Origin of the sequence: Micromonospora sp. NPDC001898 (genome assembly GCF_042891255.1) — a bacterium.
Lineage (GTDB): Bacteria > Actinomycetota > Actinomycetes > Mycobacteriales > Micromonosporaceae > Micromonospora.
Map to the genome: position 1 here is coordinate 54,812 of NZ_JBIATC010000004.1, position 57,671 is coordinate 112,482.

A 57,671-nucleotide genomic window follows, 5' to 3' on the forward strand; every position below is an offset into this window, starting at 1 on the left:
GGTCCTCCCGCCGGCGGCCTGACTGCGGGCGACGGATCGCCGGGGGCGGGTCGTGGGGGGGGGCCGGCGGGCGCCCCCCCCCCCCGGCCGCCGGTCGAGGAGAAGCCGGTCACGCAGACCCTGGACGACGCGACCGACGCCGAGATCTTCGACTTCATCCGCCGCGAACTCGGCGGCCCCGGCGGTGGTGAGCCTTTCGGCGAGACGCGCTGAGTATGGAGAGGGCAGTCCGTGGCCGGGAACGGACAGCGCGACTCGCGTGTACTCGGCGGCGCTGGCGTGCGCATTGGGGTCTCGGGCGATGTAGGCAGGCCCGGTCGGCCATGGCGATGAGCAGTTCGTGCCGAGCCGGCGGCGAGCGCGCCGGATCGGGCGTCGTCCGAGGTGTTCCGGCATGTCCGAGCCCGTGTCGAGGTCGGCCTACTTCGGCTCGGCGCGCGGGGTTCGCCGGGGCCCGCCCGCTGCGGGCTGTCAGGTCTGCCCCCTGTGCGGAGGAGCGCCGGCGAACGCCTGACATGGCCCTGGCCCGTACAGCGGTCACGATCGAACGGATCGTGCGCGCCCACCCGGCCCGGCGCCGATCCCGGAACTGGTAGACCTTGGAAGCAAACGGCCCCTCCAGGGGCCCAAATCTTCCAAGATCTACCCGATCTCCGCTCGTCGTCGGAGCGGCGATCGGGTTTCGGTGGTGGCGGTAGCGCTCGACTGCTGCCAGGACACGCTGCCGGGCGACGCGCAGCGCACCCACGCAGAGCGTCTGTCGAAGTGCGGGAGACGCGCGCGTCGGTCAGCAGTTGCGGCAGCAGGTCGATCGCCTGCGGGTAGCGGGCGTGCTGAAGGCGGTCCACGCGTGCGTGACCTCGCGGGCGAGCCGCTCGGTCGGCAGGACGGGGCGGCGGGCCGCCTGCCGGCTCGTACGTCGACAGCGCCGCCCGGATCCGCTTGACGCCCCCGTTCCGCTCGACCACATCGGCGGGTTGCACGTCCCGGCCAAGCAGTATGGCGGTGTCGATGCGGAGGGCGGCGAGGCACTCGCCCGCGTGGTGTTCTGCGTCCTGTCCATCGCCTGGGCGGGGCACTACTCTTCACCTCAGTTCGGAACACGGGAACGGGAGCGGCGCCTGAAAGCGACAGCGGCAGGAGGAACAGCATGATGGTCAAGGAGGCCATCCCTCCGGCGGCGGGCGAGCTGCCACAGGCCGTGTTCGACCCGGCACGACTGGCAGCGGTCACCGCCTCTGGGCTGCTGGACACCGCCGCCGAGGGCACGTTCGACGACCTCGCGCGGCTGGCTCTGGCTGTCACCGGCACCCGGATGGCGTTCTTCACCGTCGCGGACGGCCGCCGGTCGTTCTGGAAGAGCGCGATTGGCATAGAACCGACAGCCGGCCGGGAAAACGACATCCGGGACAGCCCGTGCCACATCCTGATCGGCACCGGCGAGCCGCTGATCGCCGAGAACGCCGTCACCGATCCTCGGATCAAGGATCTGGCCGCAGTCGGCGTGCTCGGCATCGGCGCGTGGGCCGGCTACCCGGTGCTATCACCGGATGGACAGGTACTCGGCGGGTTCTGCGTGGTGGACGACGCAGCCCGGCCCTTCACCGAGCCGCAGCGCGAGGCGCTGCGGATCCTGGCCCGTTCGGTGACCTCCGAGATCGCCCTGCGCCAGGCGCTGCACGACGCCCGCACCGCAGGCGACGCCTCCTCGGCGCTCGCCCGGACCCTGCAGGACAGCCTCCTGCCACCACGGATGCCGATCGCGCCCGGCATGGACGTCGCCGCCGTACACCTGCCGGCCGACACCACCGGTGTGGCCGGCGCGGACGTGGTCGGCGACTTCTACGACCTGTTCCGCACCCGCGGCAAAGCATGGTGCGCCGTGATGGGTGACGTGTGCGGCAAGGGCATCGACGCCGCGAAGGTGACCGCCCTGGCCCGGTACACGATCCGCGCCGAGGCCACCCAGCACGCCCGGCCCAGCCTGGTCCTGCACCGCCTGCACGAGGCAATGCTGGAGCAGAAGGTCAGCGACCGGTTCCTCACCGCCGCGCTCGCCACTTTCCGCCCATCCGGCGACGGCATCAGCGGGCACTACGCCAGCGCCGGACACCCACCGGCCCTCATCCGCCGCGCGAACGGAACCGTGGAACCACTCGACGCGGCAGGGATCCTGCTGAGCCCATTGATGCGACTCGGTAGAGAGCACCTGAAGGAAACCGCGTTCCACCTGAACCCCGGCGACGCGCTGCTGCTCTACACCGACGGCATCACCGAAGCCCGGGACTGCGGCCAGGGGCCCATGTTCGGCGAGGACCGCCTCGTGCAGGCGCTTGCCGCCACCCACGGTGCCGACGCCACCAACACCCTGGCCCGGCTGTCGAAGGACGCGGCCGGATACGCCGGCGGTCACGCCGTCGACGACACCGCCCTCATGCTGCTACACGTCAACCCCCGGCCTACTGATCTTTGAGGTGCCCCGGCGGGGGACGAACCTGCCCGGCTTGATCACGCCTCCGCCCGGGTCCAGCTGGGCGGATGCTCGGCCTGACCAGGAATTCGCCCTGATGGAGCGGTTGCAGGTTGGTGCTCGCGAACCCCGGCCCCGGATGGAGTAGATGATCGGGCGGCTGGCCCAGGGCGGTTCCCTTACGGCTCCGACGACAGGTTTCGTCGGGATCGCCCGATCCCCCCGACAAACGTTCGATCACTCACCATCACGAAGCATGCACTACATGTGACGATGGTCTCAGTGTGCTGCTGCCCGCAAGGCTGATTCACTCCCTGTCGCTGATGATGTGCGCCGTGTGACGATTCGCCGGTCGATCTTCACCTTCAGACCGGGGAGTGACATGAGCGCCAAGCGTTCGAGGTTCGTGAGGCTCGCCGCGATCACCCTGCTGGCTACGGTGGCAACAATCATGGTTCCGTCCGCCGCCCAGGCCCATCCGGCCCTGACCGTCACCGCGACCCCGACAACCGTGCCCGCGAGCACCGGGTTCGACATCACCGTCGCCGGTACGTCCAACGGCAACTACACCGGCGCCCGGATCGACATCAGCGCGAGCAACGGCACCGGCGGCACCACCGGCACTCTGCCCTCGTACACGACGTTCGTCGCCTGCGCCGGCGGGCCGACCTGCTCCGAGGTCGGTTCGGTGTACCGGCTGGCCCTGCCGAACCTGGCCAACGGCGAGGCGTTCTCCTACACCCTCAGTCTGACCGTGGACCTTGCGACGCTGCCCGGGGACTTCAAGGCCGCCGCGCAGTTCTTCTCCAGCAGCGGCACAACCAACGGGAAGAAGATCGGCCCGACGGTGACGGTGACGCCGCCCCCGGCCGACGTCCGCGCGTTCGTCAGCGGGGGCGCCACCGGGCTGACCTCGGTGTCCTATCAGGTCCGCGTGGTCAACAACGGTCCGGGCGCGGCCGACGACGCGCAGTTCACTCTCAGCCAGACCGCCGGCGCCAGCAACGCGGTGTTCTCGTCGGTCTCGGCGTCGTGGGCGACCTGCACCGGTGCCGGCACCAACTCGGTCACCTGTACCGCGAACAGCCAACTGCTCACCGGTGTCAACTACGACACCGACATCACCGTCAGCTTCACGCTCCTGACCATCGGCTCGTACCGCTTTGCCCACACCGCCAGCACCACCAGCCTCGACCCGGTACCCGGCAACAACACCGCCGCCGTCGGCTGTACCTCCGTCCTCGGAGCCCTGTCGAGCTGCGGTCCCGTCGCCTGACCTTCTCGACGGAGTTCCGCCCGGACGGATCCGCCGGTCTGCGGTCACACCACGACCTCCGGACACGTCGGACGGCCGGTGGTCGTACGGGGCGACGGCGAGCCCGACCGCCCCGTGAACCCGTAGGCCCGAGCAGGTCGGAATGGCGCCGGATCGACTCCGGCACGAGCCGGTACCGAAGCTTCCAGAGCGATGCTCCGGATAGCTGTCCGTACTGCCGCACGGCTTACGGACGTCGTCACCGGCCTCGCGCAGCTCAAAGGGATCCGGCTCAGTAGACGGAAGCCGATCCGATTCATGTTCCGAAGGACGGCCCGGACTCCATCCGGGCCGATCGCAGCTTTTCCGCGCCCACAGCCGTGATCCATCGACTTGAGGTAGAGGATGTCGAACAAAAATCTCGTCAGGGTGTACAGCGACCGGACCTACGTGTATACGACGACGGTGCGCCACCAGGGCACAACGGTGGCGTTCGCGATGGACGACTCCCGGCGCATCTACTACAACGTGCTGAACCTGGACCTGGGCAACCGCGAGCGGGGTGAGATCGACAGCTCGTACTGGAACGACAACCCGCCGCTGCTCACCTTCCCGGGTGAGCTGACCGAGGTCGGATTCGGCGGCGGCGAGACGGTCGGTGTGCCGGCGGTACGGCTCGGCGGGCGGGCCGAGGTGCCTGCCGGCACGCGGGTCCAGTCCGAGGACCTGGATCCGTTCCTGTCCAGCACGGCCCGGCTGGGCGTTCAGGCGCCGTTCCAGGTCGTCTCGGACGGCAGGTACCTGCTGTTGTTCCGTCAGTCGGTCGACGCGACGCACCCGGACGCGCTGTTCCGGCTGGCCGGTGGCGGCGCCTCCGGGGACGCGGGTCGGACGGACTACACCCAGGCGGACGGGGCCAAGGTGCCGGTGGTGTCCAACACGGTGCTCTGCGACCGGTTCGTGCAGGTAGGTGCGACGGTCAAGCCGGTGCTGGAGGTGCGCTACCGGCGCAGCCGGAGCAAGACCTCCCCGGCGTCCAGCAGCGACAACCTGGGCACCCGGGACCTGGACGGCAACCCGTTCTACGAGCCCACCCGGCAGCTCTGCTTCGTCCGTAACGTCACCGAGGGCAGGTTTGCGGTGCTGCTGCTGCCCACCCAGGTCGACGGTGTCCTGCGGTGGCAGTTGTTCTCGGTGAACACGGCGACCGGTCGGATCGACTCGTTCAACGTCGAGCGGTCCGACGACGGGCTGTTCAACCTGGCGGGCACCCAGTTCTACACCAGTCCGGACCCGAGGTACGCCGCCTCGGTGTTGGAGCGCGAGCCCGGCGTGGACCCGTTCACCAAGAAGCCGATGGTGCCGGTGCCGCTGCCGACCGACCGGGCCGGGACCGCGCTGCGCCTCGACGGTCAGGACGACTACCTTGACCTGGGGAGCGCGCCCGGCGCGCGGCTGCGGGACGCGTACACGGTGGAGGCGGGGGTCAACCCGGCCGCCGCCGGTGGGGTGATCGTGGCGGCCGGGGACGGGACGCAGGCGGGGTCGTTCAGGTTGTGGATGAGTACCACCGGTGCGCTGGTGTTGACTCAACATCCGGGCGCCGGCAACACGCTCACCTCGCCCAACGGGGTGCTGCCGACCGGTCGGTACACCCACGTCGCGGCGGTGTTCAGCGGCGGCACCGGCGTGAACGGCCGGCTGTACGTCGACGGCGTCGAGGTGGCCGGTGGCCCGCTGTCGTTCACCCCGTCCGCTGCCTCCGGGGTGGCGACGTACGTCGGCGCCCGGCCGTCGGGGACCGGCGCCGCCGAGTTCTTCCGTGGTGACGTCGACGAGGTACGGATCTGGAGCCGGGCGCGGACGGCCGCCGATCTGGCCCGCGACGTCCGTCGCCGGCTCGCCGGGGTCGAGCCGGGGCTGGTCGCCTACTACCGCTTCGACGAGGGCGCCGGGACCGGCGTCGCGGACCACACCGACGCCGGGCTGCACGCGACCGTGCGGGGCAACGCGGCGTGGGTGACCTCGGGGGCGCCGGTGGGGGACAGCCCGGGGCTGTCCCGGGAGACCTTCGGCTTCGCGGGCCGGTCACCGGGTTCGGGGGTGGCCGCAGTGCTGTACTTCCAGCAGGAGGAGACCGTCGTCGGCTACGCCGACCAGCCCGGCCCGACCAAGCGGCAGGCGCGGCTCCTGCTGGCCTGCCCCACGGTCGACGCCGTCACTCCGGGCGGCAATCCGCTACTCGCCACGCTCGATCTCGCACTCGCGGCCGACGGCCGGCTCGCGCAGGTGCCCCGGTCGGTCGCGCTGTCCACTATCGGGCGTTCCGACCCGACGAAGGACATGGACGTGCTCAGCGCGGCCCAGGAGGCGGTCACGGCCGCACAGGCGAAGGTCATCTCGGACCAGCGTGCGCTTGAGCAGGCGGACCAGGCCGTGCGGCAGTACCTCCCGGGGTACCAGTACTGGGACAACAGGTACCGCAACTTCGTGAACTCCGGTTACTGCTACGACGAGGGACACTGGATTTCGCCGCTTGACCGTTCGCCCCGGGCAAGCGAGCTGCTGTCGGCGCGGGGCTCGGCAGCCGCGCCTTACGACGCCGCGGTCCGCTCGCAGGAGGACGCGAGGGCTCAACTGGCCCGGGACCAGACGTCGCTGGCGGACAGGCAGGCTGCGCTCGCCGCGCTCAGCGGCGGGTTGCAGGGCGGCGACGACGTGACACTGGCGATGCCGACGGTCGCCGTCGACAACACCGGCCTGAGCGTTTTCGGCGCCGTGCTGGCCTTCGCGTGGAGCCGGAACAGCCCGGTCCTGATCGACAGTGCGACCGGGGAGGTGGCGCTGTACTTCCGCGGTGCCGACGGGCAGTTCTTCTCCGCCTACTACGACGTCACCGCCTCCCGGGCGGCCAAGCAGATCACCCTGCCGTCCGGCCGGCTGCTGCTGACCAGCCGGGACACCGGGGTCAACCTGCCCGAGCTGGGGATCACCGTCTCCGCCGGCCCGAACGCCGAGCAGTGCACCGTGGTGGTCACCCGCGCGGTGAACGGCACGACCCAGACCGAGACGTTCCGCGCGGTGCCGAGGCGTGCCGACCGGTTCGCGGCCGTCCTCAACGGCACCCCGATCGGGGACCCGCTGGGCACGGTGGCCTCGGTCCAGGCCAGCACCGTGACCCTCGCCGCGCCGCTCGCCACGGCGCTGCCGGCGGGCACCCGGGTCGACGTGGCCGGGACGGTCTACCAGCTCCGGGACCCCGCGTCCGCCTCCGCCACCGCCCTCTCCCTGACCGCGAGCCCGGCCACGGCGCCGCCGGGCGCGCCGGTACGCATGGCCGGCTACGACTACACCTCCGCCATTGCGAGCCGCCCCGGAACGCGACTGGACCGTGGCTCGCTGATCGTCGCGGTCGACGCCGGGGCGGCCACCGGCGTCGTACCCGACGGCACGGCCACCGATCTGGTCGCCGGCCGGGGCAACCGGTGGCTGGGTCACGCCCCCGGGCGGGCGTTCGCCTTCGACGGCAGCAAGCGGCTCGCTCTTCCGGCCGGCCAGCGCGCCGGGGCGGGGATGCCCGGCGACCTCACCGTGGAGACGTGGGCCAACCCGGGCTTCGCCGGTACGCAGAGCCGCGTCGTGCACGCCAACCTGCCCGGCACCCCGGCCACCCGCTACACCCTCGGCGTCTCCGGCACGCCCTACCTCTCCGCGCTGGAGTTCAACGGCAGCAACGACCACCTCGACTGCGGCACCGGCATCAACCTGGCCGGCGCTTCCTTCACCGTGGAGTTCTGGGCCCGGCGCCTGGCGACCGGGCGGGACGACTTCATCGTCTGCCTCGGTACGACAGCCGAGACGGACAAGGGCCTACACATCGGGTTCCGCGCCGGCAACAGCTTCACGATGGCCTTCTGGAACGATGACCTGGACGTCTCGACCTCCTACAGCGATCTGAACTGGCACCACTGGGCGTGCGTGTACGACCGCGAGGGCACCAACCGCAACCAGATCATCTACCGCGACGGCGTCGAGGTCGGCCGCCGCACCGCCATCGGGCACTTCGCCGGCACCGGCAAACTCGTGCTCGCCCAGAATGCCATCGGCAGTCAAAGGGCGTATGTCCAGTTGGATGAGATACGAATCTGGGGCCGGGTCCGTACGGCGGAGGAGTTGCGGGCGGACAAGGACCGCCGGCTGACCGGGCGGGAGACCGGCCTGCTCGGCTACTGGAACTTCCCCGGCCGGCAGACCAGCGATCTGACCGGGCGGGGCAACAACGCGACGATCGTCGGGAACCCCCGGGTCGTCGGCTCCAACTTTCCCGGGTACCGGATCCTCGCCGGGGTGGGCGACCAGCTCGTGCGCGGCCGGGACGTCTACCCGGCCGGACAGTGGGGCCATCTGGCGGCGGTGTTCGAGCAGGACTGGGCGCTGCGGTTCGACGGCGCCGCCTGGCTGGACGCCGGCCGCGCCGACGCCCTCGACGTCACCAACGATCTGACGATCGAGGTCGCCCTGCGGCTGGACACCCTGGGTCACACCCAGGGACTGGTCGGCAAGGGTGGGCTGGCCGACGGCGCTGGCGGGACCGTGCCGTACGCCCTCTACGTCCAGCCCGACGGGGCGCTGGCCTTCACCTACGAGAACACCGCGCCCACCCAGCCCGGCGTCGCCGTCTCCACCACGAAATTGCAGGCGGGCGTGTTCACCCGGGTCGCGGTCACCCGCAAACCCAACCCCGGCAACCTGAACGCGTTCGACATCCAGTTCTACGTCAACGGCGCGGGGGCCGGCACCGCCACCCTCACCGGTCCGGTGCCGACGGGCAACGACGAGGTCCTGGAGATCGGCCGCCACCGGGTCGGCCGGACCGGTCACGGGCTACGTGGCGTGCTCACCGAGGTACGGCTGTGGAACGTGGCCCGGGAGGCGGCGAAGATCGGCGCGGCGGTCACCGAAAGCACGCCCGGACTGGTCGCCCGGTGGACGTTCCCGGAGGACACCGGGAACACCACCACCGACGCCGCCGGCAGCTACACCGGCAGGCTGCACGGCGTGAGCTGGGTCAAGACACCCAACCCGGGCGACAACCGGTTCCGCCTCTACTGCAACGGCGAGCCGACCCCCGCCGACCCGGTACCTGCCACGGACGCGGTGGTGACCACCGGCTACGGACCCGAGCAGTTCACCGTCGGTGGCCGCACCGCCGCCGACGGAACCCTCCAGGACGCCTTCGCCGGCACCCTCGACGAGATCCGGGTGTGGCAGACCGCGCGGACCGGCGAACAGATCCTCGACAACGTCTTCACCCGACTACGCGGGGAAACCGAGGACCTCGTCTGCTACTACCCGTTCGACGCCGCGTCCACGGCCGCCGGTGCCCCGGTCCTCGACGCCGGCCCCCGGGGCAACCACCTGACCGCCGCCGCCGGCAGCGAGCCCGCCGTCGTACTCTCCACCGCGCCCATCTCCACCGACACCGCCGAGGTCCGTTCGGCGCTGACCGGCATCCGTACCGCCTTCCACGAGCTGATCGACGGCTCTCCCGCGATCGCCGAGTACGCCGACGTGCAACGGATCCCGGACCGGGGCGTACAGGGCGTGATGAAACGCTGCTACTCCTACCAGCAGGGCGGCCGCTGGCACCTGGTCACCGGCTACAAGATCGGCAACCTGGTCAGCACGTGGGTCGGCCAGGCCCAGTTCGACCCGCAGCTCGTCGGCTACATCGAGGGGGCACCGCCGGTCCCCTCCGAGAACCTGGTCAGACGTCCGGGCACCGACGACTACGTCGACGCCACCAAGGTCTCCTTCACCCAGGCCGAGGAGGTCACCAACACGCTGTCGTCCAGTCGGGAGACCAGCATGGACGTCTCGGCGAAGATGAAGTTCTCCTGGGAGGTCTCGGCGGACGTACTGTCGATCACCGCCCCCCTCGGCTTCGGCACCGCGCAACCGCTGGTCAAGCTCGCCATGGAGGGCAACCTCGAATTCGGCCTCGACTACTCCAACGGCTGGACCAGCGACGCCGAGGTGTCCGAGAGCAGCAACACCGCCCGCACCAGCACCGTCGCGCTCGGCGGCGCGTGGGAGGATCCGACCCGCCCGCTGAACCCGGCCGCCGGCCAGCGGTGGCTGCCGGCCAACACCGGCTACGCCCTGGTCCAGTCGGAGACCGCCGACGTGTTCGCACTGCGCCTCGCGCACACCGGCGCGCTGGTCGCCTACCGGATGGTGCCCAACCCCGACATCCCCCGGGACTGGAACATCATCGAGTTCCAGATCAACCCGCTGTACACCAAACAGGGCACCCTCGACGGGCTCGTCGGCTACGGGCTGACCGGCCCCTTCGCCGACCCCGCCCACTACCCCACCGCCGGTGACGGCGCCGAGTACAGCTACTTCAAACCCCGCGAGGCCTACGCCCTCAAGCGCCGCATCGAGCGCCAGACCCAGCAGCTACAGAGCTACTACGACTCGGTGTCCACCGAGACCCACGCCCCCGACCGGACCGCCGAGAAGGCCAAGGAACTGACAAACCGATCCTCCGCCCGGCGCAACCTGGCCAACACCTACATCTGGACCGCCGGCGGCGGCTTCTTCGCCGAATCCACCCAGACCACCGACTCGGTCACCGAGACCACCGGCGGCTCCTACTCGATCAAGGGCACCCTCAGCGGCGGCGGCATGTTCGAGCTCAAGGGAGCCGCCGGCGGCGCGAAGATGGGCTTCGAGGCCAGCATCGGCGGCGGCAGCAGCGTCACCCGCACCAGGGCGAAGGAGGCCACGAAGACGTTCGGGCTGGAGGTCGAGTGCACCGGCGGCCGTGACCTCCAGCGCTACAGCAACGGTGAAACCCCCGTCTACGACCCGGCCACCAACCAACCCGTCACGGTCCCCGGCCGGGTCGACGCCTACCGCTTCATGAGCTTCTACCTCGACGTCACCAAGGACAACTTCGAAGACTTCTTCGGCAAAATCGTCGACCCGCTCTGGCTCGCCACCTCCCCACAGGCCGCCGCCCTACGCCAAGCCAACCAGTCCGACCAGAAACCACCCTGCTGGCGCGTCTTCCACCGGGTCACCTTCGTCAGCCGCCTGCTCGACCCGGCCGCCGCCACCGCCACCGCCCCGGCATCGCTGGCCAAGGCGCTACAACGCGAAGGCTTCAGCAGCATCTACGACCTGATCCAAGCCGTCGAACCCGACATCAAGGACAACCCGGCGAACACCGCCAGCCTCGCCAACCTCAACACCGCCACCGCCGAGGTCCTCACCAAGAAGCTGTACCGGCTCACCCCGTACACCCAGGAGATCGTCCTGCACCTCGCCCGCTATCTCGGCATCGACCGATAACCGGACAACCCCCCCAAAATGATCAACCCATAGAAAACGCGAGGTGCCCCGGCCAGAGGCCGGGGCACCTCGATCGCTTACTCGAACGCGAAGGTTGTCCGCTGTCCGGTGAGTGATCAAGACGACTCCCGGACTGCTCACCGGCATGCCCTCGTCTCGTGCTTGATGTCCGGAATCCGTATCGCCTGTCCTGGGTGCAGGATTGCCGGCACCCTGAACATCACCTAGCCTCCGTTAGGCAAGGCAACCCTTACTTGGCCTGCCTCGTCCCGGGCGTGCTGCGCCTGCCACCCCGTGATTCGGAGCCGATCGATGCCCGTGACGATTGAGCCCCTCGCCGATCGGCAAGGGGCCGCCAGCTCGGCAGCGGCGGCCGTCCTGCGTGGTGAACAGCTGGTGCTGCGCTACGGAAAAACGGCGGTGGTCCACGGCGTCTCGGTGGTGCTGGCGCCCGGTCGCGTGACGGCGCTGGTCGGGCCGAACGGCAGCGGGAAGTCGACGCTGCTGCGAGCCCTTGCCCGGTTGCATCGGTTGGATGGCGGCGAGGTGCTGCTCGGCCACCGTGACGGGCAGCCGGAGCGCGCAGTGTCGCTGCTCAGCGTGCGTCAGTTCGCGCGGGAGGTCACGCTGTTCACACAGTCGCGTCAGGCCCCCCACGGGCTCACGGTGCACGAGGTCGTCTCGTTCGGGCGCCATCCGCACCGGCGCCGCTTCGCCGGCCCGTCCGTGGCGGACCGGAAGGCGGTCGGGCGCGCGATGAAAGTCACCGGCGTGCAGGACATGGCCGAGCGGCCGGTCGGCGAGCTCTCCGGTGGCGAGCTACAGCGCGTGTGGCTGGCCGCCTGCCTGGCTCAGGAGACCGGCGTCGTGCTCCTCGACGAGCCGACGAACCATCTGGACCTGCGCTACCAGATCGAGACGCTCGACCTGGTCCGGGATCTCGTCGACGAGCACGGCGTCGCCGTCGGCGTCGTGCTGCACGATCTCGACCACGCCGCACGCGTCGCGGACACGCTGATCCTCATGCGCGCCGGGCGCATTCACGCCGCGGGCGACCCGCTCGACGTGCTCACCGCCGAGCACATCGGCGAGGTCTACGACCTGCGCGTGGAGGTCGAGGTCGACCCACGCACCGGCCGCCTTCGCATCGACCCGGTCGGGCGGCATCCCGCAAGGCATCGGAACGTCAACCCAGGAGAAGAACTCGCATGATCCTTGGCACCCGCCTCGCGGCCACCGCCGCGACGCTCACCGCGATCGCCGTGACGGTCACGGCCTGCGGCACCACGAAGGTCGACGAACCCGCCGCCGGCAGCCCGACCGCCCCCTCGTCGCAGACATGCGCCGACGACAAAACGACAACATCGACCGGCCCGGTGTCGCTGACCGACGGCGTCGGCCGCACCGTCGAGCTCGCCAAGCCCGCCCAGCGGATCGCGGTGCTGGAATGGCAGCAGACCGAGGACGTGCTCACGCTGTGCCTCACCCCGGTCGCGGCCGCCGACACGAAGGGATACGCCACCTACGTCAAGGCGGAGCCGCTTCCGGCGAGTGTCGTCAACACCGGCGAGCGCGGCGAGCCCGACCTCGACGCGCTGTACGCCACGAAGCCCGATCTGATCATCGTCGAGGCGTTCAAGGCCGACGATGAGCAGATCACCAAGCTTGAGAAGCGCGGTGTCCCCGTACTCGCCACGGTCGGGGCCGACGTCTCAGGCCAGATCGAGAACATGAAGAAGGTGTTCTCGATGATCGGTCAGGCCACCGGCCGCACCGAGCGCGCCGATCTGGTGTTGCGGCAGTTCGACGAACACCTCGCCGCAGCCAGGAAGACGGCCGAGGCCGCGAACGTCAAGTCCAAGGACTTCCTGTTCTTCGACGGCTGGATCGAAGGCGGCAACGTCGTCATCCGCCCGTACGGCAAGGGCGCACTGTTCACCGAGCTCGGCGAGCAGCTCGGCCTGACTCCGGCCTGGACCGACAAGATCAACGCGGCCTACGGCAGCGGCGGCGTCGACCCCTCGTACGGCCTCGCGCAGACCGACATCGAGGGACTCATCGCCGTCGGGGGCGCGAACCTGTTCTACTCCGACGACGACACCCCGGACAGCTACGTCAAGGAACTGCGCAAGAGCTCGATCTGGACCGCGCTGCCGGCCGTCAAGGAGGGCCGGGCGTACCCCTTCCCCGCGGGCGTCTGGGGAGCCGGCGGCCCGAAGTCGAACGAGGAAGCGATCGACGCCTACGTGAAGATCCTGACCGGGAAGTGAGCGACACCCCCGCGCCGCGGCGGCTGCCCGGCGTCGGGCTCGGTCGCGGCGCGAGCGGGGCGGCCGTCCTGGCCGTCCTGCTCGTCGCAGTCGTCGTTGTCGGGCTGTGGCACGTCACGCAGGGCACCTCCGGGGTGGGCTTCTGGGACCTGCTGCGCCATCTCCTCGGGGCGCGCGAGGACGTCGGCGGCGTACCGGTCACCGACGTGCTGACCGGGTCCCGCCTGCCTCGCATGCTTGCCGGGATCGCGGTCGGCGTGGCGCTCGGCGTGGCCGGGGCGCTGCTCCAGTCGGTCACCCGCAACGCGCTGGCCGCCCCGGACACGCTCGCCGTCACCGCCGGGTCCTACTTCGCGCTGTGCGCGGTCGCCGCGTTCGGTCTCGCGGTGCCGTTGTGGGCCTCGGGCGCCGTGGCCTTCGGCGGTGGTCTGCTCGCCGCGGGACTCGTGCTCGGCCTCGTCGGCACCGCTTCGGGCACCGGGTCGACGCGGCTGATCCTGGCCGGCTCGGCGGTCGCGATGGCTCTCGACGCGGCCAGCGCCATGCTGCTGATCCTGTTCAAGGAGAGCACCACCGGGCTGTACGCCTGGGGCAGCGGCTCGCTCGCACAGCTGAACATCGACGCCGCCATGCGCGCCGTCCCGGTCATCGTCGTCGTGCTCGCCATCGCCGTGCTGCTGGCCCGGCGACTCGACGTGCTCGGCCTCGGCGACGACACGGCCGCCTCGCTCGGCGTGCCGATCCGCTCGACCCGGGTCGTCGCGGTGCTCTGCGCCGTCCTGCTGACGGCCATCTCGGTGACGCTGGCCGGTCCCATCGCCTTCGTCGGCCTCGCCGCGCCGGTCGTGGTGCGCCTCGCGGCCAACCGCATCGGTGTGCTGAGCCGGCACGTTTTCCTGGTCCCGGCCTGCGGACTGGTCGGGGCACTTCTGGTGCTCCTCGCGGACGACGTGCTCCGGGCGGTTCTCGGCGCCCAGGCGGCCGCCTCGATTCCCACCGGAATCCCGACCTCGTTGCTCGGTGCCGTAGTCATCGTGATCCTCGCGCTCCGGCTCCGCGATTCGAGAGCGGCGCGAGTCGCGCCCCGGGCCCGCGTCGCCACCCGTACGCGCCGCCGCTTCCTCACCGTTGTGGTCGTCGCGGCCGGTCTGCTCGTCGCGGCGGTGCTGGTCGGCCTGCTGGCCGGCAGCCTGTGGCTACGCGCCGGCGATATCGCGCTCTGGCTCCAGGGCTCCGCGCCGGACCTGATCGGCCGGGCACTCGACGACCGCGCCCCGCGGGTCGCGGCGGCCGTCGTCGCCGGCGCGGCGCTCGCGCTGGCCGGCACCGTCGTGCAGGGAACGGTACGCAATCCGCTGGCCGAGCCGGGCGTGCTCGGGATCACCGCCGGTGCCGGCCTCGGCGCGGTGATCGTGGTGACCTCGGGCGCGGCCGGCGGACGTCCCGCACTCATCGTCACGGCCGTCGCGATGGGACTCGGCACCTTCGCGCTCATCGCCCTGCTGGCGTGGCGCGGAGGGCTCCTCCCCGACCGTTTCCTGCTCATCGGCATCGGCTGCGGCTACGCGCTCAGCGACATCAGCACCTTCCTGCTCCTGCGTGCCGACCCGTGGGACACGCCACGCATCCTCACCTGGCTCTCGGGCACGACCTACGGGCGTTCCTTCGCCGACGTACTGCCGGTCGCGCTCGTGCTCCTCCTCGCGACCCCCGTGGTGCTGGGAATGCGCCGCCAACTCGACCTCCTGGCGATCGACGAGGACACCCCCCGGATCTTCGGCGTCCGCCGGGACGGCGCGCGACTGTCACTGCTGACGATCGCGGCGGTCGTGGCTGCGGTGAGCGTGATCGCGGTCGGCGTGGTCGGCTTCGTCGGGCTCGTCGCTCCCCACATCGCCCGCAACCTCGTCGGCGTGCGGCACGGGCGCATCATCCCGGTCGCCATGCTGCTCGGCGGCCTGCTCGTCTGCGTCGCCGACGCCCTCGGCCGTACGCTCATCGCCCCCTCGCAGATCCCCGCCGGGCTCATGATGGCCCTTGTCGGCGCACCCTATTTCGTCTGGCTGCTGCGCCGCTCACGTGGCTGATCGGCGGCCCGCCGCACGAAGGCACGGATGAGCGTGGCGACCAGCTCGGGGCGCTCGGCGACGAGGCCATGCGTGGTACCCGGCACGATGCACAACTGCGCGCCGGGAATCGACGCGGCGATGAGCAGGCTGTGGCCGGGCGGGATCGTGTCCCGGTCGCCGGACATCACGAGCACCGGCGCCGCGATCCGGGTGAGTTCGGCCGGGTCGATGTGCGGTTCGCTCCGCCAGAGGCGGAAGAGCTTGGCGAGTACGACGTCCGCGTGCTCCGGCCCGTCCGGCGACAGGCGTTCGTAGTGCATCTGCTCGACGTCCGGTCCTGGCTCCCTTTCGAGCGCGTCGAGCACGGGGCACGCTGAGTCCGTGAACGCCGACGGGTCGAGGTTCGCGCTGATGGCGGTCAGCGAGCGCACCCGCTCCGGGTGGTCGAGGGCGAGCAGCAGCCCGATGATCGCGCCGTCGCTGTAACCGACGACGTGCGCCGATTCGAGGCCGACGGCATCGAGGTAGGCCAGGGTGTCGGCGACCCCGCGCGCGTACCCGTACTCCCCGTCGATGTCGGCCGACCGGCCGTGCCCGGGACGCTCGAAGGCGAACACCCGGTGATCCGGCACGAGCGCGTCGGACTGCGCCCGCATCGACTCAAGGGAGCAGAAGCCACCGTGCAGCAGGAGGACGGGATCTCCCTCGCCGACGACTTCCGAATACAGGTCGACATCGCCGATCCGGACGTAGCCCATGTGCTCCCGTCACCATTTCCCGAGTTCTGAATTCGGCACAGCTCAGCGCCTGTGCGGCCACCGCGCTCGGCGGCGTAAGCCAGGTGGAGGGGCGACCAGGCGCGGTGAACGCCTGGTCAGAGTACGCCTCCCGTGCGGCGCTGCCCGGCGGCCGGGCCGGGTGGCGACGCATGGTGGACCGGGGCACATTCGACGACCTTGCGCGGCTGGCTCTGGCGTCACCGGCACCCGGATGGCGTTCTTCACCGTCGCGGACGGCCGCTGGCCGCCGACGGGCATGTGCAGCGATGTCCGTGACCTGAGCCGTATTTGAACCTGGGCCCCTCGGCGGCGGCGTTCCGGATCACCGGGAACCGGGGTGGCGACCCGTCTTGATCCAGACGAGCGCCGCCACGATCGCCAGGCCCCCGGCAACCCCGAGCAGGTCGGGCAACTGGAGCAGCAGGTCCTCCGTCGCGTACCCCTCAGCCGTGGCTGCCTTGGACGGATCGTTTCGGTCGACGTACACCGTGAGCTCTTCCCCGGCGTGGCGCCGACCCTGGTCGAGCTCGCTGGAGAACCGCTCCTGGTACGCCACCCCGTCGACGGTGTACGCCACGGTCATCCGGGTCACCGAGTACGAACGGCTGAGCCAGAGCCGGTTTGCCTGCACGACCCGGCCGGTCACCGCTGTCCCCTCGCTGACCCGCTGCTCGACAATGGTGCTCAGGCGAGCATCGAGCAGGACGGCACCGCAGATCAGCACGGTTCCGAAGAGAGCCGCGACGATGATCCGTATTCCGTGGGCCGTCCTGCACACGCTGCGGCTACTCAACCCCTGCCACAACGCCCTTGCCCTGCTTGCCGTACACCAAGCCGCGATCGTGCAGCAGACCGAATGCTCGATTCACCGCTGCAAGCGAGACGTGGTGCTTCTCTGCGAGTTCGGCGGTGGAGGGCAGCTTGTCGTGTGCCTTCAGCTCTCCGGACTTGATCTGCCCGGCGATGCCGTCAGCGATGCGGCGGTACTCAGCCTGCTCGTATGGCACGAACAGAAGTCTAGGCCCGCGAGGTCGTCACCCACCACAAGATCCGCTCATGTCGTTCAGCCCGTCGGTGGCGGGTTCACACTCTCAGATGCGGCCATCGCGTATCACTCTCATTCACTCGGACTTTGCCGTCTCGAAGGATCGCGCGGTGGCCGGGGGCTTCTCGTCATGCTGGTCAGCCGACCGGCCCGATCTGCTTGGCCAGGTTGACGAACGACTGCCAGTTGCCCGGCGTGAAGTCGAGGGTGCCGCCCTCGCGGTCCTTCGTATCCCGGACCAGGACGATGCCCGGCAAATTGTCGGCGACCTCGACGCACGAACCGCCGTTGGAGCCGCTGCGGCTGCTCTTACGCCACTTGGCGTCGGTCATGTCCATGTCTGCGCTGCTTCCTTGATCAGGTTCAGTGACTGCTTACGGGAGAACGCTTCGCCCCTGATTGCCTCCCACGTCTGCTGGAGGTTAACAAGGTCCTCCGCTTGGTCCACTATCTGCGCTCGCACCTGGTGATCGAGGTGCGCGACCACCGAGCCGTCGCCCAGGGTGCCCAGGATAAATCCACCCTGTAGGCCTGGGTAGAGCCCTGCGTCTTCACCCACCACGAGGATCTGTACGTGTGGCAGCTCGGCCATCTCAGCCAGGTGGGCGAGCTGCTCCTTCATCGCGGCGGGGTGACTCTTCATGGGCCGGCGCAGCACCATCACGTCGATGGCGGCGACGAGCTGCACGGGCTTGTTGCTGAAGAGGATGGCGCTTCGTTCGGACCTCGACGCTACGCGCTCCTCGATCTCGTCCGGGGCCAGCAGGTTGTGAGCCAGCGTGGCTCGCGCGTACGCCTCGGTTTGAAGCAAGCCGGGCACCCAGGCGTGCTCAAACCACCGTAGCGCGACTGCTTCGCGTTCCCAGTCAACCCATTTTCTCAGCCACTGCGGCTCGCGTCGCTTCAGGACATCGGGCCATAGGTCATTTATGTCCCGGCCCAGGATTGCGGCCACCGCCACACGTCGACGCGGTTGCGGCACACGTCCCGGGGAGATCCACCGCGCTGCGGTCTTCGGATCTACCCCCGTCTGAGCTGCAAGACTCTCTGCCGTCTCGCCGGCCTCGGTCATGGCCGCTTGAAGTGCCTGGTTCATCCCGCCTCCCACATGGACGTCCCGAACAATCCTGAGCATATGGCAACGTCGTGTACTGATCCCGTCGCTGTCGGCAAGGTGTCGGGTAGTGGGCCCACCCCCAGGGGGAGGGCGTGGATGCCTCGCCGGACCCCGCCCACCCGACCCGGGTCGTTCGCCCAGCCATCTCGACAGCGCAGGACGGAGGCACATGGGGCCCAGAAAAGACGAACCCGCCGAGCCGGTTGGGGGCGGGCCTTCTATCGGAGTCGGCGGCACCCGCGAGGGCGGCGCGGTCTACCAGTCCCAGCGGAACCTGCTGACCCCGGCCGACGTCCGGTGGCAGGAGTTCCCGTTGACCAGGTTCGGTTGCCGCGGCCTCGACCCGGAGGCAGTCGGCAGGTTCCTCCGCCGGGTCGAGGCCGACCTGGACACCCTGTACCAGGAGGTCATGGCCGCTCGGGACGAGGCCCGCCACCACCGCGACGCCGCGACCGAGCTGCGAGCAGAGCGCCGGCGTCCCCGCGAGCCGTGGGCGCAGCGGCCCCGGGGTGAGTACCGGCGTCCGCCCATGTGGCCGCCGTACTCGCCCCGCCGGCAGGGCTGCCACCGCCCGCCGGGGGACGGCGGCGGCGATGGCTGACTACCCGGCGCTCCACGGCCCGTCCAGGCCGGACTGGAACTGCCTCGTCTGCGGGGCTCCCTGGCCCTGCCTGATCCGCAAACGCCAGCTCAAGGAGCTGTGTCAGTGCAACATTCGCACGCTCGTGCGCTACATGACCGCGTACCTGCCGGACGCCCACACGGAAATCACCGGCATGAGCACCACCGACATCACCGAACGCATCGTCGGGTGGTGCGGCAGACCGTTGGAGATGTGGGCGGTCCAGGAGCACCCGGCCGACTCGGAAGATCAAGAACGGCACCGACGCTACCTACCCAATCAGAAGGCAGGGAGATATGGACGCCACGGACAACGGCCCGGCCCAGAGCCGGAGTGAGCAGGCCGAGGACGCCGAACGGGAGGCCGCGAGGCAACGCCTGCTCAAGCAGGCCGAGGCGGATCGGATACCGGCGGACGAAACAACCAGGGCGGTGCCCGACCGGCGGTGGCGTCGTGACCATCCATGACCTGCCGATAGGACGCCGGATCGCCCGGCTACGGGCCCGGCGGCGGATGACCCAGCAGATGCTCGCCGACCGGCTCGGCAAGTCGAAGAGCTGGGTCGACAAGGTCGAGCGGGGTGTCCGCGCCCTCGACCGGTTCACGGTCATCCAGGACCTCGCCGCCGTGCTCCGCGTCGACCCGGTGGCGCTGCTCGGCCGCGACGCCCTACCGTCGCAGGCCGCCCGCGCCGCCGTGCACGGCGTCGACGGGGTACGCGCCGCCCTCGCCCGCTACGACACCGCCCTGAACGGGCCGCAGGTGCGGGCGGCACCGCCGGTCGGAGAGCTGGGCCGGCGGGTGCGGCACGCCTGGCTGACGTACCAGCACGCCGACTATCCCCAACTACTGCGGATGCTGCCGGAGCTGCTCGGCAACACCCAACACGCCCACGCCCACCCCAGCGGCGGCGGGGACGGGGACGGTGCGGCGGAGCTGCTGGTGCAGGCGTACCGGATCGCGTCGTCGGTGTTGGTGAAGCTCGGTGAGGGCGACCTCGGCTGGTTCGCCGCCGACCGGGCCATGTCCGTGGCCACCGGCGACCCGCTGTTGGTGGCGGCGGCCACCGTGTCGCTGGGGCAGGCGCTGCGCGTCCTCGACCGCCCCCGGCCGGCTCTGTCGGTCACGATCGCCGCCGCGTACCGCACCGTCCCCAGGGTGTGGCGCGACGGCCCGCCACGGGACCTGGCGCTGCGCGGGACGCTGCTGATCCAGGCCGCCCTTGCCGCCGCCGGATTCGGCGACGAGTGCAGCGCACGGGAACTGGTCGACCAGGCGGCCGGGATCGCCGACGAGATCGGCGAGGGACACGACCGGCACTGGACCAGCTTCGGGCCCACGGCGGTGGAGCTGGCCCGGGTGGCTACCGCCGTCGAACTGGGTGCCGGCGGCGAGGCGGTGATGCTGCACGAGAAGGTCGTCGGCGCGGACGACTGGCGACGGCTACCGGCCGAGCATCGGGCGGCGTACCTGCTCGACGCCACCCGCGCGTACCTCCGGGTCGGCGACCCCCTCGCGGCCGGACGCGCGCTGGTCGAAGCGGACCGCACCGCGCCGGCCGAGGTCCGGTTGCGGCCGGTGGCCCGTACGCTGCTCACCGACCTGACACGCCACGGACCGGTCCCCGCGGACGTAGCCCGGCTCGCCACGGCCCTCGGCATCGGATGATGACCGACCGGCCCCTCCTCCTCCACCGGCCGGGCCGGACAGCGGTGGTCTGTGAGAGAACACTTCATGACCGCCGCGCCCGCCACTTACCGCCCATCCGGCGACGGCATCAGCGGGCACTACGCCAGCGCCGGACACCCACCGGCCCACATCCGCCGCGCGAACGGAACCGTGGAACCACTCGACGCGGCAGGGATCCTGCTGAGCCCATCGATGCGACTCGGCCGAGAGCACCTGAAGGAAACCATGTTCCACCTGAACCCCGGCGACGCGCTGCTGCTCTACACCGACGGCATCACCGAAGCCCCCCGGGCGATCGTAGATTCGTTTCGTGACGTCGGTGATTGAGATGGTGGGGCTTGTTTTCGTTGTCGCGGTCTCGCTGATCCTCCTGGTGCTCATGGTGATCCATCTGTTGAAGCCACGAGTCTCCCCGCCCGACGACGATGCCGGCGATTACCCGCTTCACCCTCCGCCAGACGGAGGCGCTGGCGGCGATGCAGGTGGTGGCGGGGACTAGTTCAGGCGGCTCGCGAACCCGCACCGTCAGTTTGGAAGATCGTTCTCGGCTGACCTGAACTGTCCGGAACGCCTGCTCAGCGGCGGCGCCGTGGTGCCCGATCGTGACTGCTGCTGACCGCCCGGGACACCGGCTACTGGCACGTGGCTGGCACGGCGCCGATGGGTGCGCGGTTGTCCGGCGGCGTAGGGCTTACCGCCCCGGCCTTCGGGCCGGGGGCGGCTTGGCGTGTCGCCGGCTCTCCGCGCACCTGGACCCCGTTACCCGGTGGCGAGCCGCGAAGCGGCGCGGCAGCGGTCGCCCCGACCTCGACGGTGGCCAGCCACCCTCGCGATCGTCACGGCCTGGCGGTGGCTGTGTGCGGCTGGCAGGATGTCGTCATGAACGCTATTCGAAGGGGTTATGCCGCGTAGAAGACCGGCATCGCTTCGCCTGCGGGAGCGGACCTGGCGACGACCGTGGGTGCGCTATCGCAGCACTCCCGGGCTGTCCGGAGCAACCAACGCGGCGATTCGGCAGCTCGAAGGCGCGCGACTGATGCCAGGGGGCGTGGCTGCGGCAATCAACGTTTGGTCCGTGCACGTACGTGGGCTCCGACGTTCGTGGAAGCAGTGGGAGGCCGAGTTCACCTGTTCCTGCTGCGGTGCGGGCTGGGCTCGCGACATGCTTGAAGACGTCGTGACGATGCTCCCAACGCGCGCCGGGAGTGAGGTGCGCTCCCTCGTTGATGCCTTGGACGCCGTCCTGCTGCGCCGGAGCCTTCACGATCCGCAGACGTCGCCCGAACTACCGTGGTGGCACCGCCGATGCTGACCAGATGAAGGGTCGGCCCGCCGTGCCGGCCGATGCCGGCCGGAGGCCGCCAGCAGGCCGAGTGCGGCGGGCTGCGCCGCGCTCGCGCGGCGCCTCGATCCTAAAGGGACTGTTTCGGCAGTGGTTGAGTTGAAGCGGCGTCCTCCGTCGGCTGATGTGCGACACGCGTCCGCCAGGTGATCTGCGACAGTGGTCGGTTTCGACACTCTGGGCCTGACGTCTCCGCGGGGCGTCGGGATTCAGGGAGGACGGGATTGGCGCTGGTTGTCTTGTCGGTTGTTGAGCAACGGTTGGACGCGGTTCGTGCGGTGCTGGCTGCTTCGGATGTGACGGAGGTGGCCGCGGGCTTCGGGGTGCATCGGTCGACGGTGCATCGGTGGATGGGCCGGTATCTGACCGAGCAGTTGGGTGGGTTGGCCGACCGGTCGCATCGGCCGCACTCGTCTCCGGTTCAGGTGGCGGAGGTGGTGGAGGTCGCGGTGGCGGAGATGCGTCGGGAGCATCCCCGGTGGGGTTCACGGCGGATCCGGTTGGAGATGCTGCGCCGGCCCGCCCCCTGGGTAGTCGAGGACCTGGTGGTGCCGTCGGAACGGACGATCGACCGGATTCTACAGCGGCAGGGTCTGCTGCGGGCTCGGCCCCGGAAACGGCCGAAGGATTCGTATATCCGTTGGGAACGGCCGGCGCCGATCCAGTTGTGGCAGATGGACATCGTCGGCGGTGTGCGGCTGGTCGACCCTGCCACGGGTGTGCCGCGGGAGGCGAAGGTGGTCACCGCCGTCGACGACCACCCTCGGTACTGCCTGATCGCGAAGGTGGTGGAGCGAGCCACCGGCCGGGCGGTGCGTCTGGCGTTGGCCGAGGCGCTGGCCCGGTTCGGTGCCCCCAAGGAGATCATCACCGACAACGGCAAGCAGTTCACCGACCGGTTCGGCAAGTATCGGCCCCGTACCGGGGAGGTGCTGTTCGACAAGATCTGCCGCCACAACGGCATCACCCACCTACTCACCGTGCCCGCCTCACCGAACCAGAACGGCAAGGTCGAACGGTTCCACGGCACCCTCCGTCCCGACTTCCTCGACACCGCCGACGCGTTCACCAGCCTGCATGAGGCCCAAGCCGCGCTGGACGCCTACGTGCGGCACTACAACACCGACCGCCCTCACCGGGCCCTCGACCAGAGGGCACCGGTCACTCCGGCCGACCGGTTCCAACCGGTCCCTGCCCGGCAACGGGCGCTGGTCGACCTGTGGCTGCCACCCACCCTGGACCCCGTCCCCACCCCGATCGAGCAGACGGCTAACGTCGCCGAACCGACGCAGGCTCACGCCCTGCCAGTCGAAGCCCCACCGCCGCTGGCGTGGTTGGGTGGCCGGTGGAGTTCGTCCGAGTGGTGCCGGCGTCGGGCAACCCCTCCTCCACCGGCCGGGCAGGGCTATTGCGTTGTGGCGGGTGCGGTCCCTAGCCGGCCCGGGGACCGTGGCCGAGGCGGGGCTGTGGGCGTGGCGGTCGATGCCGTGGGGCGGGCCTATGGAGCTGAGTCGTCCACGTCATCACCGCCGGCCGGGCCACCGCCGTAGCGTCACCCACCGCCGTCGGGTCGTCGCATGCGGTCGTGGATCGCGGCGAGCGTGGGTGATGTCGTATCCGACTCAGCTCCATAGGCGCCGGGAGGCATACCCGCCGTGGAGCGGCACCCACGCCAGGGCCGCCAGATTTCCTGATCGCAGCGCTCCCGCCCGACTTCGCAGTCGCCCTGACTGCCAATCCGGACAGCGCGCTCCGTGCTCAGAACATTGTGCGAATGGCTCACTGTGCGACGTCACGCATCGTTACGCGGAATGGTTCAATGTGCCGTAGTGGAAAAGGCCGGCGGGCGGGTGGTGTCGACGAGATCGGCGAAGCCGGCCGGGGCGGGTGCCGCATCTGCCCGGCCGCCCGTCGACGGGCACCGGCCGGTGCCCGTCCGAGGGGCGCTTCGTCCCAGCCTGCGGCCCTGCTCCTAGGGGCAGCGCTAGGGGCCCACTAGGGGTTGGCAGCGCTGTACGGGGCCAAATACCTTCCTCCGGTAAGTAGGACCTGGTGTGCGCTGCAGCGCTGTCTGTCTGGCAATTCGTGGTCGGCTTTATGGGCTCTGGTCTTCGCGGCTTGAGGCGTCTGTGGACGGTATTGGGTCGCCTGGTTCTTCCGGCCCGAATAGGTGGCGGCAATGGCGAACGAAGATACGCTACGGGAATACCTGAAATGGGTGACGGCGGACCTTCACCAGACCAGGAGGAAGCTCGGCGAGCTTGAGGCTGCCAACCGTGAGCCGATCGCGATCGTCGGCATGTCCTGCCGCTTCCCCGGCGGGGTGCGCTCCCCGGAGGACCTGTGGGAGCTCGTCGCCTCGGGCGGGGACGCCATCTCCGGATTTCCCGCCGACCGGGGCTGGGACCTGACCCGGCTGTTCCACCCCGACCCCGACCACCCCGGCACGTCGTACGCCTCCGAGGGCGGCTTCCTCGACTCGGCCACCGACTTCGACGCCGGCTTCTTCGGCATCTCCCCGCGCGAGGCGCTCGCCATGGACCCCCAGCAGCGGCTGCTGCTGGAAACGTCGTGGGAGGCGTTCGAGCACGCCGGCATCGACCCGTCCGCGCTGCGCGGCCACCAGGTCGGCGTCTTCGCCAGCACCACCGGTCAGGACTACGTGGGACTGCTCCAGCCGCCGCCGCCCGGCACCGAGGGGTACGTCCTCACCGGCACGGCGGCGAGCGTGGTGTCCGGCCGGATCTCGTACGCCCTCGGCATCGAGGGCCCCGCCCTCACCGTCGACACCGCCTGCTCCTCGTCGCTGGTCGCCCTGCACCTCGCCTGCCAGGCCCTGCGCCAGGGGGAGTGCACCCTGGCGCTGGCCGGCGGCGCCACCATCATGTCCACCCCGTCCGCCTTCATCGGCTTCAGCCGGCAGCGCGGCCTCGCCGCCGACGGGCGGGTCAAGTCGTTCGCCGCCGCCGCCGACGGCACCGGGTGGGGCGAGGGCGTCGGCCTGCTGCTCGTCGAGCGGCTCTCCGATGCCCGCCGGCACGGGCACCCCGTGCTGGCCGTGGTCCGGGGCAGCGCCGTCAACCAGGACGGCGCGTCCAACGGGCTCACCGCCCCCAACGGCCCGTCCCAGCAGCGCGTCGTCCTCCAGGCCCTGGCCAGCGCCCGTCTCTCGCCCGAGCAGGTCGACGTGGTGGAGGCGCACGGCACCGGCACCACCCTCGGCGACCCGATCGAGGCGCAGGCGCTGCTCGCCACGTACGGGCAGGGTCGGCCGGCGGACCGTCCGCTGTGGCTCGGCTCGGTGAAGTCGAACATCGGCCACACCCAGGCCGCGGCCGGCGTCGCCGGGGTGATCAAGATGGTGATGGCGTTGCGGCACGAGACGGTGCCGGCGACGCTGCACGTCGACGAGCCGACCCCCAACGTGGACTGGACGGCCGGCGCGGTGTCGCTGGTGACCCGGGCCCAGCCGTGGGCCGCCGGTGAGCAGCCGCGCCGGGCCGGCGTGTCGTCGTTCGGGATGAGCGGCACCAACGCTCACGTGATCATCGAGGAGGCGCCGGCCGAGGCCGCCCCCGGGCCGGCGGAGTCCGGCGCGGACGGCGACGCCGGGCGCGACGCGGCCAGCACCGCCGCAGCCACCACCGCTGCGGCCGGCACGGCCGGGGCCACCACCGCCGGGGCCACCACGGCCGGGTCGGCCGGCGACGGGCCCGCGCCGGTCGTCGGGGCCGGACTCGTGCCGGTGCTGCTCTCCGCCCGCGACGCGGCGGCCCTCACCGCGCAGGCCACCCGCTGGGCCGACCTGTTCGACGCCCGCCCCGAACTGCGGCTGCCCGACGTGGGCTGGTCGTCGGCCACCACCCGGGCCCGGCTGGAGCACCGGGCCGTGCTGTTCGCCGCCGACCGCGCCGAACTGCTCGCCGGGCTGCGCGCCCTCGCCGCCGGCCACGACGCGCCCGGGCTGGTCACCGGTGCCGGGCCGCGCGGCGGCCAGCTCGCGTTCCTCTTCTCCGGGCAGGGCGCGCAGCGCTGCGGCATGGGCCGCGACCTGGCCGACGCCTTCCCGGTGTTCGCCCGCGCGCTGGCCGAGGTCTGCGCCGAGCTGGACCGTCACCTGCCCCGGCCGCTGGCCCCGGTGATCTTCGCGCCCGAGGGCGGCGAGGCCGCAGCGTTGCTCAACCAGACCCTGTTCACCCAGGCCGGGCTCTTCGCCGTCGAGGTGGCGCTGTTCCGGCTCCTGGCGAGCTGGGGGGTCGTCCCGGACGTCCTGCTCGGCCACTCGATCGGCGAGCTGTCGGCGGCCCACGTCGCCGGCGTGCTGACCCTGCCGGACGCCGCCGCCGTCGTCGCCGCCCGGGGCCGGCTGATGCAGGCCCTGCCGGCCGGCGGCGCGATGCTGTCGGTCCAGCTCTCCGCCGAGGCGGTCCGGGCCGCCCTGACCGGCCTCGAAGACCGGGTCGCCGTCGCCGCCGTGAACGGCCCCGCCTCGGTGGTGGTCTCCGGCGCCGCCGACGCCGTGGAGGAACTCGAACGCCGCTGGGCCGACCAGGGGGTGCGGACCAAGCCCCTGCGGGTCAGCCACGCCTTCCACAGCCCGCTGATGGAACCGATGCTCGACGAGTTCGCCGCCGTGCTGCGCGGGGTCGAGCTGCACCCGCCGACGCTGCCGATCGTGTCGAACCTGACCGGCGAGGTCGTCGACCCCGACGCCGTGCGCACCCCCGAATACTGGGTGCGGCACGTGCGGGAGGCCGTCCGGTTCGCCGACGGGGTGGACCGGCTGTGCGCCATGGGCGTGCGTACCTTCCTTGAGGTGGGCCCGAGCGGGGTGCTCACCGCGCTCACCCGCGACATCCTCGCCGCCACCGGCCGGGACGAGGGCCGGGCCACGACCGCCCTGCTGCGCCGCGACCGTGGTGAACCCGGCTCCGCGTTCGCCGCCCTTGCCGAGCTGCACGCCGGCGGGGTCGACGTGGACTGGGCCGCGCTGTTCGCGGGCGCCGACGTCGCGCGGGTGCCGCTGCCCGGGTACGCGTTCCACCGCCAGCGGTTCTGGCCCGAGCCACCGCCCGCCGCCGTCGCGGCCACCGCCTCCGGCGACGACGACGGGTTCTGGGCGGCGCTGGAGGGCGCCGACGCCGAGACGCTGGGCGGGGAGCTGGGCGTCGACCCCGACGACGACTCCGTGCGTACCCTGCTGCCGGCCCTGCCGGTGCTCAGCTCCTGGCGCCGGTCCCGCCGGGAGCGGTCGCTGGCCGACGAGTGGTCGTACCAGGTGACCTGGAAGCCGGTGCCGGTCGCCGACCGGGACGCACCCGCCGGCCGCTGGCTGGTCGTGCTGCCCGCCGCCGACGCCCCCGCCTGGGCCGCCGGGCTGGCCGGCCTGCTGCCCGACGCCGAACCGCTCACCGTCGGCGGGGCCGACCTGGACCGGGCGGCGCTGGCCGCCCGGCTGCGGGAGGCCGCCGCCGAGCGGCCCGTCGACGGCGTGCTGCTCGTCGTCGCCGGCCAGGACCGGCTGCTCCCGGAGCACCCGGGCGTCACGCTCGCCGCCGCCACCGCCCTCGCGCTGGTCCAGGCCCTGACCGACCTCGACCTGGTGGCGCGGCTGTGGTGCGTCACCAGCGGCGCGGTCGCCGCGGCCCCCGCCGACCAGGTCGAGCACCCGTTGCAGAACCAGGTCTGGGGCCTCGGCCGCGCCGCCGCTGTCGAGCAGCCGCACCGCTGGGGCGGCCTGGTCGACCTGCCGTCCACCGTGGACGACGCCGTCGCCCGCCGGCTGGCCGCCGTGCTCGCCGACGGCGGCGAGGACCAGGTGGCCGTCCGCTCGGGCGGCGTCTGGGCCCGCCGGCTCGTGCCGGCCCCCGCCGCCGTGGACGACGTGCCCGCCGTCGACTGGAGCGGCGGCACCGTCCTGGTCACCGGCGGCACCGGCGGGCTCGGCGGCCACGTCACCCGCTGGCTGCTGGACCGCGGCGCCCGGCAGGTGGTGCTGGCCAGCCGCCGGGGCGCCGCCGCCCCCGCCATGGCCGACCTGCTCGAAAGGTACGGCGCCGACGGACGGGTCACCGCCGCCACCTGCGACGTGACCGACCGGTCGTCGGTGGCCGCGCTGCTGGACTCGCTGCCTGGGCTGACCGCCGTCGTGCACGCCGCCGGCACCGACCAGCTCACCCCGCTGACCGACACCACCCTCGACGAGTTCTCCCACGTCGTCGCCGGCAAGGTGCTCGGCGCGCTGCACCTCGACGACTGCCTCGCCGACCGCCCCCTCGCCGCGTTCGTGCTCTTCTCCTCCATCTCCGGGGTGTGGGGCAGCGCCGGCCAGTGCGCGTACGGGGCCGGAAACTCGCTGCTGGACGCCCTCGCGGTCAACCGGCGCGGCCGGGGACTGCCGGCCACCGCCGTGTCCTGGACCGCCTGGGGCGGCGAGGGCGGCATGGCCGCCGAGAACGTGGCCACCGCACAGCTCAACCGGATGGGCCTGCCCCCGATCGACCCGGACCGGGCGCTCGTCGCGCTGGACCGGGCGACCCGCCGGCCCACCGGATGCGTCACCGTCGCCGACGTCGACTGGGCCCGGTTCCACCCGGCGTTCACCGTGGCCCGGCCCAGCCCGCTGCTCGGCGACCTGCCCCAGGTGCGGGCCCTGCTCGACGCCGAGGAGTCCGCCGCGCCCGCGCCGGGCGCCGTCGCCGAACCGCTGCGCCACCTGGCCGGCCTCTCCGCCGCCGACCAGGAACGCGACCTGCTGCGGCTGGTCAACGAGCAGACCGCTGCCGTCCTCGGCCACGCCACCCCGGACGAGCTGCGCGGACGCCCGTTCAAGGACCTCGGCTTCGACTCGCTGACCGCCGTCGACTTCCGGGGCCGGATGAACACGGCCACCGGCCTGCGCCTGCCCACCACCCTCGTCTTCGACTACCCCACCCCCGCCGAGCTGGCCGCGCACCTGCGCGAGCTGGTCTTCGGGGGCGACGCGGCCGACGCGGGGGAGACCCTCGTCGTGCACGCCGACGAGCCCGTGGCGATCGTCGGCATGGCCTGCCGGTACCCGGGCGGCGTCGGCGGGCCGGAGGAGTTCTGGCGGCTCGTCGCCGACGGCGTCGACGCCGTGTCGGCGTTCCCCACCGACCGGGGCTGGGAGATCCCCGAGGGTCTCGACGGCGCCCATGCCCCGGCCGGCGGCTTCCTCTACGACGTGCCCGACTTCGACCCCGCGTTCTTCGAGATCTCGCCCCGCGAGGCGCTGGCCATGGACCCGCAGCAGCGGCTCACCCTGGAGGCGTCCTGGGAGGCGCTGGAGGGGGCCGGGGTCGACCCCGCCGCGCTGCGCGGCACCCGCACCGGCGTCTTCGTCGGTGCCTCCACCTCCGGGTACGGCACCGGGCTGACCGAGGTCCCCGAGGGTGTCGAGGGGTACCTGATGACGGGGGCCGCGCACAGCGTGATCTCCGGCCGGGTCGCGTACACCCTCGGACTGGAGGGGCCGGCCGTCACCGTCGACACCGCCTGCTCGTCGTCGCTGGTGGCGCTGCACCTGGCCGGGGCGGCGCTGCGCCGGGGCGAGTGTGACCTGGCGCTGGCCGGCGGCGTGGCCGTGATGGCCACCCCCACCGCGTTCCAGGAGTTCTCCCGGCAGGGCGGGCTGGCCTCCGACGGCCGGTGCAAGTCGTTCGCCGCGTCCGCCGACGGCACCGGCTGGTCCGAGGGCGTCGGCATGCTGCTGGTGCAGCGCCTCTCCGACGCCCGCCGCGAGGGCCGGCGCATCCTCGCCGTGGTCCGCGGGTCCGCCGTCAACTCCGACGGCGCGTCCAACGGGCTGACCGCCCCGAACGGGCCGTCCCAGCAGCGGGTGATCCGGCAGGCCCTGGCCAGCGCCCGGCTCACCACCGCCGACGTGGACGTCGTCGAGGCGCACGGCACCGGCACCGTCCTCGGCGACCCGATCGAGGCGCAGGCCCTGCTGGCCACGTACGGCCAGGGCCGCGACGGCGGCGAGCCGCTGCTGCTGGGCTCGGTGAAGTCGAACATCGGGCACTCCCAGGCCGCCGCCGGGGTGGCCGGCGTGATCAAGATGGTGCTGGCGATGCGGGAGGGCCTCGTCCCGGCGTCCCTGCACGCCGACGAGCCGTCGCCGCACATCGACTGGTCGTCCGGGGCGGTGGAGCTGGTCACCCGGGCCCGCCCCTGGCCGGCCGTGGACCGGCCGCGCCGGGCCGCCGTGTCCTCGTTCGGGATCTCCGGCACCAACGCCCACGTGCTCGTCGAGCTGCCTGCCGCCGACGACGCCGACGCGGCCCCCGCGTCCGCGCCCGACCCCTGCCTGCTCGCCGCCGACACGGTGGCGTGGCCGTTGTCGGCGCGCTCCACGGCCGCCCTGGCCGCGCAGGCCGCCCGGCTGGCCCGGCACCTGCGGGAGCACCCCGGGCTCGACCCGGCGGCGGTGGCCTGGTCGCTGGCCACCACCCGGTCGGCGTTCGACCGGCGGGCGGCGGTGCTCGGCGCGGGCACCCCGGACCTGCTGGCCGGCCTGGACGCGCTCGCCACCGGCACCCCGGCCGGCAACCTGCTCACCGGCGCCGTCACCGGCCACGGGCCGGGCCCCGTGTTCGTCCTCCCGGACGCCCGCGCCGCCGTCGACGCGGCGGCCGGGCTGGTCGGCCGGTGCCCCGCCCTCGACGGCGCGCTCGCCGACTGCCGCCAGGCCCTGGCCCCCTGGCTGGACGTCGACCCGGCGGCCCTGCTGACCGGCGCGGACCGGTCCTGGGTGGACCGCCCGGAGCTGGCCCAGCCCGTCGCCTTCGCCGTCGGCGTCGCCCTGGCCGCCGTGTGGCGGCACGCCGGGGTCACCCCCGCCGCCGTGCTCGGCCACGCCGACGGGGAGGTCGCCGCCGCCTGCGTGGCCGGCGTGCTCTCCCTGCCCGACGCGGCCCGCGTGGTCGCCCTGCGGGCCCGGGCCGTCGCGGACCGGACCGACGACGACGCGACCGATGCCGCCGCCGACCGCCTCCGCGCCGAACTGACCGGCCTCGCCCCGCAGCCGGGCACCGCCCGCCTGCTGTCGACCGTGACCGGGGACTGGGCCGACCCGGCGTCCCTGGACGCCGGCCACTGGGCCGACGGGGTCCGCCGGCCGGGTTCCCTCGACGCCGCCCTGCGGGCCGCCGTCGCCGCCGGCCACGTCACCTTCGTGGCGCTGTCGCCCGACCCGGCGTCGACCGCCGAGCTGACCGGGGCGCTCGCCTCGGCCGGCGTCGCCGGCCAGGTGCTGGACACCCTGCGCGGGGACGGCGACGCGCCGACCCGGCTGCTGGCCGCCCTCGCCGCCGCCCACACCGTCGGGCTGCCGGTCGACCAGCGTCGGATCCTCGCCGGGGCCGACCCGGTGGACCTGCCCACGTACGCGTTCGAGCGGCACCGGTTCTGGCTGGAGCGCACCGGCGCCCACCGGGCCGTCCTGCCCGCCGTCGGCCTCGACGTCGTCGACCACCCGCTGCTCAGCGCCGTCGCCGAGCTGCCCGGCGACGAGGGGCTGCTGTTCACCGGCCGGATCTCCCTGACCGCCCAGCCGTGGCTGGCCGACCACGCCGTGCTGGGCACCGTGCTGCTGCCCGGCACCGCGCTGGTCGAGCTGGCATCCTGGACGGGCCGGCACGCGGACACCGCCTCAGTGGCCGAACTGAACCTGGAAGCGCCCCTGGCGATTCCCGCCGAGGGCGGCGTCGACCTGCGGGTCCGGGTCGGCCCGGCCGACGACACCGGGCACCGCCCGGTCTCCGTGCACACCCGGCCCGACGACGCCACCGACGGATCCCGGCAGTGGCAGCGGCACGCCTCCGGCCTGCTCGCCGCCACCGAGGACCCGGCCGCCGCCCCGGCGGCCGTGTGGCCGCCCGCTGACGCCGAGCCGATCGCCCTCGACGGGCTCTACACCCGGCTCGCCGAGCAGGGCTACCACTACGGGCCGGTGTTCCGGTCCCTGCGCGCCGCGTGGCGCTCCGGCACCGACATCCTCGCCGAGGTGGCCCTGGACGCCGACGCGGCGACCGACACCACCGCCTTCTCGGTGCACCCCGCGCTGCTGGACGCGGCGCTGCACGCCATCGGCGCCAGCGTCGCCGGAGCCGGCCCCGACGACGGTGCCGCCCCGCCGCCCGCGACGGGCGGCCCCGACATCCGGCCCGGCCTGCCGTTCGCCTGGACCGGCGTGACGATCCGGCCTACCCGAGCCCGGGAGCTGCGGATCCGGCTCACCGCCACCGGTTCCGGGGCGGTCGCGTTGACGGTCACCGACACCGGCGCGACGCCGGTCGCCTCCGTCACCGGCCTCGTCCTGCGGCCCATCTCCGGCGAGCAGCTCAGCGCGGCCCGCCGCGCCGCCACCCGGTCCCTGCACCGCCTCGACTGGGTCACCCCCGACGCGGCCCGCGCCGACAACCCGTACCGGCTGGTCGCCCTGGGCGACGGCTGGCCCGCCGCCGACCGGTCCCCGGACCTCGCCGCCCTGGTCGCCGGGGTGCGGGCCGGCGCGGCCGTACCCGACGCGGTGGTCGTCACCTGCGGCGGGCCGGACCCCGACGAGCCGGACCCGGCCCGGCTGGCCCACCGGGTCAGCCACCGCACCCTCGCGCTCGCCCAGCAGTGGCTCGCCGAGGACACCCTCGCCACCGCCCGGCTGGTGGTGGTCACCCGCGGCGCCGTCCGGGTCGACGCGGGCGACCGGATCGCCGACCTGCCCGCCGCCACCGCGTGGGGGCTGCTGCGCAGCGCCCAGTCGGAGAACCCCGACCGGATCGTGCTGGTCGACGTCGACGTCGACGCCGACGACGACCGGGCCGCCGCCGACCTGCTGCCGGCGGCGCTCGCCACCGGCGAGCCACAGCTCGCGGTGCGCGCCGGCCAGCTCCGCGTCCCCCGGCTGACCCGGCTCGGCCCGCCGCCCGCCGACCGGCCCGACCCCGACCTGGCCGCCGGCACCGTCCTGGTGACCGGCGCGACCGGCGCGCTGGGCCGGCTGGTGGCCCGCCGGCTGGCCGACCGGCACGGGGTACGCCACCTGCTGCTGGTCAGCCGCACCGGCGGGGACGCCCCCGGCGTGGCGACGCTCGTCGACGAACTCGCCGCGCTGGGCACGACCGCCCGGGTGGCCGCCTGCGACGTCACCGACCGCGACGCGCTGGCCCTGCTGATCGACCAGCTCCCCGCAGACCGGCCGCTCAGCGGCGTGGTGCACGCGGCCGGAGTGCTTGACGACGGCATCCTCGGCGCACTCACCCCGGACCGGTTCGACGCCGTGCTCCGGCCCAAGGTCGACGCCGCCTGGCACCTGCACGAGCTGACCGAGAAGCTGGACCTGGCTGCGTTCGTGCTGTTCTCCTCCGCCGCCGGCCTGTTCGGCGGCCCCGGACAGGCCAACCACGCCGCCGCCAACTGCTTCCTCGACGCGCTCGCCCAGCACCGGCACGACCGGGGGCTGCCCGCCACCTCCATGGCCTGGGGGCCGTGGGCCAACGACACCGGCGACGGGCAGCCGGGGCACGTCGACGAGGACCGGATGAACCGGGGCGGCTTCGTCCCGCTCGCCGCCGAGGAGGGCATGGACCTGTTCAGCGAGGCGCTGCGGTTCGCCGACCCAGTCGTCGTACCGGTCAACCTCGACCTCGCCCTGATCGGCCGGCACGGGCCCGCCGCGGTGCCGCCGGTGCTGCGGTCGCTGGTCCGCCCGGCGACCACGGGCGCGGCCCGCGCCGCCGAGCGCGACCCGGCGGCGGCGCTGCGCGACACCCTCGCCGCCACCGCCGAGGCCGACCGCGACCAGGTGCTGTCCGACCTGGTCCGCACGCACGCCGCCGCCGTCCTCGGGTACGCCTCGATCCGGTCCATCGACGCCGAACGCGGCTTCGTCGAACTCGGCTTCGACTCGCTCACCGCCGTCGAGTTCCGCAACCGCCTCAACGCGGCCACCGGCCTGCGCCTGCCGTCCACGCTGATCTACGACCGGCCCACCACGGCGGCCCTCGTCGAGCACCTGCGGGGCGCGCTGCTGGCCGAGCGGAGCACGTCCGCGCTGACGGTGCTCGGCGAACTGAACAAGCTGGAGCACGTCATGCGGACCGTGGCGGACGGCGACGCCGACCGGGTCGCCGTCGGCGACCGGCTGCGCGAACTGCTCTCCCTGTGGACCTACACCGGCTCCGGCGCCCAGGACGCCACCGGCGACGACGGGAACCTGTCCTCGGCGTCCGCCGAGGAGATCTTCAGCTTCCTGGACGAAGAACTCGGCTCGGCCTGATCCGGCATGTTCCGCACCCCGATTCCCGATACGGAGTGGCCCGATGCCCACTGAGGCTGAGTTCCTCGACTACCTCCGGCGTGCGACCGCCGACCTGCGCGACGCCCGTCGGCGGGTGCGTGAGGTGGAGGCCAAGGACCGCGAGCCGATGGCCGTCATCGGGATGGCGTGCCGGTTCCCGGGCGGGGTGTCCAGCCCCGCGGAGCTGTGGGACCTGGTCGACTCCGGCGGCGACGGGGTCGGGGACTTCCCCACCGACCGGGGCTGGGACCTGGAGCGGCTGTTCCACGTCGACCCGGACAACCCGGGCACCTCGTACACCAGCCAGGGCGGGTTCCTCTACGACGCGGCGCAGTTCGACCCGGGCTTCTTCGGCATCAGCCCCCGCGAGGCGCTGGCCATGGACCCGCACCAGCGGCTGCTGCTGGAGACCTCCTGGGAGGCGATCGAGCACGCCGACCTCGACCCGCATCGGCTGCGCGGCAGCCGCACCGGCGTCTTCGCCGGGGTGATGTACCACGACTACGCGTCCCGGGTGCTGGACCTGCCCGACGGCGTCGAGGGGTACATCGGCACCGGCAACTCCGGCAGCGTCGTCTCCGGCCGGGTGGCGTACACCTTCGGGTGGGAGGGGCCGGCGGTCACCGTCGACACCGCGTGCTCGTCGTCGCTGGTGGCCGTGCACCTCGCCGTGCAGGCGCTGCGCCAGCGCGACTGCGACTTCGCGCTGGCCGGCGGCGTGACCGTGATGTCCACCCCGGGCACCTTCGCCGACTTCTCCCGGCAGCGCGGCCTCGCCTCGGACGGGCGGTGCAAGTCGTTCGCCGCCGCCGCCGACGGGACCGGCTGGTCCGAGGGCGTCGGCGTGCTGCTGCTCCAGCGGCTCTCCGACGCCCGCCGCGACGGCCGCCGGATCCTCGCCGTCGTGCGCGGCAGCGCCGTGAACCAGGACGGCGCGTCCAGCGGCCTCACCGCCCCCAACGGCCCCTCCCAGGAACGGGTGATCCGGCAGGCCCTGGCCAACGCCCGGCTCTCCCCGGCGGACGTGGACGTGGTCGAGGCGCACGGCACCGGCACCACCCTCGGCGACCCGATCGAGGCGCAGGCGCTGCTCGCCACGTACGGGCAGGACCGGGGCGAGGGCGGGCCGCTCTGGCTCGGCTCGATCAAGTCGAACCTCGGCCACACCCAGGCGGCGGCGGGCGCCGCCGGCCTGATCAAGATGATCGAGGCGATCCGGCACGGCTCGATGCCGCGCACCCTGCACGTCGACGAGCCGTCCCCGCACATCGACTGGACCGCCGGCCAGGTCTCGCTGCTGACCGAGGCCCGCCCGTGGCCGGCGTCCGACCGGCCGCGCCGGGCCGCCGTGTCGTCCTTCGGCATCAGCGGTACGAACGCCCACGTCATCCTGGAGCAGGCCCCGGTCGACGACGCCCCAGTCGACACCGCCCCGCCCGCCGACGCCGCCCCGGCCGGCGGGCCGGTGGCGCTGCCGCTGGCCCCGGTGCTGCTCTCCGCCCGCACCGCCGAGGCGCTCGCCGGGCAGGCCGCCCGGTGGGCCGACCACCTCGCCGCCGCCGCCGACGGCGTAGCCGAAGTCGCCGTGACCCCCGCATCCGGCGTCGCCCCCGCAGCCCGCGGCCGAGGCGTCGCCCCCCGTCCGGTGGACGTCGCCGTCTCCTCGATCAGCCGCTCCGGCCTCGAACACCGGGCCGTCGTCCTGGCTGAGGGCCCCGACGACCTGATCGCCGGGCTGCGCGCCCTCGCCGACGGGGAGCCGGACGGCATCGTCACCACCGGGTCGGCGTCCCCGCGCGGCCGGGTGGCGTTCCTCTTCTCCGGCCAGGGCGCCCAGCGTCCCGGCATGGGGCGCGAACTGGCCGCCGCGTTCCCGGTGTTCGCCGCCGCCCTGGACGAGGCGTGCGGGCACCTGGACCCGCTGCTGCCGCGCCCGCTGCGGGAGGTCATGTTCGCCTCGCCGGGCACGCCCGAGGCGGAGCTGCTGGACCAGACCGTGTTCACCCAGGCCGGCCTGTTCGCCGTCGAGGTGGCCCTGTTCCGCCTCGTCGAGTCGTTCGGCCTCGCCCCGGACTTCGTCGCCGGGCACTCCATCGGGGAGCTCGCCGCCGCGCACGTCGCCGGGGTGTTCTCCCTGGCCGACGCGTGCGCCCTGGTGGCGGCGCGGGGTCGGCTCATGCAGGCGCTGCCCGCCGGCGGCGGCATGCTCGCGGTGGGTGCCGACGAGGCCGCGGTCGCCGCGAGCCTGGCCGGGCTGGCCGACCGCCTCGACATCGCCGCGGTGAACGGCCCCACCGCCGTCGTGGTCGCCGGGGACGTCGACGCCCTCGACGAACTCCAGCGGGTGTGGTCCGACCGGGGAGCCCCGACCCGCCGACTGCGGGTCAGCCACGCCTTCCACAGCGTCCGGATGGACCCGATGCTGGCGGAGTTCGCGGCCGTCGCGGACACGCTGACCTACCACCCGCCGACGATCCCGGTGGTGTCCAACCTGACCGGCCGGCTCGCCGAGCCGGAGCAGCTCCGCGACCCCCGGTACTGGGTGCGGCACGTCCGGGGCGCCGTGCGTTTCGCCGACGCCGTCAACAGTCTGCACGCAGAGGAGGTCGGCACCTACCTGGAGCTGGGCCCGGGCGGCGTGCTCACCGCCATGGCGCAGGGCTGCCTCGCCGACCGGCCCGGCGACGAGCCCGCGCCCCTGCTGGTCGCGGTGTCCCGGCACGACCGGCCCGAGCCGCAGGCCGCCCTGGAGGCCCTCGCCCAGCTGCACGTCCACGGCCTGGCCGTCGACTGGACCCGCCTCCTCGCCGGCGGCGGCGAGCGGGTCGACCTGCCCACGTACGCCTTCGAGCACAAGCGGTACTGGCTGGAGCCCGCCGGCCGGTGGACGGACGTCTCCGGGGCCGGCCTCGGCGCGGCCGGGCACCCGCTGCTCGCCGCCGCCGTGTCGGTGGCCGGCGAGGACATGGTGGTGCTGACCGGTCGGTTGTCGGTGTCGACGCACGGGTGGTTGGCCGATCATGTGGTCGCCGGTTCGGTGGTGGTGCCGGGTACGGCGCTGGTGGAGTTGGCGGTGCGGGCCGGTGACGAGGTGGGCGCGTCGCGGGTGCGGGAGCTGACCGTGGCCGCGCCGTTGGTGTTGCCCGCGTCGGGTGGGGTGCGGGTGCAGGTGCGCGTCGGCGCGGCCGACGCGTCCGGCCTGCGGTCGGTGACCGTGCACTCCCAGCCGGAGGAGGACGCCGACCCCGAGTGGGTCCGGCACGCCGAGGGCACGCTGGAGCCGGTGTCGGCCGACGAACCGGTGCTGGCCGAATGGCCGCCGGCCGGCGCGTCCGAGGTGGACCTCGCCGGCTGGTATCCGACCGTGGCGGAGCGGGGTCTGGCGTACGGGCCGGTGTTCCAGGGCCTGCGGCGGCTCTGGACGGCCGGGGGCGAGGTGTTCGCCGAGGTGGCCCTGCCGGAGCAGGCGGCCGGCGACGCGGCGGCGTTCGGGGTGCACCCGGCGCTGTCGGACGCCGCCCTGCACCCGATCGCGCTGCTGTTCGAGGAGTCGACCGCGCCCCGGGTGCCGTTCGCGTTCTCCGGTGTGCAGGTGCACGCCTCGGGGGCATCGGTGCTGCGGGTGCGGCTGACCCGTGAGGGCTCCGGGGTGCGGCTGGTCGCGGTGGACTCCTCGGGCGCGGCCGTGGTCTCGGTGGACTCGCTGGTGCTGCGGGAGATGACCGGGGTGGTTGCCCCGGGTGCGGCGGCGCGGTCGTTGTTCGAGGTGGCGTGGCAGGCGGAGGAGGCGCTTTCCGCTGGCGACGCGGCCGGGTGGGCGCTGCTGGTAGCGCAGCCGGGGCAGCTCCACAGTGTCGGCGACGGGGGTGTTGCCGGGCTGGCCGGCGGCGAGGGCGTTGCCGGGCTGGCCGGCGACGAGGGCCCTGTCGGGCTGGCCGGCGGCGAGGGTGTTGCCGGGCTGGCCGGTGAGCTGGCGGTCCGGGGCGGGCTGGTGGCGTACCCGGATGTGGCTGCGGTGGTGGATGCGGTCGCGGCGGGTGCGGCGGTGCCGCCGGGGTTGGTGCTGCCGGTGCCCGCCGGTGCCCCCGGTGTGGCGGTCCCCGACGCGGTGCGGGCGGTCACGTCCGGCGTGCTGTCGTCCGTGCGGTCCTGGCTGGCCGCCGACGCCCTCGCGGAGTCGAGACTGGTCGTGGTGACCCGGGGTGCGGTGGCCGCCCGGGACGGTGACGTGGTGTCGGATCTGGCGGGTGCGGCGGTGTGGGGCCTGCTGCGGTCGGCGCAGTCGGAGCATCCGGGCCGGATCGTCCTCGCGGATCTCGACGCCGACGCCGATGCGGCGGTGCTGGGCCTGCTCGCCCGGGTGGCGGACGAACCGCTCGCCACCGGCGGCCAGGTCGCGGTCCGGGCCGGCGAGGTCCGAGCTCCGCGTCTGGTACGCGCGTCTGTGCCGGACCCGTCACCCGTGGTGGGTGAGGGCACGGTGCTGGTGACCGGCGGCACCGGCTCGCTGGGCGCGCTGGTGGCGGAGCACCTGGTGGTGGCGCACGGGGTGCGGTCGTTGGTGCTGGTGTCGCGGCGTGGCCCTGACGCTGCGGGCGCGGCCGAGCTGGTGGAGCGGCTGGCCGGGCTGGGCGCGTCGGCCCGGGTGGTGGCGTGTGACGTGACGGACCGGGAGCAGGTGAGCGCACTGGTCGCCGAGGTCGCCTCGGCGGGCCGGCTCGCGGGCGTGGTGCACACGGCCGGTGTGTTGGACGACGGTGTGGTTTCGGGGATCAGCGCGGAGCGGCTGGCGGGTGTGCTGGCCCCCAAGGTGTCGGCCGGTTGGTTCCTGCACGAGGCCACGGCCGGGTTGGACCTGGACCTGTTCGTGCTGTTCTCGTCGGTGGCCGGGGTGCTCGGTTCGCCAGGTCAGGCGGCGTACGCGGCGGGGAACGCGTTCCTGGACGCCCTCGCGGTGCACCGCCGGCAGGCGAGCCTGCCGGCGGTGTCGCTGGCGTGGGGCATGTGGGACACCCCCGGGATGGCGGCGTCCCTCGGCGAGGCCGAGCGGACCCGGTCGACGACCAGGGGCGGCCTTGCCGCGATGAGCGCCGAGACCGGCCTGGCGCTGTTCGACGCGGCGGTCGCGGGGGACCGGGCGGCCCTCGTACCGGCCGTGATCGACCTGGCCGCCCTGCGGGCCTCGGCCGGCACCGGCATGGTGCCGCCGATGCTGCGCACCCTGGTCGGGGCGACCACCACCCGCCGCCAAGCGGGACAGGGGGCCACCTGGGCGACCCGCATCGCCGGCCTGGCCCCCGAGGAGGCTCGCGCCCAGATCGACGTGTTGATCCGGGGTCTCGTCGCCCAGGTGCTCGGGCACGGTGGGGCGGAGTCGGTGCCGGCGGACCGGGCGTTCCGGGAACTCGGGTTCGACTCGCTGACGGCGGTGGACCTGCGCAACCGGGTGAACGCGGCCGGCGGCCTGCGGCTGCCCTCGACGCTGGTGTTCGACTACCCGACCCCGCAGGCGCTGGTCGCCCACGTACATGACGAACTGGCCGGGGCCCGCAGTGCCGTCGCCGCGTCAGGCGCGCGGACGACCGGCACCGGCCTCGACGAGCCGATCGCGATCGTTGGCATGGCGTGCCGGTACCCGGGCGGGGTGGAGACGCCGCAACAGCTCTGGGCGTTGCTGGCCGGGGGAGGGGACGGGATCGGGGAGTTCCCGGCGGACCGGGGTTGGGACCTGGAGTCGTTGTTCGATCCGGATCCTGACCGGCCGGGTACCTCGTACACGCGGCATGGCGGTTTCCTGTACGGGGCGGCGGAGTTCGACTCGGCCTTCTTCGGGATCAGCCCGCGTGAGGCTCTGGCGATGGATCCGCAGCAGCGTCTGCTGTTGGAGGCGTCGTGGGAGTCGTTGGAGTCGGCGGGGGTGGACCCGGTGCGGTTGCGGGGCAGCCGGACGGGTGTGTTCGCGGGTGTGATGTACCACGATTACGCCTCCGTGTTGATGGACGTGCCCGGCGAGGTCGAGGGGTACATCGGTACCGGTAACTCGGGCAGTGTGTTGTCGGGTCGGGTGGCGTACACGTTCGGCTTGGAGGGGCCGGCGGTGACGGTGGATACGGCGTGTTCGTCGTCGTTGGTGGCGTTGCATCTGGCGGTGCAGGCGTTGCGGTCCGGCGAGTGTGATCTGGCGTTGGCCGGTGGTGTGACGGTGATGGCGACGCCGGGGACGTTCATCGAGTTCTCGCGTCAGCGTGGCTTGTCGCAGGATGGCCGGTGTAAGTCCTTCGCGGCGTCGGCCGACGGTACGGGCTGGTCGGAGGGCGTGGGTGTCCTTCTCGTGCAGCGGTTGTCGGATGCGCAGCGTGAGGGGCGGCGGATCCTGGCCGTGGTGCGGGGCACGGCGGTGAACCAGGATGGTGCGTCGAACGGGTTGACGGCGCCGAATGGTCCGTCGCAGCAGCGGGTGATCCGGCAGGCGCTGGCCAATGCGCGTCTGACCACGACCGATGTGGACGCCGTCGAGGCGCACGGCACGGGTACCACGTTGGGTGACCCGATCGAGGCGCAGGCGTTGCTCGCCACGTATGGGCAGGACCGGCAGGCGGATCGGCCGTTGCTTCTCGGGTCGGTGAAGTCGAACATCGGTCACACGCAGGCTGCGGCCGGGGTGGCCGGCATCATCAAGATGATCATGGCGATGCGGCACGGTGTGGTGCCGGCGACGTTGCACGTGGATGAGCCGTCCCCGCACATCGACTGGACGGCGGGTGCGGTCACCCTCGCCACCGAGGCGACGCCGTGGCCGGCCGTGAACCGCCCCCGACGGGCCGCCGTCTCCTCGTTCGGGATCTCCGGCACCAACGCGCACGTCATCATCGAACAGCCGCCCGCCCCCGTCGTCGAGGGCCGGGCGGTCGCGGCGCCGCGTACCGGCGTCGTACCCCTCGTGTTGTCCGCCGCCGACGGCCCGGCGCTGCGGGAACAGGCCGCCCGGCTGCGCGAGCACCTGGCGGCGCACCCCGAGATCGAGCCCGCCGACGTCGCGCACGCCCTGGTCACCACCCGGGCCGCGTTCCCGCACCGCGCCGTGCTGCTCGGCCGGGACACCGCCGGCCTGCTGCGGGCGCTGGACGCGTTCCGCCTCGGCGAGGACGCCCCGACGGCGGTCACCGGCGCGGCGTTGCGCGGCGGTGACCCCGTCCTCGTCCTTCCCGGCGACGCGGAGCAGCGGCCCGGCGCGCTGACCGACCTGCTGGACCGGTCGCCCGTCTTCGCCGAATCCGTCGCCGAGTGCGAGGCGGCCCTCGCCCCCTGGGTCGACTGGTCGCTCACCGCCGTGCTGCGCGGAACCGACGACGCCCCGTCGCCGACCCGCCCCGGGGTGGCGGAGCCCGCCCGGTGGGCCGTGACGGTTGCGCTGGCCCGGCTGTGGCGTTCCCTCGGCGTACGCCCCGCCGCCGTGCTCGGACACGGCGCGGGCGAGGTCGCGGCGGCCTGCGTGGCCGGGGCGCTGTCGCTGTCGGACGCCGCGAAGGTGATCGCCCTCGGCAGCCGACCCCCGGCCGCCGCCGGCTCCGCCGCGCCGCACGACCCGACGGCCGGCCTGGCCGGGATCACTCTCCGGGCGGCCGAGGTGCCGCTGCACTCCGCGTCCACCGGGGGCCTGGTCGACACCACCGGCCTCGACGCCGCCGACTGGTACCGGGGCCTGCGCGCCGACGCCGACAACGAGGGCGTCGTGCGGGCCCTGCTGGACGCGGGACATCAGGTCTTCCTGGAGGTGGCCCCGGGCCCGGTGCTCGCCGCCGTCCTCCGGCGCACCGTGGCCGACGCCGGGCACGACGCCGTCGTGGTGGACGCCGCCCCCGGCTGGCCGGAACTCGTCACGGCCCTCGCCGAGCTCCACGTGCACGGCGTGCCCGTGGACTGGGCGGCGATCCTCGGCGCCCGCACCGGCCCGGCCGTGGAGCTGCCCACCTACGCCTTCCAGCGGCAGCGGTACTGGCCGCAGGCCGCGACCCCGACCGACCCGGCCGGTGGGGACGACACGGACCGGCAGTTCTGGGCGGCCGTGGAACAGGCCGACCCCCGGGCGCTGGCCGCCGCCATGCGGATCGACGAGACGGACGCCCGGTCCCTCGACCCGGCGCTGCCGCTGCTCTCCTCGTGGCGGCGCCGTCGCCACGACGAGTCCACCGTGGACTCCTGGCGGTACCGGGTGACCTGGAAGCCGCTGCCCACCCCCGCCGACGCGGCCCTGTCCGGCCGTTGGCTGCTGGTGGTGCCGGCCGGCCGGGCCGACCACCCGCTGGTCGCCGCCGCCGACACGGCCCTCGCCGAGGGCGGCGCGGACGTCGTCCAGGTAACCGTGACCGATCCGGACCGGGCGGCGCTGGCCGACCAGCTCGGGCGGGCCACCGGGGACGCCGCGCCGGTCGGCGGAGTGCTCTCCCTGCTCGCGCTCGACGACGACCCGCACCCGGAGCAGCCCGTGCTGCCCGCCGGCCTCGCCGGCACGGTCGCCCTCGTCCAGGCCCTCGGCGACGCCGGAGTCGACGCCCCGCTGTGGTGCGCCAGCACCGGAGCCGTCTGCACCGGCCGGGCGGACCCGCTCGACCGCCCCGGACAGGCGACCGTCTGGGGCCTCGGCCGGGTGGTCGCCCTGGAACACCCCGACCGCTGGGGCGGCCTGGTGGACCTGCCCACGGAGCTGGACCCGCGGGACCGGGCCCGGCTCGTGGCGGCGCTGGCCGGCGTCGACGCCGAGGACCAGCTCGCGCTGCGCCCGTCCGGGGTGTTCGCCCGCCGGCTCGTCCGGGCCCGCGCCGACCGCGCCCCGGCCGACGGCTGGCGCCCCCGGGGCGGCACCGTCCTGGTCACCGGCGGCCTCGGCTCGATCGGCGCGCAGGTGGCCCGCTGGCTGGCCCGGGAGGGCGCAGCCCGGCTGGTGCTGACCGGCCGCCAGGGTCCGGCCACCCCCGGCGCCGCCGAGCTGGCGGCGGAACTCGACGCGGCCGGAACCACCGTCACCGTCGCGGCCTGCGACGTCGCCGACGCCGAGGCGTTGCGGGCGCTCGCCGTCGAACTCGCCGCGCAGGGCGTCCGCGTCGACGCCGTGTTCCACACCGCCGGGGTGGCCCACGCCGGACCCGTCGCGGCCCTCGGCCCGGCGGAACTGGCGGACGCCCTGCGGGCCAAGGTGTCCGGCGCGGTGCACCTCGACGAGGTGTTCGGCGACGACCTGACGGCGTTCGTGCTGTTCTCCTCTGGCGCGGGCGTCTGGGGCGGCGGGCACCAGGGCGGCTACGCCGCCGGCAACGCGTTCCTCGACGCGTTCGCCGAGGACCGCCGCCGCCGGGGCCGGCCGGGCACCGCCGTCGCCTGGGGCGCCTGGGACGGCGGCGGCATGGTCGACGCCGAGGGCGCCGCGGACCAGATGTTCCGCTCCGGCGTCCGGGCGATGCGCCCCGACCTCGCGGTGTCCGTGCTGGCCGACGCGCTCGCCCACGACGAGACCACGCTCACCGTCGCGGACATCGCCTGGGACCGTTTCCTGCACACCTACACGCTGGCCCGCCCCCGGCCGCTGATCGGGGACGTGCCGGAGGTGGCGCGGCTGCTCGCCGCCGCCCCGGCCGGCGACGCCCCGGCCGCCCACTCGCCGCTGCGGGCCCGCCTCGCCGGGCTCGCCGCGCCGGAACGCCGCCGGGTCCTGCTGGACCTGGTCCGGGTGCACGCCGCGGCGGTGCTCCGGCTGCCGTCGGCGGAGGCCCTCGCCGCGGACCGGTCGTTCCGGGAGATCGGCTTCGACTCGCTCAGCGCCGTCGAGATGCGCAACCGGCTCGCCGAGGCCGTCGGTGAGACCCTGCCGGCGACCCTGGTGTTCGACCGCCCGACGCCCGGCGCCCTGGCCGACCACCTGGCCGACCGGCTCACCGGCGACGACGCCCCGGCGGTCGCGCCCGTGCGGGCCGCCACCGCCCTCGACGAGCCGATCGCCGTCGTCTCGATGAGCTGCCGGTTCCCCGGCGGGGTCGCCAGCCCCGAGGACCTGTGGCGGCTGGTCAGCGAGGGCCGTGACGGCATCGCCGAGTTCCCCGCCGACCGGGGCTGGGACCTGGACGCCATCTACCACCCCGACCCGGACCGGCCCGGCACCTCGTACGTGCGGGAGGGCGGCTTCCTCGCCGACGCCACCGGCTTCGACGCCGCCCTGTTCGGCATCTCCCCGCGCGAGGCGCTGGTGATGGACCCGCAGCAGCGGCTGCTGCTGGAGAGCGCCTGGGAGCTGTTCGAGCGGTCCGGCACCGCCCCCGCCGACCTGCGGGAGACCGGCACCGGCGTGTTCGTCGGCACCAACGGGCAGGACTACGCGACCCTGCTGCTCGCCGCACGGGTCGAGACCGAGGGCTACCAGGCCACCGGCAACGCCGCCGCCGTCATCAGCGGCCGGCTGGCGTACCACTTCGGGTTGCAGGGCCCCGCCGTCAGCGTCGACACCGCCTGCTCGTCCTCCCTGGTGGCGCTGCACCTGGCCTGCCAGTCGCTGCGGCAGGGGGAGTGCGACCTCGCCGTCGCCGGCGGCGTCACGGTGATGGCCACCCCCGGCCCGTTCCTGGAGTTCGCCCGCCAGCGGGGGCTGGCCCTCGACGGCCGGTGCAAGTCGTTCGCCGGGGCCGCCGACGGCACCGGCTGGGGCGAGGGCGTCGGCCTGGTGCTGCTCCAGCGCCTCTCCGACGCCCAGCGCGACGGCCGCCGCATCCTCGCCGTGGTCCGCGGCTCCGCGATGAACCAGGACGGCGCCAGCAACGGGCTCACCGCGCCCAACGGCCCCGCCCAGGAACGGGTCATCCGGCAGGCCCTCGCCAACGCCCGGCTCGTCGGCGCCGACGTGGACGTCGTCGACGGGCACGGCACCGGCACCCGGCTCGGCGACCCGATCGAGGCGCAGGCGCTGCTCGCCACGTACGGGCGGGACCGGCCGGCGGACCGTCCGCTGTGGCTCGGATCGGTGAAGTCGAACATCGGTCACACCCAGGCCGCCGCCGGCGTCTCCGGCGTGATCAAGATGATCATGGCGATGCGGCACGACCTGCTGCCGCCCACCCTGCACGTGGACGAGCCCTCCCCGCACGTCGACTGGTCCGCCGGAGCGGTCGCCCTGCTCACCGAGCCGCAGCCGTGGCCCGAGGTGGACCGGCCCCGCCGTGCCGGCGTGTCGTCGTTCGGGGTGAGCGGCACCAACGTGCACGTCATCCTCGAACAGCCGCCCGCCGCGCCGTCCGCCGCCGCCCGGCCCGCCGCCGGGCCGCCGGTGCTGCCCTGGGTGGTCACCGCCGACGGCGCGGAGAGCCTGCGCGACCAGGCCGCCCGGCTCGCCGACTGGCTGCCCGGGTGCCCCACCCCCGACGCGGACGTCGCCCGGGGACTGGCCACCGGCCGCTCCCCGCTGCGGCACCGCGCGGTGCTGCTCGCCGCCGACCGGGACGCCGCCCTCGCCGGGCTGCGCGCCCTCGCCGCCGGGCAGGACCACCCCGGCCTCACCCGGGGCGTCGCCGAGACCGGCGGGGCCCTCGCGGTGCTGTTCTCCGGGCAGGGCGCCCAGCACGCCGGGATGGGCCGCCGGCTGTACGACACCTTCGGCGTCTTCGCCCGCGCCGTGGACGAGGCGTGCCAGCACCTCGACGCGTACCTGCCCCGGCCGCTGCGCCCGGTGCTGTTCGCCCAGCCCGGCACCGCCGACGCCGACCTGCTCGACCAGACCGTGTTCACCCAGGCGGGGCTGTTCGCCGTCGAGGCGGCGCTGTACCGCCTCCTCGAACACTGGGGGATCCGGCCCGACTTCGTCGCCGGCCACTCCGTCGGCGAGATCGTCGCCGCGCACGTCGCCGGGGTGCTGTCCCTGCCGGACGCCTGCGCGCTCGTCGGCAACCGGGGCCGGCTCATGCAGGCGCTGCCCGGAGGCGGCGGCATGCTCGCCGTCGCGGCGGCCGAGGTCGACGTCGCCCAGGCCCTCACCGGGTACGCCGGCCGCCTCGCTGTCGCCGCCGTCAACGGGCCGGCCGCCGTCGTCGTCGCCGGGGAACTGGCCGCGCTGACCGAACTGGCCGACCACTTCACCGCCCTCGGCGTGCGGACCAAGCGGCTGCGGGTCAGCCACGCCTTCCACAGCCCGCTGATGGAGCCGATGCTCGCCGAGTTCGCGGCCGTCGCCGCGACCCTCGCGTACGCCCCGCCGGCGATCCCCGTGGTCTCCAACCTGACCGGCGCGGTCGTCGACGCCGAGCAGCTCTGCACCCCGGACTACTGGGTCCGGCACGTCCGCGAGGCCGTCCGGTTCGCCGACACCGTCACCCACCTGCACGCCCACGGGGTGACCCGGTTCCTGGAGGTCGGCCCCGACACGGTGCTCACCGCCCTGACCGCCGACGCGCTCCCCGCCGACGCGCCGGTCACCGTCACCGGCGTGCAGCGGCCCGGCCAGGACGAGGTGTCCACCCTGCTCGGCGCCCTCGCCCGGCTGCACTGTCAGGGCACCGCCGTGTCCTGGCCGGCGCTGCTGCCCGGCGTCGGCCCGGTGGACCTGCCCACGTACGCGTTCGCGCACCAACGGTTCTGGCCCACCCTCCACGCCGCCCCGGCCGACGCCCCCGGCTCGGCCGGCGACGACACCGACTCCGCGTTCTGGCGGGCCGTGGTGGACGGCGACGGCGACGCGCTCGCCGGCCGGCTCGGAGTGGACCCGGACCGGCCGCTGCGCGACCTGCTGCCGGACCTCGCCGCCTGGCGTCGCCAGCAGCGGGAGGACACCCTGATCGACGGCTGGCGGTACCGGGTCACCTGGCGACCCCAGCCGCTCGCCGCCGGGGCCGCCGGCGGCGACTGGACGCTGGTGCACACCGCCGCCGGCCAGGACGTCGCCGACCGGCTCGCCGCGCTCGTCGCCGCCCGGGGCGGCACCCCCCGGCTGCTCCCCGTCGACCCGGCCACGGCCGACCGCGCCACCCTCGCCGGGCTGCTCGACGGCGTACCGCCGAACCGGGTCATCTCCCTGCTCGCCCTCGACGAGCGGCCCCACCCCGACCGGCCGGCCGTCCCCGTCGGCCTGACCGCGAACCTCGCCCTGATCCAGGCCGTCACCGACGCCCTGCCCCCGACGCCGCTGTGGCTGCTCACCCGGCAGGCCGTCGGCACCGGCGCCGACGACCCCGTCGCCAACCCCGCCCAGGCCACCACCTGGGGGCTCGGCCTGGTCGCCGCGCTGGAACACCCCCGGCACTGGGGTGGCCTGCTGGACCTGCCGGCCACCCTGGACGACGCCGCCGTCGAGCACGTCCTCGCGGCGCTGACCGGGGCCGGAGGCGAGGACCAGATCGCCGTCCGCCCCGCCGGGGCGTACCTGCGGCGGCTCGCCCGCGCGCCGCGCGCCGAGCGGACGGGCGGCCCCGGCTGGCAGCCGCCCGGCACCGTCCTGGTCACCGGCGGCACCGGCGCCGTCGGCCGGTACGCCGCCGGGTGGCTGGCCCGGCACGGCGCACGCCGGCTGCTGCTGGTCAGCCGGCGCGGCCCCGACGCCCCCGGCGCCGACGAGGCGGTGGCGGAGCTGGCCGCGCTCGGCGCGCAGGCCCGCGTCCTGGCCTGCGACCTGGCCGACCGGGACGCGGTCGCGGCCCTCGTCGCCGGCCTGCGCGCCGACGGCGAGACCGTGCAGGCGCTGGTGCACGCCGCCGGGGTGGGTCGGCTCAACCCGATCGCCGCGGTCAGCGGGGCGGAACTCGCCGACGTGGTGTCCGGCAAGATCGCCGGCGCCCGGCACCTCGACGAGTTCCTCGACCCCGGGCCGCTGGAACTGGTCGTGCACTTCTCGTCCATCGCGGCCGTCTGGGGCGTCGGCGACCACGGCGCGTACGCCGCCGGCAACGCCTTCCTGGACGCGTTCGCGCAGTCCCGGCCCGCCTCCGGTGCCCGGGTGCTGTCCGTCAACTGGGGGCCGTGGGCCGGCGGCGGCATGGTGACCGACGCGCACGCCGCCGCGATGAGCCGGCGCGGGGTGTCCCTGCTCGACCGGGAGCCGGCGATGGCCGCCCTGCGCGCCGGCATCGAGGGCGACGACGACGTCCTCACCGTCGCCGACGTCGACTGGGACCGGTTCGCGCCCGTCTTCGCCTCCGCCCGCCCCCGCCCGCTGATCGGCGACCTCGCCGAGGTGGCCGCCCAGGCCGCCGCCGACCGGGCGGACGCCTCCGACGGCGACCAGGTCGCCACCGAACTGCGCAAGCGGCTCGGCGAGCTGACCCAGGCCGAACAGAACAGGGTGCTGGTCGACCTGATCCGCACCGCCGCCGGCGAGGTCATCGGCCACGACAGCCCGTACGCGGTGGAGAGCACCCGGCCCTTCCGGGACCTCGGCTTCGACTCGCTGACCGCCGTGGAGCTGCGCGGGAAGCTGGCCCGGCTGACCGGGCTCAACCCGCCCAGCTCGGTGGTCTTCGACTACCCGACCCCGCTGGCCCTGGCCGAACACCTGCGGTCCGAACTGCTCAGCGAGGCATCGGTGGAGGCGCTGCCGACCCTGGCCGAACTCGACCAGTTGGAGAGCGCCCTGGCCCGGCGCGACCCGGACGACACCGGCCGGGTCCGGATCACCCTGCGGCTGCACCACCTCCTCGAACGGCTCGGCGCCGCCGAGCCGCCCCGGGAGGAGACCGCCGAGGTCGCGGACCGGCTACGGGTGGCCAGCAACCAGGAGCTGTTCGACCTCATCGACCAGGACCTCGGGCTGTCCTGACCCGCCCGGCACGGACCTGTGGGTGTCACGAGAAAGCGAGAAGTCATGGCGGACGAAGAGCGGCTGCGCGAATACCTGACGCGGGTCGTCGCCGAGCTGCAGCAGACCCGCCAACGGCTGCGCGAGGTCACCGCCGAGGAGTCCGAGCCGGTGGCGATCGTCGCGATGAGCTGCCGCTACCCGGGCGGCATCGCCTCGCCGGAGGACCTGTGGTCGTTCGTCTCCACCGGCGGGGACGCCATCGGCGGCTTCCCCACCGACCGGGGCTGGGACCTGGACCGCCTCCAGCACCCCGACCCCGACCGCCCCGGCACCTCGACCACCAGCTCCGGCGGATTCCTGCACGACGCGGGGAAGTTCGACGCCGCCCTGTTCGGCATCTCCCCCCGGGAGGCGGTCGCCATGGACCCCCAGCAGCGGCTGCTGCTGGAGGTCACCTGGGAGCTGTTCGAACGGGCCGGCATCGCCCCGCTGTCCCTGCGCGGCAGCCGCTCCGGCGTGTTCGTCGGCACCTCCGGCCAGGACTATGCCGCCGTGCTGCACCGCGCCCCCGGCGTCGAGGGGTACGTGCTCACCGGCACCGCCGCCAGCGTCGTGTCCGGGCGGCTGGCGTACACGTTCGGGCTCGAAGGCCCCACGGTCACCGTGGACACCGCCTGCTCGTCGGCGTCCGTCGCCATCCACCTCGCCTGCCAGGCGCTGCGCCAGCGCGAGTGCGGCCTCGCCCTGGCCGGCGGCGCGACCGTGCTGGCCACCCCCGGCCCGTTCGTCGAGTTCTCCCGGCAGCGCGGGCTGGCCGCCGACGGCCGGTGCAAGTCGTTCGCCGCGTCCGCCGACGGCACCGGCTGGTCCGAGGGCGTCGGCATGCTGCTGCTGGAACGCCTCAGCGACGCCCGCCGCAACGGCCACCCCGTCCTCGCGGTGATCCGGGGCTCCGCCGTCAACCAGGACGGCGCTTCCAACGGCCTCACCGCCCCCAACGGTCCCTCCCAGCAGCGGGTGATCGGCCAGGCCCTGGCCGGCGCGCGACTGTCCACGGCCGACGTGGACGTGGTCGAGGCGCACGGCACCGGCACCGTCCTCGGCGACCCGATCGAGGCGCAGGCGCTGCTGGCCACGTACGGGCAGGAACGGGGTGACGCCGCGCCCCTGCTGCTCGGCTCGATCAAGTCGAACATCGGCCACACCCAGGCCGCCGCCGGCATCGCCGGGGTGATCAAGATGGTGCTGGCCATGCGGCACGGGACCGTGCCCGCCACCCTGCACGTCGACGAGCCCACCCCACACGTCGACTGGTCCGCCGGCGCGGTCACCCTGGTCACCGAGGCGACTCGGTGGCCGGCCGTGGACCGGCCCCGCCGGGCGGCCGTGTCCTCGTTCGGGATGTCCGGCACCAACACCCACCTCATCCTCGAACAGCCCGAGGAGCCCGCCGCCACCGACGAGCGGCCCGAACCGCCCGGCCCCGCGCCGGTGCTGCTCACCGGCCGTACCCGCACCGGGCTGCGCCGCCAGGCCGAGCGCTGGGCCGCCCACCTCGCCGCCGACGCCGGCCCGCGCCCCGCCGACGTCGCCTGGACCTCGGCGGTGTCCCGGTCCCCCCTCGAACACCGCGCGGTCGTCCTCGCCGACGACTCCGTCGGCCTGCTCACCGCCCTGACCGCCCTCGCCGACGACCGGCCCGCCCCCGGCCTGGTCACCGGCGCCGCCGCCGACCGTGGCGCCGTCGCGTTCCTGTACTCCGGCCAGGGCGCCCAGCGCGCCGGCATGGGCCGCGAGCTGGCCGAGGCGTACCCCGTCTTCGCGGCGGCGCTCGACGAGGCCTGCACCCACCTCGACCCGCACCTGCCCCGGCCGCTGAAGCCCGTCCTGAACGCCGAGCCCGGCACCGACGACGCGGCGCTGCTCGACCAGACCGTGTTCACCCAGGCCGGGCTCTTCGCCGTCGAGGTGGCGCTGCACCGGCTGCTCGGCTCCTGGGGGCTGGCCCCCGACCTGGTCGCCGGGCACTCGATCGGTGAGATCACCGCCGCCCACGTGGCCGGCGTGCTCACCCTCGCCGACGCCGCCGCCCTGGTCGCGGCCCGGGGCCGGCTCATGCAGGCCCTCCCGGCCGGCGGGGCGATGCTCGCCGTCGCCGCCGCCGAGGCCGACGTCGCCGCCTCCCTGGAGGGGCTGACCGACCGGGTCGCCGTCGCCGCCGTCAACGGGCCCGCCTCCGTCGTCGTCTCCGGTGCCGGCCCGGCCGTCGACGAGCTGGCCGAACTCTGGACCGGGCGGGGGGTGAAGGTCCGCCGGCTGCGGGTCAGCCACGCCTTCCACAGCCCCCTGATGGAGCCGATGCTCGCCGAGTTCGCCGCCGTCGCCGCCCGCCTCGACCTGCGCGCCCCCACCCTGCCGATCGTGTCCAACCTGACCGGCGAGCTGGCCGACCCGGCGCTGCTGCGCACCCCCGGGTACTGGGTGCGGCACGTCCGCGAGGCCGTCCGCTTCGCCGACGGCGTCCGCGCCCTGCGGGCCCACGGCGTCGGCACGTTCGTCGAGGTCGGCCCCGACGCCGTCCTCACCGCCGCCGTCGAGGAGACGCTCGCCGCCGTCGAGGCGGCCCCCGACGTCGCCCCCGCCGTGGTCGTGCCGGTGCTGCGCCGGGACCGCCCGCAACGTCGTGCCCTGCTCGGCGCGCTCGCCCGGCTGCACGTCGCCGGCACGCCCGTGGCCTGGGCCGACCTGCTCGCCGACCGGCCCGGCCGCCTCGTCGGCCTACCCACCTACCCGTTCGAGCAGCAGCACTACTGGGTGCCGGCCGAGGAACCGGCCGACCCGGCCGCCACCGCGACCGGGCTGCTCGACCGGCGCTTCTGGGACGCCGTCGAACGGGCCGACCTGGACGCCCTGCGCGACACCCTGGCCGTCGACGACGAGGCCGCCGCCGAGTCCCTGCGCACCCTGCTGCCCGTCCTCGCCGACTGGCGGCGGCAGCGGCAGGAACACTCGCTGCTCGACGGCTGGCGGTACCGGGCCGACTGGCAGGTCACCGCCGAACCGGCCGCCGGCCGGCTCACCGGCACCTGGCTGCTCGCCCTGCCCGCCGGCGCGGACGACGACCCGGCCGTCCGGACCGTCCGGGCCGCGCTCACCGCCGCCGGCGCCGAACCGCTGCCGCTGACCGTCGCCCCCGACGCCGACCGGGCCGCCCTCGCCGCCGCCCTCGCCGGCACCGCCGTCGCCGGGGTGGTCTCCCTGCTCGCCGGGGAACCGCCGACCGCCGACCGGGCCGCCCTGCCCGGCCTGGCCGCCACCCTCACCCTGGTCCAGGCGCTCGGCGACGCCGGCATCGACGCCCCGCTGTGGCTGGTCACCCGGGGCGCCGTCGCCGCCGCCTCGTACGACCGGCTCGCCGACCCCGCGCAGGCCGCGATCTGGGGCCTCGGCCGGGTCGTCGGCGTCGAGGCCACGCACCGCTGGGGCGGCCTGGTCGACCTGCCGACCCAACCCGACGACCGCGCCGCCGGCCGGCTCGCCGCGATCCTCACCGGCGCGGGCGGCGAGGACCAGCTCGCCGTACGCGGCCCCGGCGTCTTCGCCCGCCGCCTGGTCCGCGCCGCCGTCGGCGACCGCCCCCCGGTACGCCGGTTCACGCCCACCGGCACCGCGCTGATCACCGGCGGCACCGGCGGGCTCGGCGCCCGCGCCGCCCGCTGGCTCGCCGCCGCCGACGCCGAACACGTGGTGCTGGCCAGCCGGCGCGGACCCGCCGCCCCCGGCGCCGCCGAGCTGGAGGCCGAGCTGACCGCCCTCGGCACCCGGGTCACCGTGGCCGCCTGCGACATCGCCGACCGCGTCGCCCTCGCCGGCCTGCTCGACCGGATCGAGGCCGACGGCCCGCCCGTCCGCGTCGTCGTGCACACCGCCGGCATCGCCCAGGCCACCCCGCTGGCCGCCATCACCCCGGCCGAACTGGCCGAGGTGACCGCAGGCAAGACCGCCGGGGCCACCCACCTCGCCGACCTGCTCGCCGACCGGGAGCTCGACGCCTTCCTCGTCTACTCGTCCATCGCCGCGACCTGGGGCAGCGCCGGGCAGGCCGGCTATGCGGCCGGCAACGCGTACCTCGACGCGCTCGTGCAGCAGCGGCGCGCCGACGGCCGGGCCGGCACCGCCGTCGCCTGGGGCCCGTGGGCCGACGGCGGCATGCACGACGCCGACTCCGACCAGGGGCTGCGCCGCCGTGGCCTGCCCGCGATGGACCCCGCCGTGGCGATGGGCGCCCTGCAACAGGCCCTCGACCACGACGACGTCGCCGTCACCGTCGCCGACGTCGACTGGTCCCGCTTCGCCCCCGCGTACGCGTCGGCGCGCCGACGGCCGCTGCTCGACGGCGTACCGGAGGCGCGGGCCGCCCTCGACGGCGGCGCGCCCGTCGACGACGGCGACGAGGGCCCCGCGGCGACCCTGCGCCGCCGGCTGACCGGGCTGACCGCCGCCCGGCGCGAGGAGACCGTCACCGACCTGGTCCGGGAACTGGCCGCCGACGTCCTCGGCCACGACGGCGGGGCCGCCGCCGTCGCGGCCGGCACGGCGTTCCGGGACCTCGGCTTCGACTCGCTGACCGCCGTGGAGCTGCGCAACCGGCTGGTCGCGGCCACCGGGCAGGCGCTGCCCACCACGCTCGTCTTCGACCACCCCACCCCGGTCGTGCTGGCCCGCCACCTGCTCACCGGCCTCTTCGACGCCGCCGACGCGCCGGCCCCGACCGCCGTTGCCACCACCGTGGACGACGACGAGCCGATCGCCATCGTCGCCATGTCCTGCCGCTACCCGGGCGGGGCCGACGACCCGGATCGGCTGTGGCGGCTCGTCGCCGACGGCGTCGACGCCATCGGCGACTTTCCCACCAACCGCGGCTGGGACCTCGACCGCCTCTACGACCCCGACCCGGCGCACCCCGGCACCACGTACTCCGACCAGGGCGGATTCCTGTACGACGCGGCGGACTTCGATGCGGCCTTTTTCGGCATCTCGCCCCGGGAAGCCTCCGCGATGGATCCGCAGCAGCGGTTGTTGTTGGAGGCGTCGTGGGAGGTGGTGGAGCGGGCAGGGGTTGATCCGGGGGGGTTGCGGGGTTCGCGAACAGGGGTGTTCGTGGGGACGAATGGTCAGGACTATGGGGCCCTGTTGATGGTTTCTGCGGATGAGGTGGAGGGGTTCGCGGGGACGGGGAATGCGGCGAGTGTGGTGTCGGGTCGGGTGGCGTACGCGTTGGGGTTGGAGGGGCCGGCGGTGTCGGTGGACACGGCGTGTTCGTCGTCCCTCGTGGCGTTGCACCTGGCGGTGCAGTCGCTGCGGCGGGGGGAGTGCGACCTCGCCCTGGCCGGCGGCGTCACCGTGATGACCACCCCCGGCACGTTCGCCGAGTTCTCCCGCCAGCGGGCCCTCGCCGCCGACGGCCGCTGCAAGCCGTTCGCGGAGGCGGCCGACGGCACCGGCTGGGGTGAGGGCGTCGGTGTGCTGCTGGTCGAGCGGCTGTCCGACGCTCGCCGCAACGGCCATCACGTGCTGGCGATCGTGCGCGGCAGCGCGGTCAACTCCGACGGCGCGTCCAACGGCCTCACCGCGCCGAACGGCCCGTCCCAGCAGCGGGTGGTCCGGCAGGCCCTCGCGTCGGCGGGGCTGTCCACGGCGGACGTGGACGTGGTGGAGGCGCACGGCACCGGCACGACGCTCGGCGACCCGATCGAGGCCCAGGCGCTGCTGGCCACCTACGGGCAGGAGCGTGGCGACGCCGCGCCGCTGCTGCTCGGGTCCATCAAGTCGAACATCGGCCACACCCAGGCCGCCGCAGGCGTCGCCGGAATCATCAAGATGGTGCAGGCGATGCGCCACGGGACCGTACCCGCGACGCTGCACGTCGACGCGCCCTCGTCGCACATCGACTGGACGGCCGGGGCGGTCGCCCTCGTCACCGAGGCCACGCCGTGGCCGGAGACGGGCCGGGCGCGGCGGGCGGCGGTGTCGTCGTTCGGCATGTCCGGCACCAACGCGCACGTGATCATCGAGCAGGCCGACGAGCCCGCCGATCCGGACGTCGTCGCCGTGGCCCCGGGCCTGGTCGACGCGGGCGTGACGGTGTGGCCGGTGTCGGCCCGGTCCGGGGCCGCCCTCGCCGGTCAGGCCGCCCGCCTCGCCGCCCACCTTCGGGCCTGCGGGGACCTCGACGCCGACGCCGTGGCGTGGTCCCTCGCCACGACCCGGTCCACGTTCGACCGGCGGTCGTCGGTCGTCGGGTCGACCGTCGAGGAGCTGTTGGCGGGCCTGGAGGCGCTCGCGGGCGGCCTGCCGGCCGCCGGCGTGGTGACGGGTGTGGCCGCGTCCCACGGTGCGGGTCCGGTGTTCGTGTTCCCGGGTCAGGGTGCGCAGTCGGCGCGGATGGCGGCCGGCCTGGTGGGTCGGACGCCGGTGTTCGACGTGCGGCTGGCGGAGTGTCAGCGTGCCCTGGCTCCGTATCTCGATGTGGATCTCGTCGCGGTGCTCACCGGCGGGGACGAGTCGTGGTTGGAGCGGGTCGAGGTGGTGCAGCCGGTGCTGTGGGCGGTCGGCATCGCCCTGGCGGCGGTGTGGCGGCACGCGGGTGTGGTGCCGCAGGCGGTGGTCGGTCACTCGCAGGGTGAGATCGGTGCGGCGTGTGTGGCGGGGATCCTGTCGCTGGATGACGCGGCGAAGACGGTTGCCCTGCGCTCGCGGGCCCTCGCGGTGTTGCGGGGTACGGGGGCGATGGCGTCGGTGGACCTGTCGGCTGATGCGGTGACCGCCCGCCTCGCGCAGTTCCCGGGTGTCGGGGTGGCGGCGGTGAACGGTCCGGGGACGGTGGTGGTGTCGGGTCCGCCGCAGCCGGTGGCGGATCTGGTGCAGGCGTGCGTCGACGAGGGGGTCCGGGCCCGGTTGATTCCGGTGGACTACGCGTCGCATTCGGCGTCGGTGCAGGAGGTCGCGGAGCAGCTGCGGGCGGACCTGGTGGACGTGTCCCCGCAGGCCGGTCACGTGCGGTTGGTGTCGACGTTGACCGGGGACTGGGTGGACCCGGCGAGCATGACCGCCGACTACTGGTACGACAACTTGCGCCGGACGGTGCAGTTCGATGCCGCCGTCCGGGTGGCGATCGCCGCCGGCCACACCACGTTTGTGGAGATCAGTCCGCACCCGGTGTTGACGATGCCGGTCACGGCGATCCTCGACGACACCGGAACCACCGGACACACCCTGGGCAGCCTGCGCCGGGGCGACGACGACGCGACCCGGCTGTTGACGAACCTGGCGACCGCGCACGCCATCGGCCTGCCCGTCGACCTCACGAAGGTCCTGGCCGCCACGGCCACCGTCGACCTGCCCACCTACGCCTTCGACCGGGACCGGTACTGGCTGGACCCGCCCGCCCACCGGGTTCGGGACGTCGGCTCCGCCGGCCTCCAGGACGCCGGCCACCCGCTGCTCAGCGCGGCGATCCGCGTCGCCGAGGACCAGACGGTGGTGCTCACCGGCCGGCTGTCGGTGCGTACCCACCCGTGGCTGGCCGACCACGCCGTCGGCGGGGCGGTGATCGTCCCCGGCACCGGCGTCGTCGACATGGTGGTCCGGGCCGGCGACGAGGTCGACGCCGGGCACGTGGGCGACCTGACGCTGATCAGCCCTCTCGTCCTCCCGCCGGGCGGCGCCGTGCAGGTGCAGGTGCGCGTCGGCGCGCCGAGCGACGCCGGCGAGCGGGTCGTCACCGTGCACTCCCGGCCCGAGGACGACGGCTCCGGCGAGTGGACCCGGCACGCCGAAGGCCTGCTGCTCCCGCAGCTTCCCGCCCCGGTGGTCGTCGCGGGGCAGTGGCCTCCGGCCGACGCGGTCGAGGTCGACGCCGACCTAGACGCCTGGTACGCGCGGATGGCCGAGGGGGGTCTCGGCTACGGCCCCGCCTTCCGGGGCCTGCGCCGGGTGTGGCGTGGCGCCGACGAGGTCTACGCAGAGGTGGCGCTCCCCGACTCCGCCGCCGCCGAGGCGTCCCGGTTCGGGCTGCACCCGGCCCTGTTCGACGCGGCCCTACAGGCCAGCGGGCTCACCGCCCTGCTGGGCGAGGACGCCGCCGCCGGCACCGGCTGGATGCCGTTCGCCTTCCGGGCGGTCGGCCTGCACGCCCACGGCGCGACCCGGCTGCGGGTGCGGATGCGGTCGCTGGGCCCGGACACCGTCACGGTCACCCTCGCCGACACCGCCGGCCAGCCGGTCGCCACCGTCGAGTCGCTGACCTTCCGCCCGGTCGCCGCCGGCCGCGCCGACGAGGCCGCCGCGCTGCGCCGCAACGCGCTGTTCCACCTGGACTGGACGCCGCTGCCGCCGGCCGACGCGACGGCGGGGACGACCCGCTGGGCGCTGCTCGGTGCCGACACCCCCGGCCTCGGCGCCGCGCTGGCCGCCGCCGGCCACCCCGTCGACGGCCACGCCGACCTGGCGGCCCTGGTCGTCTCGGTCGAGCGCTCCGGGGACGTACCCGACGTGGTGGTCGACCTGGGG

The 57,671-nt window shown here is 74.1% G+C and carries 20 protein-coding genes (1 of these 20 cut by a window edge); 15 read left to right on the forward strand and 5 right to left on the reverse strand.

Annotated elements, in window-relative coordinates; translation table 11 throughout:
- From ACFYZF_RS11165 to ACFYZF_RS11195, 7 genes are all read left to right on the forward strand, one after another.
- Positions 1–213, forward strand: a 213-nt coding sequence (locus ACFYZF_RS11165; protein ID WP_387018449.1) for a hypothetical protein, incomplete at its 5' end; no start/stop codon positions are given.
- 937 nt (positions 214–1,150) lie between these two features.
- Positions 1,151–2,473: a PP2C family protein-serine/threonine phosphatase gene (locus tag ACFYZF_RS11170; protein ID WP_387018452.1), complete on the forward strand. Its 1,323-nt coding sequence runs from the start codon at positions 1,151–1,153 to the stop codon at positions 2,471–2,473.
- Positions 2,474–2,852: 379 nt separating this feature from the next.
- Entirely contained in the window at positions 2,853–3,746 is an 894-nt protein-coding gene (locus tag ACFYZF_RS11175; RefSeq protein WP_387018454.1) for a hypothetical protein, read from the forward strand.
- 384 nt (positions 3,747–4,130) lie between these two features.
- A complete protein-coding gene (locus ACFYZF_RS11180) occupies positions 4,131–11,084 on the forward strand; it encodes a LamG domain-containing protein (protein WP_387018457.1) in 6,954 nt (2,317 codons plus the stop codon).
- A 312-nt stretch (positions 11,085–11,396) separates the two neighbouring features.
- On the forward strand, positions 11,397–12,296 hold the full coding sequence (locus ACFYZF_RS11185; protein WP_387018460.1) for an ABC transporter ATP-binding protein: 900 nt from the start codon (positions 11,397–11,399) through the stop codon (positions 12,294–12,296).
- Positions 12,293–13,354 (forward strand): ABC transporter substrate-binding protein, encoded by a 1,062-nt coding sequence (locus ACFYZF_RS11190; protein WP_387018462.1) that lies wholly within the window; start codon positions 12,293–12,295, stop codon positions 13,352–13,354. The genes ACFYZF_RS11185 and ACFYZF_RS11190 overlap by 4 nt, the downstream gene beginning before the upstream one ends.
- Positions 13,351–15,441 (forward strand): iron ABC transporter permease, encoded by a 2,091-nt coding sequence (locus ACFYZF_RS11195; RefSeq protein WP_387018465.1) that lies wholly within the window; start codon positions 13,351–13,353, stop codon positions 15,439–15,441. The genes ACFYZF_RS11190 and ACFYZF_RS11195 overlap by 4 nt, the downstream gene beginning before the upstream one ends.
- On the opposite strand, the gene ACFYZF_RS11200 is transcribed toward ACFYZF_RS11195, so the two are convergent.
- The 5 genes from ACFYZF_RS11200 to ACFYZF_RS11220 form a co-directional block, all read right to left on the reverse strand.
- On the reverse strand, positions 15,405–16,181 hold the full coding sequence (locus ACFYZF_RS11200) for an alpha/beta fold hydrolase (RefSeq protein ID WP_387018467.1): 777 nt from the start codon (positions 16,179–16,181) through the stop codon (positions 15,405–15,407). The two genes, ACFYZF_RS11195 and ACFYZF_RS11200, sit on opposite strands and share 37 nt — an antisense overlap.
- A gap of 343 nt (positions 16,182–16,524) precedes the next feature.
- The gene (locus tag ACFYZF_RS11205; protein WP_387018470.1) at positions 16,525–16,980 is read right to left on the reverse strand and encodes a DUF3592 domain-containing protein; all 456 of its coding nucleotides are present in this window, start codon (positions 16,978–16,980) and stop codon (positions 16,525–16,527) included.
- A 7-nt stretch (positions 16,981–16,987) separates the two neighbouring features.
- Positions 16,988–17,209 (reverse strand): GntR family transcriptional regulator, encoded by a 222-nt coding sequence (locus ACFYZF_RS11210; protein WP_387018473.1) that lies wholly within the window; start codon positions 17,207–17,209, stop codon positions 16,988–16,990.
- Positions 17,210–17,384: 175 nt separating this feature from the next.
- A complete protein-coding gene (locus tag ACFYZF_RS11215; RefSeq protein ID WP_043964297.1) occupies positions 17,385–17,579 on the reverse strand; it encodes a DUF397 domain-containing protein in 195 nt (64 codons plus the stop codon).
- On the reverse strand, positions 17,576–18,343 hold the full coding sequence (locus tag ACFYZF_RS11220) for a Scr1 family TA system antitoxin-like transcriptional regulator (RefSeq protein WP_387018476.1): 768 nt from the start codon (positions 18,341–18,343) through the stop codon (positions 17,576–17,578). The genes ACFYZF_RS11215 and ACFYZF_RS11220 overlap by 4 nt, the downstream gene beginning before the upstream one ends.
- Positions 18,344–18,533: 190 nt before the next feature.
- Here ACFYZF_RS11220 and ACFYZF_RS11225 point away from each other — a divergent pair, with 190 nt between their 5' ends.
- From ACFYZF_RS11225 to ACFYZF_RS11260, 8 genes are all read left to right on the forward strand, one after another.
- Positions 18,534–18,965 carry a DivIVA domain-containing protein gene (locus tag ACFYZF_RS11225; RefSeq protein ID WP_387018479.1) on the forward strand — a complete coding sequence of 144 codons (432 nt, stop codon included), beginning with the start codon at positions 18,534–18,536 and terminating at the stop codon, positions 18,963–18,965.
- Positions 18,958–19,323: a hypothetical protein gene (locus tag ACFYZF_RS11230; protein WP_387018482.1), complete on the forward strand. Its 366-nt coding sequence runs from the start codon at positions 18,958–18,960 to the stop codon at positions 19,321–19,323. Before ACFYZF_RS11225 ends, ACFYZF_RS11230 begins: the two co-directional genes overlap by 8 nt.
- A gap of 116 nt (positions 19,324–19,439) precedes the next feature.
- A complete protein-coding gene (locus tag ACFYZF_RS11235) occupies positions 19,440–20,654 on the forward strand; it encodes a helix-turn-helix domain-containing protein (RefSeq protein WP_387018484.1) in 1,215 nt (404 codons plus the stop codon).
- Positions 20,655–20,720: 66 nt separating this feature from the next.
- Complete coding sequence (locus ACFYZF_RS11240; RefSeq protein WP_387018486.1) at positions 20,721–21,002, forward strand: SpoIIE family protein phosphatase; 282 nt, start codon at positions 20,721–20,723, stop codon at positions 21,000–21,002.
- A gap of 1,161 nt (positions 21,003–22,163) precedes the next feature.
- Positions 22,164–23,567, forward strand: coding sequence for an IS481 family transposase (locus ACFYZF_RS11245; protein WP_387018489.1), 1,404 nt, complete (start codon positions 22,164–22,166; stop codon positions 23,565–23,567).
- Positions 23,568–24,196: 629 nt separating this feature from the next.
- Complete coding sequence (locus tag ACFYZF_RS11250; protein WP_387018492.1) at positions 24,197–34,315, forward strand: type I polyketide synthase; 10,119 nt, start codon at positions 24,197–24,199, stop codon at positions 34,313–34,315.
- Between the two features lie 43 nt (positions 34,316–34,358).
- Positions 34,359–49,118, forward strand: a complete 14,760-nt coding sequence (locus ACFYZF_RS11255) for a type I polyketide synthase (RefSeq protein ID WP_387018494.1) — start codon at positions 34,359–34,361, stop codon at positions 49,116–49,118.
- 45 nt (positions 49,119–49,163) lie between these two features.
- Positions 49,164–57,671: the 5' portion of a type I polyketide synthase gene (locus tag ACFYZF_RS11260; RefSeq protein ID WP_387018497.1), read on the forward strand. Its footprint extends 2,664 nt past the window's final position; only the first 8,508 of its 11,172 coding nucleotides appear in the window; the start codon lies at positions 49,164–49,166; its stop codon lies off the right edge, out of view.

What these genes read in the sequence shown, in the direction of transcription:
- ACFYZF_RS11170 (WP_387018452.1), top strand. Translation starts at nt 1,151, where the DNA reads ATGATGGTCAAGGAGGCCATCCCTCCGGCGGCGGGCGAGCTGCCACAG.
- ACFYZF_RS11175 (WP_387018454.1), top strand. Translation starts at nt 2,853, where the DNA reads ATGAGCGCCAAGCGTTCGAGGTTCGTGAGGCTCGCCGCGATCACCCTG.
- ACFYZF_RS11180 (WP_387018457.1), top strand. Translation starts at nt 4,131, where the DNA reads ATGTCGAACAAAAATCTCGTCAGGGTGTACAGCGACCGGACCTACGTG.
- ACFYZF_RS11185 (WP_387018460.1), top strand. Translation starts at nt 11,397, where the DNA reads ATGCCCGTGACGATTGAGCCCCTCGCCGATCGGCAAGGGGCCGCCAGC.
- ACFYZF_RS11190 (WP_387018462.1), top strand. Translation starts at nt 12,293, where the DNA reads ATGATCCTTGGCACCCGCCTCGCGGCCACCGCCGCGACGCTCACCGCG.
- ACFYZF_RS11200 (WP_387018467.1), bottom strand. Translation starts at nt 16,181, where the DNA reads ATGGGCTACGTCCGGATCGGCGATGTCGACCTGTATTCGGAAGTCGTC.
- ACFYZF_RS11215 (WP_043964297.1), bottom strand. Translation starts at nt 17,579, where the DNA reads ATGACCGACGCCAAGTGGCGTAAGAGCAGCCGCAGCGGCTCCAACGGC.
- ACFYZF_RS11220 (WP_387018476.1), bottom strand. Translation starts at nt 18,343, where the DNA reads ATGAACCAGGCACTTCAAGCGGCCATGACCGAGGCCGGCGAGACGGCA.
- ACFYZF_RS11225 (WP_387018479.1), top strand. Translation starts at nt 18,534, where the DNA reads ATGGGGCCCAGAAAAGACGAACCCGCCGAGCCGGTTGGGGGCGGGCCT.
- ACFYZF_RS11230 (WP_387018482.1), top strand. Translation starts at nt 18,958, where the DNA reads ATGGCTGACTACCCGGCGCTCCACGGCCCGTCCAGGCCGGACTGGAAC.
- ACFYZF_RS11240 (WP_387018486.1), top strand. Translation starts at nt 20,721, where the DNA reads ATGACCGCCGCGCCCGCCACTTACCGCCCATCCGGCGACGGCATCAGC.
- ACFYZF_RS11250 (WP_387018492.1), top strand. Translation starts at nt 24,197, where the DNA reads ATGGCGAACGAAGATACGCTACGGGAATACCTGAAATGGGTGACGGCG.
- ACFYZF_RS11255 (WP_387018494.1), top strand. Translation starts at nt 34,359, where the DNA reads ATGCCCACTGAGGCTGAGTTCCTCGACTACCTCCGGCGTGCGACCGCC.